We start from the raw sequence: 50,283 nt of genomic DNA, 5'->3' as shown, positions 1-50,283 counted from the left end.
AAGCCCTGAAGGGCTTACTACTAGATTGTTTATACAAAAATCGTAGTGAGGCGTTCACGCCTCAGAAATTAAGCCCTGAAGGGCTTACTACTAGATTGTTTATGCAAAAATCGTAGTGAGGCGTTCACGCCTCAGAAGCAGAAAGCCCTGAAGGGCTTACTACTAGATTGTTTATGCAAAAATCGTAGTGAGGCGTTCACGCCTCAGAAATTAAGCCCTGAAGGGCTTACTACTAGATTGTTTATGCAAAAATCGTAGTGAGGCGTTCACGCCTCAGAAATTAAGCCCTGAAGGGCTTACTACGGTTGGATAAAAAACAAGGGTAAGCAATGCTTGACCCTCGTTAATTTTAGGTTAATTTTGACAGAAATTGAGATTAAAGAACAGCCGCAAACCGTTCTTTTTCAGGAACTTCTGTGTACTCAGCTACAATTTGCCGGAATTCATCGCCATCAATGGTTTCTTTCTCAATTAAAAGATCCACTAAGCGATCAATCACTTCCCGATTATCCCGAATAATTTGACACGCTTGCTGATAACAATGTTCGGCAATAATCCGAATTTGTTCATCAATTCGAGAGGCAATTTCATTAGAATATTCAGTGCGAGTGGCAAAATCTCGACCTAAGAACACTTCCTGCTGAGATTCTAACGACAACGGCCCTAAATCGGACATTCCGTAACGAGTCACCATCTGACGGGCCATGCCTGCAACCTGTTGTAAGTCGCCTCCTGCACCCGTTGTCACTTCCGAATCTCCGAAAATAATATCTTCAGCCGCCCGTCCTCCCAAAGCTCCCGAAATCCGCGCTAGGATTTGAGAACGAGAAATTAACCCTTGATCTTCATCGGGGGTAAACCAGGTTAACCCTTGAGCTTGACCTCTGGGAATTAAGGTCACTTTTTGTACCGGATCATGGTCTTTAAGTAAGGTTCCGACGATGGCATGACCAATTTCATGATAAGCAATTAATCGTTTGCTCTTGCCATCAATTAAGGGGGTTCCTTCCATCCCGGCAATCACCCGATCTACTGCATCATCAATTTCTAACATGGTGATGCCTTCTTTGCGACGACGGGCCGTTAAAATCGCCGCTTCGTTGAGCAAGTTGGCTAAGTCAGCCCCGGTAAAGCCAGGAGTCCGACGGGCGATGGCTTCTAAAGAAACTTCCTCAGAAATTTTCTTATTGCGGGCGTGAACTTCCAACACCGCTAAACGACCTTTAATATCCGGGGCGTCAACGGTAATTTGACGGTCAAAACGACCCGGACGCAGTAAGGCAGAGTCCAGAACATCAGGACGGTTGGTCGCGGCAATAATAATAATCCCTGTATTGCCTTCAAACCCATCCATTTCCGTTAATAATTGGTTCAGGGTTTGTTCCCGTTCATCGTTACCCCCACCAATTCCAGCCCCCCGTTGACGACCAACGGCATCAATTTCATCAATAAAAACAATACAAGGGGCCGTTTCTTTGGCTTTCTTGAACAAATCACGAACCCGGGACGCGCCCACCCCGACAAACATTTCCACAAATTCTGAACCGGAGATACTAAAGAAGGGAACACCCGCTTCTCCCGCAATGGCTTTAGCTAATAAGGTTTTTCCGGTTCCTGGGGGGCCAACTAATAATACCCCTTTGGGAATTCTCGCCCCAACTGCGGTAAAGCGTTCGGGTTTTTTCAGGAAAGTGACCACTTCTTGTAATTCTTCTTTGGCTTCTTCCACCCCAGCCACATCATCAAATAAGACTCCGGTTTTGGCTTCCATTTGAAATTTAGCTTTAGACTTGCCAAAATTCATGGCTTGACCAGGGCCACCGGGAACATTATTAGACCGACGGAAGAGGAAGAATAAACCAGCAATTAATAAAATAGGGAAGATCAAATTTCCTAACAATCCCCATAACGCACCGTCATTGCGAGGAGGATGGCTATCAAAACTAATTTGGGAAGCCCTTAACCGAGCGATTAATTCTGGGGCATTATTGGGTAAGTCCACCCGCAACCGTTGAATGCGGTTATCCAGTTGAGGATCAATGGCATCGACAATGGCTGTGCGACCGCCATCATACAGTTCTACACTGGTGACACGACCAGCATCCAAGTAATCTAAGAAACGACCATAGCTCATGCGGGTGCTGGCGGTGTTTCTACCCAAGTCTGCGGGGGCAGTGGCAAAAGCTCCTTGCCAGACAAAAAACCCGATGACCAAGGCGGGTAAAGTCCAAAGAAGTATTGTTTTCCACGACGTCTTCATAAATTGCGTTGCTCTAGGTTATGGGGTATTGAATGTACAGATGCAGTGCGGGTGGACTGCGATCGCATTTTGTTATTCATAATCTTAACTAAATTTAACTTAATATTTGGGCATCAAGCAACTCACGAACTTCAATTTGTGCTAGGGACTCGATAGAGGACATCAAGAGTTAGCCATCCGTTACCCCTTTCGAGATACAATAACTCAGGCTAAACCCGCACGATTGACCCAAACCCCAGACCTTCTCTGAAGGGATAGGTGAATTCAAGACTAGAAATCAACCATCCGTGCAGTCATGCAGCTTTCAAGAAGACTCAAAAGTTAGGTTTAGGTTGCTGAGTCTTTTCTGATTCAGTCAAACGAACAGGTTGTCGTGTTGAGGAAGTCTTTCCCCTGATCAGGGGGCTGAGAGGGTTTCATCAGAAATGGCTCCTGCTCCTGAAAAGTTCTAAATTGTGCCTGATTTTAGGAGTGGAAATTCCACTTTATATTTATTTGTCAACAGGTCAGGGATGAAATTGGCAACAGATAAGGCATTATAAATCTTGAATCTCCGTGAGGTAACGTATTCCGATGCAAGGTGGTAATAAACAGCCCGGACAACCCGCAGCCGCAGCCGCAGCTGCTTCAATGCTGAATCGGCAAACAACGCCGACAAGCGGCAAAAAAACGATTTTAAGTCTTGATTTAGGGCGGACATCAACGAAAGCCTGTACCAGTCGTAATCCGAATGAAGTCGTTTTCATTCCCTCTAATATCAAAGCCCTAACGGTGGATACTGCTAGAGGCGGTGGCTTTGAGTCCAAAAATACCGATCCTCTGCTCGATATTTGGGTAGAATATCAAGGCATGGGTTATGCGGTCGGTCAATTGGCGGCTGACTTTGGAGCAGCATTATTTAAAGATGGTTCCGATTCTCCTTCCAAAGTTGATGATGCTTTAATTAAACTTTTTGCTTGTGTCGGCTACTTCAAGCTACAAGGTGACATCGATGTTGTGTTAGGGCTGCCCTTCTATTCTCAAGCCCAATTTGAGCAAGAGAAAGAACATATCACTCGGTTACTGAGTGGAAAGCACGGAATGTTTTATCGGGGTGAGCAGATCGAAATTACGGTTACTACTGTTCGCGTTATGCCCGAAGGCTATGGCAGCTTGATTTGGCTGGAAGCCCAAGGCGGCCAGAACGTCCCCAATTTTGCCGATCTGTCTGTTGCCATTGTGGATGTGGGTCATCAAACCACTGATTTCTTAACGGTTGATCGGTTCCGGTTTGCCAGAGGGGTTTCTCAAAGTGATACCTTTGCAATGGGTAAATTTTATGAAGAAGTGGCGAGTAAAATTGAAGGAGCCGATAGTCAGTCTCTCTATTTACTCGAAGCCGTTCACAAACCCGCCGGAGAACGGTTATATCGTCCTCGTGGAGCAGTCAAACCGTTTAATTTAGATGAGATTATCCCCGACTTACGGAAGAATTTTGCCCGTGATTTATGCGATCGCGTTGTCCGATGGCTGCCTGAACGGGTGACGGATGTTGTTGTCACCGGAGGGGGTGGGGAATTTTTCTGGGAAGACCTGCAACCCCTACTGAAAAACGCAGGTCTGAGAGCACATTTGGTGCAACCTTCCCGTAAATCTAATGCTTTAGGGCAGTTTGTTTATGGTGAAGCTCAGTTAACCCGACGTTAATTCCCCTGGTTAAACCCGTCCTTGATTCCATTCACATCGGTCAAAATATGGGAAAAGGATGGGTTTAATTTTTTCCAAACCTTCTCAAAATTCTGATACACTAACGAAGGTGGATCTGGTTAATTATTTTTTGATCTCAAATTTTCCAGGCTCCAAAATAAATCATGGGATAACAATAGGTCTGGATTTCTATTATGCTGTGGGCAAATCGTAAACAAACTCAGTCAGTCACCTTCACCGAAGATGCAGCAGATCAGACATTATTAGATGCGATTGAGACTGAATTATCGCAGGCAAAATATCAAACGTTTAGTAATCTTTGTAAACAAGCTCTTTGGCAATTTTTATTAATTTCTCGTTCCGAATCTCCAACTCCTCCTTCGGCAAATTCTACCCCAAATCCTCCTCAAGTTTTACCCAATTTGCAGCGCGTTGAAGAGCGGTTATTTGAAATTCAAAATAAATTAACAGATTTAGAAAAGAAGGTATTAACGGAAGAGGGAACTCCAACAGACCGTTTGGATGTTCAACTTCATCAGTTAACCCAACAAATGACTCAATTACAAATCTCTATTAATCAAAAATTAACTGACATTGCGACAGGTTTAGAAGCGGTTCAATCTCAACCTCAATCTATACCTGTAATTGTTACAGAATCAAATCCATTCCCACCAGAGCCCGAACCGGTTTCTAAAGAATCTATGGAAGAAGCCGATCCGTTACTTCAACGTTTAGGTTCTTTATTAGATGATTTTTAGGGGAATTACGAATAATGAATTACGAATTACGAATTACGAATTACGAATGGGTAATAGAAAAAAAATCTACTGTTTATTATTTATGATTCCCTACTTTTTAGGAGGATAAACTCTCCTAATATTTGACGTTGAGCTTTTAATAATTCTTGTATTCCTAATTCTGCAAAATTCAAAATTTTATCTAATTGTTCTCGACTAAAACTTCCTAATTCAGCCGTTCCTTGCAGTTCAATAATTTCTAATTCTTCCGTCATCACTAAATTAAAATCGATGTCAGCAGCCACATCTTCGGTATAATTCAAATCCAAATAAGGTTCCCCTTCCAATAACCCCACAGAAATCGCTGCAATTTGATGACAAATCGGTAATTGTTGAAGTTGCCCTTTTTGAATCAATGAATTTAAGGCATCTACTAACGCTACAAACCCCCCTGTAATAGCCGTAGTTCGCGTTCCAGCATCGGCTTGAATGACATCCGTATCAACAGTAATGGTATATTCTCCTAATGCTTTTAAATCGAGTGCGGCTCTTAAACTCCGTCCAATTAATCGTTGAATTTCTTGGGTTCGTCCTGATAATTTTAAAAATTCTCTCGGTTGACGTTGTGGAGTTGCTCCGGGTAACATTCGATATTCTGCTGTTAACCATCCTTGTCCTGTATTCTGTAAAAATTTAGGGACTCCCGGTTCAATACTAACACTACATAAAACTTTTGTATCTCCACTTTTCGCTAAAACAGAGCCCGGGGAAAAGCGAGTAAAATTTCGTTCAAAACTCACAGGACGGAGTTGATTCGGTTCTCTATGATCAGGACGTTTCCACATAATTAATTTAGGAGTTAAGAGCAAGTGGAACAGGCATCTTGCCTGTTATTAAGTAAGCCTGTTAAGTAAGCCTGTTAAGTGTGCTTTGGGGGAAGAAGAGACGGTCAACAGCCAACCGTCAACCGTCAACACTCAGACGTTGACAAATCTCTTGATAAATTTGTTCTGGAGGTTGCTCCCCATTCACATCTAAAAGATGACCTCTAGGTTCATAATATTCTAAAATCGGAATAGTCCGTTGATAAAATAATTCAATTCGGCGCTCAATAATTCCCAGTTGATCATCCGCACGCGATCGCTCTAAAGAACGGTTTTTTAACACTTTTTCTGGAACATTCAAATAAATGACCCAATTTAACCGTTGGTCTAAATCTTCTAATAAAAAATCTAATTCTTCTGCCTGAAATGCTGTGCGAGGATAACCATCTAAAAGCCAACCCTTTGCTACATCAGGATCTAACAATTGTTGACGGACAAATTGAATCATGATTTCGTCGGGAACTAATTCCCCTTGGTCAACAAAGGGTTTAGCTTGTCGGCCTAATTCTGTCTGAGCCCTGATCTTTTGTCTCAAAATCTGACCGATATCTAAGCAAGGAATACCCAAATAGCTGCATAGCAGTTTGGCTTGAGTTCCCTTTCCGGCTCCCGGCCCCCCTAGAATTACCAGTCTCACAATATTTAGCTCCTCCGATGTTGAAATCTGACCCTTATTAAAATCACTGAATTGAATTCCTAAAATCCCAAAAATCAATCTAACTTTATGATCTATTGTCCCCCTTTAACCATTGTCGAAACTGAAGTTGGATTTAATAAAAATGAGGCTCCCTTTTGAGTAATTTCTTCAGAAAGATAAATCTGTTTTAATGTCACTAAGCCATCATTAATATATAAATCTCGTACCATTGCCTTTTCCCCACTATTAAAAATAGTCTCATAAAAGACTTCTTTAATTCCTGTAGAAATAATTAATTTTAAACAGGAAATACAAGGTTCTAAGGTAACATAAATACTCGCTCCCCCACAAGAAATTCCATGTTTAGCAGCTTGAGCGATGGCATTGGCTTCAGCATGAACCGCACGAGAGGGTAAAACGGGACTGGCATCACAGGTACTTAACCCCGGATAACAATAGCCCTGAGTCGTGCAATGAATGGAACCGGAGGGCGAACCATTGTAACCCGTAGCAACGATTTGTCGATCTTTAACAATGACTGCACCCACCGGAAAAACTAAACAGGTGGAGCGCGTAGCGACCAGTTTAGCCATCATCATAAAATACTCATCCCAAGTCGGTCGCAGAGGCGGTTGATAGGTTTCAGGCGAATTTTCCATACCCATAAAATAGTAAAAATTAGTTGAGTTTTGCGGATGTTAATCCCGTAGACCCAAATCCATTATCGCGTCTTGTGGTATCACTTAACTGTTGAACTTCTTGAATCTCAACCTGCAAAACAGGTGCAATTACCATTTGAGCGATTTTCATTCCTTTAGTAATATTAAAGGATGTTTTACCATGATTGATCAAAATCACTCCAATTTCTCCCCGATATCCCGCATCAATGGTTCCAGGGGTATTCAAAACAGTGATTTGATGTTTCAAAGCCAACCCACTTCTGGGTCGAATTTGGGCTTCTGTTCCTAATGGTAATTCAATCGCAATTCCAGTAGGAATTAATTGACTTTCTCCGGGTTCAATTGTTGTATTAGCTAGGGAAAATAAATCTAATCCCGCATCCCCAATATGAGCATATTGAGGTAAAATTGCTTCTTCTTTCAGTTTTAAGATTTTCAATTGCATATTTTTTAAAGGGAACAGGGAACAGGCAATAGGGAATAGGAAATAAGCTGACAACTGACAACTGACAACTGATAACTGACAACTGATAACTGATAACTGATAACTGATAACTGATTACGGTGCAAGTCGAGCTTTTCCAAGGCGAGTGTGTTCATACCATTGAGCAATATCAGGAACCCATTCTTCAACATGGGGCCACATCAAATCACAAAGTTTTTGGATTTCTAATTGAGCATCCTTTTTAAATCGTAAATCCAGAAAATGTAATAACGCTCTTAAAGTGAAACTGACGACGAAATGTTGACGATAATCAAAGGGGACTTTTCCCCGTGCGTGTTCTTCGGACATTCCATTATCAATATCAATTTTATAGCGTTTTGCCGCTTCCAAACACCAGTTTAAATCCTGTTGACGTTGTTCAGGAGAATAGTAATATTTTTTCCCTTGGCGATCGCTATAATAACCCACAGGACGTAAATAAAAAGCGTCTTCAATATCCCCTTTTCCTTCAGCAACAGCTAATACTTTTCCCGAAGTATAACGGTAAGAGTTGTGAACAACCACCCCATTAGCAACAAAGTTATGATGAGGAGCAGCCATAACTAAATCATAAGTTGGCTCTATTCCAACATATTCAATTGAAACAATTTTAACGGGATGAGCACATAACGGATTTTTCCGATCCAGTTTATGATGTCTAGTATGACAAGGTGAACAAAGAACCTCTAAGTTAGTTTCATCAAAAGCGAGTTCTGGATGCTGGGAAACTTCTAAAATATGATGGATAGAAAGCCGTCTTGTTCCGCCACATCGAGCGCATTTTTCACCCTGATCTTCAAGAATTCGCTGACGGTTATATTTAAGCCAATGATAAACCCGCTTTTCCACAGGTAAATCAGGTTTCCAAGACGGATGATCTTCTCCCTTTAGAATTGTACCGTTTTCAACCCTTTGCGCTGTAATTGCTCTCCCATGATTTGCCCTCCGTTCTCGTTCTTCATCAGAAATATTAATCTTATATTTTAACCCTTGGTTCCATTGTTTTTTCTGCCAGGTTAACTCATGATAGTAAGCCCATTTTTTAACAGTTTCCACCGAACATCCAACCAGAGCCGCGACTTCTTTCGGAGTCAGTCCTTCAGAAAACTTTGACTGTAACCATTCTTTATTTTGATAAGTCTGATCTGCATTTTTTAAAGGTTGACCATTAACAAGCACCTCAGAACCCACCCCAAGTTGAGCTAAAATCCGCCAACCATAAGGAGTTAAGATTTTATGGTTTTGAGTACATTTCAACTGTTTACCATCGGCAAGAGTGACTTGATAAACAGGATTAAACCCATTAAAAACGATATCCTGAATATGATTATAAGTAAAGGTATTATTCTCTTCATTTAAGCTACGAACGCGCATTTTTCTAATCCGATTTTTACAATCCCGTCGATAGAAACCTGGGGGTTCATCATTTCTACCTTTAATCTTACGTTCACGAATTGCTTGTTCTCCATAATACCAGAGATCATAAAGTTCACCAATCGTCTTTTTCAATTTTTTAGAACTTTCACCATTAATATCAACAAAAGTAATAACAACCTCTGCAGAAAGACACTGAACATCAAAACTAATGCCCACCCTGTGAGTTCTCGCTTGCTGCATCACACTATGAGGAAAATAACCACAATTAAACACAATTTGACAGTGTTCTAACGGTCCATAATGTCCCCGTTCACCCGCCAATAAACGCTTAACAATGACTTCCCCAGCTTTGTCTTCAGACGGCCAAGATTGTCTTTCCTCAACAACAAACTGATCGCTATAATCTTGGTGCATTGCAGCATAAATCACCTGCTGAGGAAAAAGAGTTTTAGCAATTACTTCTACACGAAATCGATCCATTTTTGATCAAAACCAACCCAATTAAAAGCTTCAATAATTTCAGCCTTTAACATTAAAGCACCAAATGGATCAATTTGAGTTATTTTAAGATTAACAACAGAATTCTTAATTATGCTTTCCGAGAAATTTACCCAAGCCTTAGTTTATGCAACCCAACTCCACGCCACCCAAATTCGCAAAGGTTCAGGGGTTCCTTATATTGCTCATCTGCTAGGAGTTGCCAGTATTGCCTTAGAATATGGAGCTAACGAATCAGAAGCGATCGCAGCCCTGTTACATGATGCCATAGAAGACCAAGGAGGAGCTAAAATTCGAGACGAAATTCAACAGCATTTTGGGGAAACCGTCGCGGAAATTGTTGAAGGATGTACCGATACTGATATTAGCCCTAAACCGCCTTGGAGAGAAAGAAAACAAGCTTATATTGCCCATATTCCCCACACTTCCCCTTCTGTGCGGTTAGTTTCTGCGGCGGATAAACTGTATAATGCTCAATCGATTTTAAAAGATTATCGTCAACTGGGAGAGGATTTATGGCAAAGATTTACAGGCAAAAAAGAAGGAACTCTATGGTACTATAGATCCTTAGTTGATGCTTTTCGTCAAGTAGAATCAACACCTTTAGTTGAAGAATTAGATCGGGTTGTTTCCGAACTTGAACAGTTAGTGAAACAAGATCATTAACCCTCAAGAATTATCTTATTTTAATGGATTAATAATGGCAAATGTTCGTTTAGAAAATATTACCCGACGTTATCATACCACCCTTGCAATTGAAGAGATTAATTTTGAAGTTCCCGATGGAGAATTCTGGGTATTAGTAGGGCCATCGGGTTGTGGAAAATCAACAATTTTAAGAACCATTGCTGGCTTAGAAACAGCCACTTCTGGCAATGTTTATATTGATAATACCTTAGTGAATGAGATTCCAGCGCGTAAACGAGATGTAGCGATGGTCTTTCAAAATTATGCCCTTTATCCCCATCTCAGCGTTGCTGAAAATTTAGCATTTGGCTTAAAAATGCGGGGAGTTAATGCCACAAAAACCCAAGAAATAATTCAAAAAGTAGCTCAATCTCTTTCCATTGAACATTTATTAAATCGCAAACCCAAACAACTTTCAGGAGGACAACAACAACGGGTTGCTTTAGGACGAGCGATCGCCCGTGAACCGAAAGTTTTCCTATTAGATGAACCCTTATCAAACTTAGATGCTCAACTGCGAGATGATACCCGTGCAGAACTCAAACAACTGCACCAACGCTTAGGAATTACAACCATTTATGTTACCCATGATCAAGTAGAGGCGATGACGTTAGCCGATAAACTGGTAATTCTCCATCAAGGAAAAATCCAACAAATCGGTGATCCGCAAAGAGTTTATTCTCGACCTAAAAATCGGATGGTTGCCACTTTTTTAGGGAATCCTCCCATGAATATTTTACCAATTACATACAGAAATAGTTTATTTTGGATTGGAAATCAATCCTTAACTTGTCCGAGCGCAATTCGAGAAAAATTACAACCCCAGGAAGGTCAAAAATTTGATTTAGGGATTCGTCCTGAACATATTCAATTCATCACTTCCGAGAATGTTATTGATGATTTACAACAAGATGTTTGGGCCTTTGAAAAAGTCCCCCTGGATGTGGAAGTCAGTGTTGTCGAACCCTTGGGCCGAGAAACATTAGTTCGCGCTGATATCCCCCAAACCGATCAATATTTTATTCAATTTCAAGTCCCTATTCACCATCGCCTTCATCCCGGCGATCGCTTAACCATCAAACTAGATTTGAATCAGATTTTAATCTTTAATGCCACAACAGGCGATACTCTCTATCCTTAAAATCTTCATCGGGTGCGTCAGGTCAAGTTCCAGGCCCCACCCAACCATTAATTTTGTATCTAAAGTAACTGAAATTCTTGACAGACTATGATTTTTAGATTATCTTAAAAACATCCTCTTCAAAGCCAAAAAGAGAGGCAATTAAAGCCCCGAAATTAGTAAAGAAAGTTGAACTAATATGGATTTTTATTAAATCCGTAAAAAAAATTAAACTCTACATAAAAAATATTCTATTTTCCTAATTTTGAATCATACTTAAAAATAAATCCTGAGTCGATGAGGATAGTACGCTGTCCGGTGGGAAGAGTGAAATCGTCAACTATTGGGGTTGTTTCACCCCAATCCTCATCTATCCTCCATTCAGGACTATTCCCTACCCCCCTAAAACCAATATGATGCTTTTAAATCAACCTAATTTGAAACAGGATGAATCTGAAATTAGGAATCAGGATGATATTTTTCCGATTAGTTACTCTACCCTAGATGTTAGAGCATTAATCAGTGAAATTTTAAGTTGTTATCCCATTGATACCGTTGAAAAATGTAAATTTTGGCATCGAGGGTTAAGTGATGTTTATTTCATAAAAACTCAAACTTCTCGTTATTTTTTAAGAATATCCCATCAACATTGGCGATGTCAAGCAGAAATTGAATTTGAGCTTGAATTGCTAGATTTTTTGCATAATCATCAAATCCCAGTTGCTTATCCCTTAAGAACAACAGAGGGAAAATTATTCATTGAAATTAATGCCCCTGAAGGCAAACGATATGCAGTATTATTAGTTAATGCTCCCGGTCAAATTGCCATTGGAGATTTGAATATCAGCCAAAGTTTAAAATTAGGCGCGACCGTTGGTAAAATTCATCAAGTGGCTGTAAATTTTCAACCTTCAGTTCAACGCCAACCTTTAAATTCTGATTATTTATTAGAGAGTTCCTTCCTAACCATTGCTCCCTATTTAAAAAACAGACCACTGGATTTAAACTGTTTAGCAGACATTGTATTTCAACTCAAAGCTCAATTGCAAAATTTACCTCAAAACCCTCCTTTTTGGGGAATTTGTTGGGGTGATCCCCATAGTGGTAATGCTCATTTTACTTCCGATGATCAAATTACCCTATTTGACTTTGATCAATGTGGATATGGGTGGCGAGCGTTTGATATTGCTAAGTTTTTACAAGTTTCTTTACAGTCGGGACTGAGTAAAAAAGTTCGAGAAGCTTTTTTAGTTGGGTATGAAGGCATTAACCCATTAACTGAACTGGAAAAAAGCAATATTCAAGCTTTAACTCAAACGGCTCATATTTGGGCTTGGGCGATTAGTATTATTAACGCAGAACAGTTTAACTATAGCCGTTTAGATCCGAGTTATTTTACTCGATATTTACAACAATTAAAACGCTTACATTCCCCAGACTGGCAATAAAATCAATTCAAAATTAGTCCGGGAGAAATCCACAACTAATTTCAATAATGCGATTGTTCTGTAATTTAAAATAGAGATACGATCCCCCTGAAAAGGAATAGCTGACAACTTGAATATCCTCTTGACTGTGGGGTTCTTGTTGACCATAAACCTCGAATATACGATTTAAAGAATCTCCCACCCGCACCCCGTCCGGTGTAGCTAAACTCCCATCAGTGGTGGTTAAAACCACAATTCTTTCATCTCCAATATCAACAATTAAATTAGGATAAACCAGTCGAGCATAGGTGTTATAGTTCCCCGGAGGATGTTTTAGAATTTGAAGCGGTGTTCCTAAAACGTCTAATTTTGAGGGTAAATCTCCTAAGCGAAATTCCCCTAAACCCAGTTGTTTTTCTGGGGAAGGATCAGCTACACTTGCAGAAATTCCGAATGGAATCGGGAGAGTATTAAAAGCTATAACTCCACTTCCCAGAAGCAGAAGAGTAAGCAAAATATTGAAAGGATTTTTCATTTAATTTTTCCCCATCTAACGCTCTAACTTTTAAATTGGGTAAATTTCCAACAATCTCAGCTTTATCTGTAACGGGAAATTGTAAAATATCCCCCAAGGAATGGGCGAGATCTGTCGAAAGCAGTAAGATTTGTTCATCAGGAAATTCTTTGGCCCATTGTAGGGCAAACCCATAGGAAAGGGTGGTTATTCCCACACCCCCTTTTCCACTGAATAATACTAGACTAAGGGTGTTGAAATTAAACATTTTAATCAACGTTTGCTATATTTCTACTTTAGCGGTTTGTGGTGGCTTAAGAGATAAAACCCTAGGAATGTGTTCGATGTAGCCTTAGCCTCTTGTGTCAGTTGTTCAAGTGTTATAGCCCTGGCAAAAATTTTAGCGACTGATCTCCCATCGCAAGCGGTAGAACCGTTGATCAGCCAGACTAGAATACAGAGGGAATCGTAAAATCTGCCCCAACTTAGAATTGAACTGTCACAGGATAGAGAATAAAGGGGTTGTTAATTACAGATAATAGAAACCAAGAGTAAGGTTCAATTGACAAATGAGAACTCGGAAACAAGGAAAGAAATTGATCCCTCTTGAGAGATAATCAAGATCCTGTCCCGCCTTGGACAATCTCGAAGATCTAAACATCCCTAACCTTCATTTTTGCCCTCGGATGAAGGAATCAATCACTAACTTAGAACAGAATTAGGACGTGAATATTATGTTGAACAACCTGAGAAAAAAATACAGTGGGATTATGGCATTATCATTAGTTGGAGTCATGAATGCCACTCCTAGTTTAGCTTATCCGGTGGGGGTAACTTCTACCCCTGCAACGATTATACCCTCAACCTCTGAGTCCATACAGCCCCAGACTTCAACATTAGAATCCCTGTTAAAGGGGCCCCAAGTCAGCAGACGGATTTCTGAATGCTACGATAATGGGTTATGTTAGATGTTAACCCTTGGTGAAAGTTGATGGTACTGATCAACCCTCGATTCACTAAGTTTCAACGGACGGGCCGTATCCTGTTAGACTTCCTTTGCTGGAATCTATCCGCCATTCTTTGGGTAAAGAGGCAGCAGGGGCGGAATGTGCCTAATTTTTTATTAAAAATCCCATATTGATTCTTTTAATTATTTCTAATTGTTAAAACTTAATCAAGTTTTATCGGCTAACAAGAACTATGGGGTTTTTGTTAACGGCTTGGAGTGGTAATTAGAAATTTAAACTTAACTATCCCTTGCTAAAGTAACCGTTTAATGACAATCCCTCAAGGAGATTTTTAACGATGGCACTTTATCCCGTAAACGATATTATTAGCCATAATCATCAGCAAATTCATACCTTGGGTCGAGCATTGGCGAAAATGCAAGGAAGTTTTTCCTTATTGTTGGTACGGTGTAACTATGAAAGTTTACGGAAACAAATTGTTACTCAACTTAAACAAGAATCTTCCCTTCTCATTGATGAATTCCAACTTTCTCCAACAAGTCAAACCTTATATGGTTCGATTAAAGCTGAAGTAGAATCAAATTATCCTTCTGTATTAATGGTTTATGGATTAGAATCGGTTATTGCAATAGATGTAGTTTTACATTCAGCGAATTTAGGAAGAGAAGCTTTTCGTAATTTTCCCTTTCCAGTCGTGTTATGGATTAATGATAAATTGTGGAAAAAACTGAATCGTAATGCACCGGATTTTACCAGTTGGGCAACAACCTATGAATTTTTGCTGAGTTCCGATGAATTAATTAGCTTTTTAGAGGAAAGATCATCCTTAGTCTTTGCCAAAGTTCTCGCCGCAGGTGCAGAAGGATTTTTACCTACTGCTGCTATTTTAGGCTCAGAATCAGGAACGGAACTTCAGGCGGCTTATCAAGATTTAAAAAAGCGAGAAATTACGATTGATCAATCGTTAGAAGCGAAGTTAAAATGGATTTATGGTCGCTATTTTTATTCCCAACAACAAATTCCTCTGGCGCTGCAACAGTATCAACAAGCCTTAAGATTTTGGCAACAATACCCGGTTTCCCCTACTGCTGATCATTTCTTACTCTGGCAAGGATTAATTTGGTTTGAGATGGGGTTATGTTGGTGTTATTTAGCAGAACAACATCGTTATCGCAAGGGGGAACGAGAATGGAAACAAGCAAGGGATTGTTTTCAACAGTGTATTGAGCGATTTGAACAGGCTCAAAAACCTGATTTAGTCGCTATATTTTTAAATAAAATTGGAGAAACCTTAATTTATTTACAAGATTGGGAAAGTCTGCGGAATTTAGCTTTAAAAGGGCGAAAATTACATCAAAATTTGGGAGACCGTTTCCAGATTCAACTCGCTCAGGATTATGGATTTTTAGCTTTTGTTGCCCTAGCAGATCAAGATTGGAATAATACTCAAGAATTAGCCTCGGTTGCCTTAGAAATTCTAGTTTTAGAGGCTCGAAAAAATCCCGATAATCCTTGTATTCCAGTCATTAAAAGTTTTTGTTTATTTATATTAGCCAAAGCCTTAGAACAGCAAGGGTTAAAATCAAAGGCGATTGAAATATTAAGAACATCGGCTCAAACCATTAAAACGACTTTGTTAACGGTGAGTTTAATTCGTTTGTATCTGTATATTTTACAAACATTAAGTCGCCTTCATTTTGAATTGGGGGATTATCAAGAAGCATTTCAAATTAAAGAAGAATATCGCAATCAATCGAGTGCTTATGGTTATACTGCCTTTGTAGGAGCCGGACGATTACAACCTCGAAAACAAGCGGTTACTTCAACATTAGATCCCAGCCAATTTACCCACAATTTTACTGATGAAATCACGGCTTCAGGACGGGAAGAAGCGATTAACCATCTGTTAAAACGTATGGCGAGTAACTATCATAAATTAACCGTCATTTATGGTCAATCGGGTGTAGGAAAAAGTTCGATTTTGAGGGCTGGATTAGTTCCCGCAGTCCAACGAAAAATTATTGATGCTCGCATTAGTATCCCGATTATTATTAAAAGCTATAATTCTTTTTTAATTGAGTTAGAGCAAAAACTGATCAATCAGGATTTAGAGCATTCAACTGCTGCTGATCCCTTAAATTTAGATACTGATTTCAATGATGCAGAGACACAATTAGAACCTCTAAATTATACCAATATTTTAACACAAGTTATTGAAAAATTGCAAGAGAATGGCAGAAAAAATTTATTGACTATTTTAATTTTTGATCAATTTGAAGAATTATTTTTTATTCAGTCTCCCAACAATCAAAAGCTATTCTTTGAATTTTTAAAAAATGCTTTAAATTTACCCTTTGTAAAAGTTATTATTTCATTACGAGAAGATTATTTACATTATTTACTAGAAGGAAGCCGTCAAGTTAATTTAGAAGCCATTAATAACGATATTTTAAGCAAAGATATTTTATTTTATTTAGGAAATTTTAGCGAGACAGAAGCTTATAACGTAATCAAAAGTTTAACAGATCGTGCCCATTTTTATTTAGAAGATGCCTTAATTCAAGCCTTAGTTAAAGATTTAGCAGAAGATCGAGGAGAAATCCGTCCCATTGAATTGCAAGTTGTTGGAACTCAACTCCAAGCTGAAAATATTACCACCTTAGAAGCTTATCAACAACAAGGCCCCAAACAAAAATTAGTCGAACGATTTTTAGAAGAAGTAATTCAAGATTGTGGGCCAGAAAATGAAACAATGGCGCGTTTTGTTTTATATGCCTTAACGGATGAAAATGATACTCGTCCCTTGAAAACGAGAACAGAATTAATTGAAGAATTAAAACAAAAATTAAATCCAGAACAGGTCTTAAACTGCTTAGATATCATTCTTTATATTTTAGAAAAATCGGGCTTAGTTTATCGAGATATTAGCCCAACAGGAGAATTTTATCAACTGGTGCATGATTATTTAGCTGGATTTATTCGACGACAGAATAGGAGTGATCAAGAAGAAGAAATTGCTAAATTGCAACAAGAAAAAGCCCAACTCATCCAGGAAAAAGAAATGAGCAAAAAACTATCAGAAGAACAAGAAAAACGCCATCAAGCAGAAGAAAAGAATCGTCGTTTAGAACGATTTCTAGGATTAATTATTGGAACAGTTGTTATTGGTGTTGCAGTAATATTTTATGCCAATGCCCAAAATCAAGTAAAAGCTCGAATTCAAGCGTTAACTTCAGCCAAAAATGCCCTATTATTAGCCGATCAACAAGATCAATTAGGGGTATTAACAACCACCGTCCAAATTGGTCAAAACACCTTAGAAACAAAAGCATCAGAAGCAACAAAAACAGAAATCGCCGAAGGGTTAATGCAAATGATTTCGGGAATTCAAGAACGAAATCGTTTAGAGGGACATCAAGGAACAATTCTAGGCGTTAATTTTAGTCCCGATGGTCAACGAATTGCAACAGCCAGTAGTGATCGGACGCTGAAAATTTGGAGCCTTGATGGTAAATTATTAACTAAACCTGGGCAATTTCCGCACACCAGTCCCATTAAAAGTGTTCGCTATAGTCCCGATGGCAAAATCATCGCCACTACCACAGCTAGTGTTGATGACCCCAATCAAAATCAAGTTTTATTATGGACAGAAAACGGAACACCCATCCCTCACCGTCCGATGAAACATCAAGAAGTGATTAATAGTATTAGTTTTAGTTACGACGGCCAAAAATTAGTGACCGCTAGTAATGATAAAACCGTTAAATTATGGGCTTTAGATGGAACGTTACTTCAGGAATTTAAAGGGCATCAGGATCGAATTTTTGACGCTGAGTTTAGTCCTGACGGTCAAACTATTGCCAGTTGTAGTAAAGATGGAGAATTGAAAATTTGGTCAATCGATGGAACCTTAATTCGTAGTATTAAAGCCCATAATCAACCCGTTTATGATCTTGATTTTAGTCCCGATGGCAAACTGATTGTTTCTGCTAGTGGCGATCGCACTCTAAAACTTTGGAACGCAGAAACCGGAGTAGAAATTAAAGTTCCCTTAAAAGGTCATAATGATGATGTTTTAAGTGTCAATTTTAGTCCCGATAGTCAATTTTTAGTCAGTGGTGGTCGCGATCGCACTGTTAAACTTTGGAACCTAAAAGGAGTCTTACTCAAAACTTTTATTGGTCATCGAGATAATGTTTGGGGTGTGGAATTTAGTCCCGATGGTCAAACCTTGGTATCCGTCAGCGCCGATACCACCGCCCGACTTTGGGATCGAAGTCGAGATCCCTTGAATACCACCTTACAGGGTCATACCGGACGGGTCTGGGGTGTCAGTTTTAGTCCCGATAGTCAAATTTTAGCGACTGGAAGTGAAGATAAAACCGTAAAATTATGGGGATATCAAGAGCCTCTACAATATAGTTCAAAGCCTTTTTTGACCTTAGAGCATCCCAGTAAAGTGAACTGGGTAAGTTTTAGTCCCAATAGTCAAGAAATTGCCACAGCCAGCGAAGATAAAATTCTGCGACTTTGGGGGAAAGACGGTCAGTTGTTGCGAACCTTAAGCGGTCATACCCAAGCGGTTAAAGTTGTCACCTTTAGTCCCGACGGTCAAACCTTAGTCAGTGCCAGTGAAGACAAAACCGTAAAATTATGGGACAAACAAGGAAAATTGATCACCTCCTTACCCCATCAAGATGCTGTTTGGGATGTCCGCTTTAGTCCCGATGGCAAAATCTTAGCCACAGGGGCGAGTGTTTCCAAACCCACAAACCAACCGCCCGCTAACGGCGTTACCCTGTGGACAAAACAAGGGAAACAATGGCAACCTACCTCAAAATTACCTGCGGAAAATCCCGTAACAACGTTAAGTTTTTTAGGGAATTCTCAACAACTAGCTGTTGCTGTTAATGATCAGGTTACACTTTGGAAATTGAACGATAAAAAATCCCATTCTTCTTGTCCATTAGGACATCATGCAACGGTACAAAGTTTAAGTTATTATCCCCAGGGGCAAATTTTAGCAACGGCTAGTGATGATAAAAAAGTTAGATTGTGGCAGATTAATGATCGTCTTTGGGATTTATCAAACTGCAATGGCATTGAACCTTTAATGGTGTTAGAACAAGATGATTTTGTCAATAATATTAGTTTTAGTTCTGGGGATGCCCCTCTTCTGGCTATGGCCAAGGATAATGGAACAGTGATTCTGTGGAGTTTAGCGAATTTAGACTTACATCATCAGATGGAACAAAGTTGTACCTGGTTACACGATTATCTCACCACTAACTTAACCCAATTGCAGGAACAAAATCGCAATTTATGTAATTATCCGGTAAATACGAGTTTTTTAAGAACGAATGAGATCAACAAATAGCCCCAGAAAATATTACTTGAGTGCCTGCTTATTCCCTTATTGGGGAAGACAGTGTATGATTTTGGCAAACCCGATTACCCTCAATCCTAATCTTCAATGGTGATAGAAAAAGCCGAACAAATCCTCAATGGTGCCATGCCAGAGTTTTTGCAAAATGGCTATGCTTGTACAAGTATGGACAAGGTAGCAAAATCGGCTGGTGTGTCTAAACAAACCCTTTATAGCCATTTTTCCGATAAAGATGGATTATTTACGGCATTAGTTGAACGCATTGCTACCGAGAAATTTAATTTGGTTTGGTCACACCCTTTAGAAGGTCAACCCGAAGAAGTCTTGCGGGATTTAGCGAAACGCCTGGTTAAGGAAAATATTAATGATAATGAATATTTGTGTTTTGTCCGTTTAATTGTTGCTGAATCTGGAAAACGTCCAGATTTAGCACAATTATTTTTAATGAAACTTTGTCAACCTGCGGTGATTATTCTGACCCAATATCTTCAAGAACATCCCGAATTAAATATTATTGATTGTGAAGCCACAGCCCGGATTTTTGTCGGTTCATTAATCCATTTTATGATGGTTCAAGAAGTTCTATCCGGCAAAGAAATTATGCCCATTGACGAAGATCGGATGATTAATAGTTTAATCCATTTAATTATTAATCAAAAAGAATTGTTGACAGTAATCACTAATCCGTAGAGTGCCATGTGTAGAGACGCGCCATGTGTAGAGACGCGCCATGTGTAGAGACGCGCCATGTGTAGAGACGCGCCATGTGTAGAGACGCGCCATGTGTAGAGACGCGCCATGTGTAGAGACGCGCCATGGCGCGTCTCTACGGGTTCCAAAACCCGACTACGGTTGAACGTTTACAGGGTTAGCTGAGGGTTCGGTAGCAGGGGAAGGTTGGGGGTTTTCCAGAAGTTGGCGTTGTCTTTCCCGAAATTGAGTTGCTGCGTCCTGAATATTTTGGCGTTGTTTATTCCCGACGGCTTCATAATCAACATTAAATCGTCCTAATCGAGAATTATGAATAATATCTAACATAGTCTTCTGACTATTAGAATCACTTAGAGGGTCAGGATTATCAGACCGTTGAAATTCTTGTAAAGGGTTAACTGAAGTAGACTGAGCCAAACTCACTGAAGTAAATCCCAAAATCCCAATTCCAGCAGCCACAACCGTATAGGAGAAGAGTCTCAAACCCAATTTCAATCCCTTAAAGTGCATGATTACAACCTCACTACCTGAAAAATAACTATAAAAACTTAGATTTCCATATTGTAGCTATTTTTTGGAAAATTTAAAATAAAGATTCCCCCTAACGTTCTGGAAATTTAGACTGTTGGGGGAATTAATCTTTAAATAAATTTTATTCTGGTTTTAAGCAAACCGACGCTTTAATAAGGGCTGAATTGAGAGTAAAGCGACCGTTGCAAATCCGAATAAAACCAATAATGCACCTCCAAACGTGATGGTGGCAAAGGGAGCGTGCATCACTACACTATTGAGAGCCCAATTCTGATGTAAGTATAAATAACGAATGGGTTCAATGGCATAACTGAGGGGATTCAGGGAAGCTACAACTTGTAACCAAGTGGGCATAAAGGATAAAGGCGCGAGGGCGGTACTGGCAAATAAAAGCGGTAAATTCGTCACAAAGATCACCGCAATTAATTCAATATGACCGGGTAAAGCAAAAGCTAATCCTAAACTTAAACCCGTTACCCCTAGCACTAATAAAAGCACAATCAAAGTAATGATACTTAATCCCCCAATTCCAGGTAATCCTGCTCCTAAAAAGGCTCCGGCTGCCACAATCACCGACGTTTGAATTAAGCTCAAAGTGACGATATAAATTGCTGAAGCTAAAACAATAGAAAAGCGAGACACTAAAGGAGCCACTAATAACCGATTTAAAAACCCAAATTCTCGGTCAAACATCACAGGTAAACCTGCATTTAAAGCTCCTGCAAAGGCTGTAAAAACAATAACCCCAGCCCCTAAAAACTGAGCATAATTTAGGGTTTCTCCAAACAATCCTTTGGGGGCATTTTGAAATAAAGCACCAAACAAAATTAACCACATCAAAGGTTGAATAATCCCAGCAATTAAAGTAGAAGGACGACGTTGTAATTGAATAAACAACCGACGGGTTAAGGCTAGGGTTTCTTGCAGGAATTCTCCGACTAAATTCGGTTGTTGATTAGTCGTTTGATGGGAAGGTGATAATTTAACAGATGTTGTTGAACTGCTCATAGTGGTTAACGATTGAGGGTTGACTGTTCAGGGTCGGGAATTAAAAACCCAGTTTCTAGCGCATACTTTTCTTTTTCTCAGCTTTTAAATCTCGATTACTGGCTGCTGCAATTTCAGCATCAAGTAAAGTTCGACCGGTTGCTGCTAAATAAACATCATCTAAACTGGGCCGAGATTGGGCAATACCAAAGGTCGGTAAACCCGCATCTTTTAACGCCTGTTGAATCGTAAACAACGCATCACTTTGAGGTTGAACGACTAAATTTAAAGAATTGCCTTGAGCATTATTAATAATAATCTCTTGTACAAAAGCGAGAGATTGTAATAAGGCTTTGGCTTTTTCGGCTTCTTCCAACGGCGAAAATTCTCGAATTCTCAGGGTAATGCGATCGCCTCCAACTTGATCTTTTAACTCAGAGGGTGTACCCGTTGCAATCACCACACCTTGATCAATAATTGCCACTCGATCTGCTAAAGCATCCACCTCTTCTAAATAATGACTGGTGATTAAAACCGTTGTGCCATTTTCTCTTAATTGACGGAGGAAATTCCACACTGCGACCCGACTTTCAATATCTAAGCCAACGGTCGGTTCATCTAATACTAATAAATCCGGTTGATGCAGTAACCCGGACGCTAAATCCAAGCGTTTCCGAATTCCCCCAGAATAGGTTCCGGTTTTTTGATCAATCCAATCTTCTAATCCTAATAAATTCGTAACCTGATGAATTCGTTCTGCAATCAGAGCACGAGGGATATGATAAAGGGCGGCTTGTAATTGCAATAATTCCCGTCCAGTTAAGACTTTATCAAGGGCGACTTCCTGAGCGACATAACCTAAGCGTTGACGAGCTAATCTCGGTTGGTCTATCACAGAAATACCCGATATTTCTAAACGTCCAGCATCAGGAGTAATTAACGTACACAATGCACGCAGGGTTGTGGTTTTTCCGGCGCCATTGGGGCCAAGTAAACCAAAGATTTCCCCCGGTTGGACATCAAGAGACACATCTTTAACAGCCCGGATAGAGCCATAGGATTTTTGTAGATTTTGGATTACAACAGCAGCAATCATAATAGTACACGTTTAAATAAATTAAGGGTGTTGACGGGTACGGGCGGACTCTGGGAGAGCCTGGTTAATCAACAAAAATCTTGATAAACCTGCCCCAACGACGGTTGACGGTTGGCTGTTAACCGTTAACGGCTCAACTGCCTTCATACTTCTAAACAATTTCCTTTTTTGTATTGTATCTCTCTTTCCCTAGAGAATAGCTGGACTCAACAAACACCCCTCTAAATCAAGACTTGCCAATTTTTCATAAGCATGATTAATCAAGCGTTCTCCTCGTAATGCTCCTGTATTTGCACCCGGACAAATATACTGCAAGGTATCATAATTAAAGCGTTCCAATATGAATCGAATACTGTTTAGCTGTCGTGGCCAGTGAAAGGTTTTGGCGGTGCGGAGGGGTACAGGTTGACCTTGGAGATTGGGTAAGAGATGACGTCCGGTGAACAAAACCCCGGCCTGCCCCCTAAAATAAAGACAAGATGAACCAGGAGAATGTCCAGGTGTCCAAAAAACCGAACTTTGGGAACTCAGCCTTAACTCCGTCTCAAAGGTTGTTACCGTTGACTCCGGTAATAAATAAGCTTCTTGTTCTTGGATGACAATCTGACATCCCCATCTGTTTTGAATCTCTCGTGATGAACCTATTGCACCCCGATGGGTAATGAATAACCCTTGAACACCTCCCTGTTGCTCTAAAAATTGCTGATTTGTTTCATTCCAGGGCGGCGCATCGATCAAGATGTTCATCTGGTTCTCTACAATAAAATAGGCAGTTCCGCCCAAGGTGTCCCGGTTGGGTGGGAAAGCATAAATATTTTCCAGTACAAGCCGGGGAAGTTTGGGGACAGAACGCTCCTGGGACATATCGTTATTTTTTTTAGGTTCAATTTTTGATTTTAATCGAACTTGTTTATTGAATTAAAACGACAGATGATCATGTTATTTTGGTTACTGATTTTAGGGTTGATGACCTATTGGCTTCTACAACGGGGAGTTGCTCAAATTACTCGAACTCCCATTTGGTTGCTATGGTTGGTGATGATGACTCCGGCGTTCATTTGGGGAACCTGGATGTTTGCTTATGATCAAAAACCAATTCCCGCAGAATTAGTCATTATTCCTTTTATTGCTTGTCCCTGTTTATATTGGTTTTTAGTCCAATGGGGTCGTCTTCCGCCGCCTACATCATCAGACTCCGCTACCCCAACCGAACCTAGTCTTCCTGTGGAAAATCCCCCCTTACCTCGTCCTTTAGATCAACAAGAAGAAGACATTCTTCGCACTTGTTTTCCTTGGACTGTTTTTCCCCTGCATCATATTGAATATCGACTACAAGCTGTGATTTGTCGGGGTCAATTACGGTCTAATCCTGATGTAGCTTATCGAACGATTCGAGATAATATTAAAGCTAAATTTAGCGATCGCTTTTTAATTGCCTTTCAACAGGATCTCAAAGATAAACCCTTTTTTGCGTTGGTTCCTAACCCTTATCCAGAAAATACCGAAAATTTACTCAATCCTGATGTTTTAAACCGTCCAATTTTATGTTTAGCACTGATATTAATTACTTTGTTTACAACAACATTGGCAGGTGTGGAAATGGAGAATATTTCCCTAGATGCTTGGCAAGCAAATCCCCGTTTATTAGTATCTGGATTACCTTATAGTTTGTCCTTAATGGCAATTTTAGGAATTCATGAGTTAGCTCATTATTTAACCGCGATTCGGTATAAAATGAAAGCGACATTACCTTATTTTCTACCCATTCCATTTTGGTTAGGAACCTTGGGGGCGTTTATCCAAATGCGATCGCCGTTTCCCCACCGGAAAGCGTTATTTGATGTCAGTATTGCTGGGCCTTGGGCAGGATTTATCATCAGTTTACCGTTATTAATTTTAGGGTTAAATCAGTCAACGGTTGTTCCCTTTGATCCGAAAATTTCTGGATTTTTAAATTTTGAATCCTTGAATCCAAGTTTTTCGTTTTTATTAACAATATTGAGTAAATTAATATTAGGGGATGCCTTCACGTCTGAACAAGCGATTCATTTACATCCGATGGCGATCGCGGGATATTTAGGATTCATTGTCACAGCAATTAATTTAATACCAGTGGGACAATTAGATGGGGGTCATCTGGTTCATGCTATGTTTGGTCAAAAAACCAGTTTCGTGATGGGTCAATTCACTCGATTTTTTATCTTAATTTTAGCATTAATCCACAGTGAATTTATAGCCTTAGCTTTGTTATTATTCTTTTTTCCGTTACAAGATGAACCTGCCTTAAATGATGTCAGTGAATTGAATAATATTCGAGATATTATTGGGTTTGTCACCTTGGGGTTATTATTGTTGATTTTATTACCCATGCCTTCTGTTGTTGGTCAATGGTTGAATTATTAATCTTAAAATCCGGTTAAACCGCTTTTTTATTAAAGCGTCCAACCTGTCTTAAGGCATCTAAAAAGGTATAAACCGCCGGAGAATGGAGGGCATTTTTTAAGACCATTACACCGATGACTCGAATTAAGGGATCGGGTAATTGACAAACTTGAACGAGGGGGGGAACCGGACGTGCTGCTAAACCCGGAATAATTGAGACTCCTAAACCTTGAGCCACCATGCCTAAAATTGTTGAATCTTCTCGCACATGATAGGCAATATTTAAAGGAAAATTCGTTTTTTTTAAATATTTTAAAATCAACGAAGAACAACAACTGGTTGATGAGAGAATTAAGGGATAGGATACTAATTGTTCCCAGGTTAAACGGGAACTATTAATGTTATAATGGGGAGGAAGAATGGCGATATAATCATCTTTTAAAATTTCCCAAACTTCAAATTCGGGACTGGTGGGTAAATAAGTAAATCCAATATCCGCTTGTCCCGTGCGAACTGCGTGTTCCATTTCTGGGGTATCATCAAATTCTGTTAAACTCACCGTCACGTCTGGGAAATGGTTGCGAAATTGAGCAATCACAGAGGGTAAAATATGAGTCGAAACACTGCGAAACGAAACAATCCGAATATTGCCACCTTGTAATCCTTTTTCGCGGTTGGCTTCCTGAACCATTTGCGCTAAAATCTCTTGAATTTGACGCGCTTGACTGACCATCCTTTCTCCCAAAGGCGTTAAAACCGCTCCATATCGTCCCCGTTTGATCAAGATAACGCCTAATTCAGCTTCCAAGGTGGCGATCGCATGACTCACCGTAGACTGGGATAAATTCAGGTTCAATGCAGCTTCGCTGAAGTTTCCCGCCTCAGCAACGGCGACTAACGCTCGGAGTTGGGAGAGTTTCAAATTTTGGGGATTCATAGCCACAATACCCTATTTCCGTGACTGCTCTATCTATCGATTTTATCGATATTACCTATCGATGTTATCCGTTGATTTTTTATTGTAAGGGAAATAGAGTAAGTTTAACCGCTAAAAACTCTCAAATTCTTCTGTAATGAGGAGAGAAATTGTTATGAATAATCTCACCGTTTATTTAATTTTGGATTCCCTTAACTCCCTTCACCCGTCCACCTCAAAACCCGTTTTCTCATCCCGCCATTTTCTGACAAAAATTCAATCCACTTGGAATAAAATGATCGCGATGGTCACGGCGGGAAAAGAACCCAAAATTTGGTTATCCTCTGATGCTGAAGGCAAACGCTACTGGAATGCCTTTGATCCGCAAACCCATTGCTTTGTTGAACATTTATCAGAAGAGGAAATGCGAATTTGGATTGAAGAGCGATATCGTTTTTAAAGGGAATTTAGGTGTTTAGATACAGCACTTCTCAACCCTGTATAACGGATTTTACAACCCAAGAATGCGTTCTGCTAAACTGATCCTGGTTTTTCCTGCTGACCTTCAATAATTTTGGGGGACAATCGGGATCAGACGTCAAGACATCATCTCAAGTTAGAATCAAAAATGTTATTCTGATGACAATTACCTGACCCAAAGCGGGTAAACCTAGACATAGCTGAGTTATTGACCTCCATAAAGCGGATAAAAGGAAGAAAATTACAAAGTTGGGGATTCAACATCTTTACCGAAGACCCATAATCTGTAACTATATTCAGATTAAGCCTTGTGGGGATGATCCCCTTCTGGTAAAATCAGAAACAAAAGTTAGTATTAAATACTTAGCTTGCCTGAGTGCAAGGCCTTCTGTCAGTCGGGAGTCTGTTCACTACCATAAGTTGAGGTTTACTTTACCTTCAGATGAGGTCAGGACTCGACAATGCTGGCGTTGGTGATAGTTTTAATACTCAAAATTCAATGATTAAATTGTCAACAGTTTCTTTTAGGTTAGAGGAAGATGGGAAATAAGCCGGATCGCGTGGTTTTAATTGGCGTTGCTGGAGATTCCGGGTGCGGAAAATCAACATTTTTACGTCGAATAACAGACATCTTTGGAAAAGATTTTGTGACGGTTATCTGTTTAGATGACTATCATTGTTTAGATCGAAAGCAACGTAAAGAAACCGGAATTACGGCTCTAGATCCTAGAGCTAATAATTTTGATTTAATGTATGAGCAAATCAATGCTCTTAAAAATGGTGTCTCTATTGATAAACCCATTTATAACCACGAAACTGGCGAGATCGATCCCCCCGAACGGATTGATCCGAATCATATTATCGTGATTGAAGGGTTACATCCGTTATATGACGAACGGGTGCGAGCGCTGCTAGATTTTAGTGTTTATCTCGATATCAGCGACGAAGTTAAAATTTCGTGGAAAATTCAGCGTGACATGGCAGAACGCGGCCATCGTTATGAAGATGTTCTCGCCGCTATTAACGCCCGTCGTCCTGATTTTGAAGCTTATATTGACCCCCAAAAGAAATATGCTGATGTGGTGGTTCAAATTCTGCCCACAAATCTGATTGCTGAAGATAAAGAACACAAAATCCTGCGGGTGCGTCTGGTACAGAAAGAAGGGGTGGAAGGACTCGAACCCGCCTACTTATTTGATCAAGGATCGACAATTCATTGGACACCTTGCGGACGCAAACTCACCTGTTCTTATCCGGGTCTAAAAATGTATTATGGCCCTGATAACTACTACGGAAATGAAGTGTCTCTCCTCGAAGTCGATGGTCAATTCGATAACCTTGATGAAATGATCTACGTCGAAGGACACTTAAGCAACCTGTCTACAAAATACTATGGGGAAATGACCCATCTGCTCCGCGAACACCAAGAGTATCCCGGTTCCAATAATGGTAGCGGATTATTCCAGGTGTTAGTTGGCTTGAAAATGCGCGCAACTTACGAGCGCTTAGTTGGAGTTACTGAAAAAGTAGCAGCAACCGTCTAAGTTTTTGACGGTTAGCGATTCACTCAAACCAACATAACGCGGGATAAACTGATCTCGCGTTATTTTTTATCTTAATTTTAGATGAGAAAGCCCAGCGCTATAACATATTTATTAATCTCAAACAGAAAGTTTGTTTCTCAGATTTAGCTGTCTCCCCAGAAACCGGGTTTCTAAAGTTATCTTGATTGATAATAACTAATCTCAAACAGAAAGTTTGTTTCTAACATTTAGCTGTCTCCCCAGAAACCGGGTTTCTGAAGTGTTCTTGATTGATAATAACTAATCTCAAAGAGAAACCCGGTTTCTCAGATTTAGCTGTCTCCCCAGAAACCGGGTTTCTAAAGTTATCTTGATTAATAATAACTAATCTCAAAGAGAAACCCGGTTTCTCAGATTTAGCTGTCTCCCCAGAAACCGGGTTTCTAAAGTTATCTTGATTAATAATAACTAATCTCAAAGAGAAACCCGGTTTCTCAGATTTACCTGTCTCCCCAGAAACCGGGTTTCTAAAGTTATCTTGATTAATAATAACTAATCTCAAAGAGAAACCCGGTTTCTAACATTTAGCTGTCTCCCCAGAAACCGGGTTTCTAAAGTTATCTTGATTAATAATAACTAATCTTAAAGAGAAAGTGGGTTTCTAACATTTAGCTGTCTCCCCAGAAACCGGGTTTCTAAAGTTATCTTGATTAATAATAACTAATCTCAAAGAGAAACCCGGTTTCTCAGATTTACCTGTCTATTAATCCTAATTTTTGTAAAGCTACGTTAGCAGCTTGCTTTTCTGCTTCTTTTTTGTTTTTAGCTTTTCCATAACCATAAACACGACCATTGACTAGAACTTCCACACAAAACACTCTATTATGATCACTTCCAGATTCTTCAATAAGAATATATTCAGGATTTTGTCTGTGTTGAATGATTGCCCACTCTTGAAAACGATTTTTTGCATCCGGTAAAATTTTAGAAGAGTTAGGCTCAATTTTGATTGTTTCTAATTGTTCTAACATCGGTTTTAACCATTCCCAAACCGCCTCAATACCAGAATCTTTATAATAAGCTCCAATAACCGCTTCTAAGGTATTACTTAATAATGATGGGTTAGTTCGACCTCCAGTTAATTCTTCTCCTTTCCCTAATTTCATCCATTTTCCTAAATTCAAATCCTGGGCTACTATTGCTAACGCTTCATTACTAACAATTTTTTCTCGTTTCTGGGTCAATATTCCTTCTGCTTCACCTAAATATTTTTCATATACAAAATCTCCGGCTAAGAATTGTAAGACAGAATCTCCTAAAAATTCCAGTTGTTCGTTATCTCCTTCTGTTCTAGTTGGATTTTCAAACATATAACTCCGATGAGTTAATGCGCGGAATAATAATTTAGGATCTTGAAATGGAATGATATCTAAAAGTTCTTTCAATTCCTCTCTAATTTTCTGATCCCCTTGAGAAATATTAGATTGAGTTGAATGAGATTTTTCTTGAATCAGAAGTTTTAAGACAATTTGTTTGTGTACATCAACCTGCTTTTCCTGTTCAGCATCAATTTTAACCAGTAACCGATGGATACTATCTAACGCACGAAAAGTGTCATCTGCTGAAAAGCAAGTCGAGGAATTATTATGCGCCCATTTATTTCGGACTTCAATCAGTTCATTGACTAAACCTCTTTCGGGAGATAAGTATATTTTGAAAACTTTATCCCATCGTTGATTAATAACACTTAATAATACAGAAATATCTTGAAGAATTTCTTCATCGCTGCGATTAGAATTACTTTTATTCGAGATGCAAAGTTTCACCTGAGAAAACCAAGCATTGCCATAAATTGATCTCATTTTTTCTTCAATGTAAGGAGACAAGACTTGACTTAATAAAGTTAAGCATTGACCAATTCTTTCATTGTTGCTAAGTTTCATATTGACTTCATCCTTTTTCTCTAAACTGGATAACAACAAAAAAACCACACCTATCAGTGCTGGAAAACAGCTTGATACTATAGGGTGAGTTAGCTTAGACTTTAACTACAACTCGATAATATTCGATTTCTGAAAAACTGATATTTTTTGGCTATCCCCAAATTTGATAAACTGGGAAATGAGCGATCGCTATAATGATCATGATGGAAAGTCAACCGAGGGAGATTGAACGTTATGTTACTTCAGAGGGTGTATTTCAATTTAAAATTAATTATGGCCCTGGCTATAGGATTTATTTTGGACAAGTTGGGTTAACCCTAATTTTATTACTCTGTGGTGGAGATAAAAGCACTCAGCAAAAAGACATTAAAAAAGCAAAAGAATATTGGAGAGACTACAATGCAAGACGTTAAAATTCCCGTTAGTGATAGTTACCATAATTATTTAATTGAATCTCTGAAAGATCCAGAAGAAGCCGCAGCTTATCTTGAAGTTGCTTTAGAAGAAGGTAGCGATCAACCTCAATTATTAAAAAAAGTCATCAGCAATATTTTAGAGGCTCACAGTCAATTAAATTATAGTTATGATTCTAATCAAATTAATCGAGAAAAACTTGATCAAGCTGTGGCATTAATCAATTGTATTGCAATTTATAATTTTATGGAATTAGTCGATCTTTTAGGTTTTAAAATCTCAATTCAGGTGAAAGAACCAGAAACAGCAGGGAATGAAGAATAACCAAATAATGTATTAGTCTCAGAAACCCAGTTTCTGAATAAGTCTTGATAGGATGCAATTAATTTCAGTTAGAAACCCGGTTTATTCCGCATTTAAGTTAATCATTTGTTGACTTAAGATTTCATAGGGATATTGATTAAATGTGATGGGCATAGCCCATCCTACTTGGGGAGATGTTGTTTTAAGGCTTGTTTTAAATATATTCCCGTGTAAGATTTAATATTTTTAGCAATATCTTCCGGTGTTCCTTCAGCAATTAATTCTCCGCCTTTATCTCCTCCTTCTGGCCCTAAATCAATTACCCAATCTGCACACCGAATGACATCTAAATTATGTTCAATGACTAAAATAGAATTCCCTTTATCTACTAATCGTTGTAACACATTTAACAATTGATGCACATCATAAAACGATAAACCCGTTGTCGGTTCATCAATTAAATATAACGTTTTCCCCGTTGCGCGTTTAGATAATTCTGACGCTAATTTCACCCGTTGTGCTTCTCCTCCTGATAACGTGGGTGCAGGTTGTCCTAAGCAAATATATCCTAAACCGACATCGACTAACGTTTGTAAACGACTCGCCGCCCTGGGGATATTTTCAAACACTTCTAAAGCCGTTTCTACAGGCATATTTAACACATCTGCAATGGAATATCCTTTATATTTCACCTGTAATGTTTCTCGGTTATATCGCGCTCCTTTACACACTTCACACTGAACATAAACATCGGGTAAAAAGTTCATTTCAATAATATTAACTCCCTGTCCACTACAAGCTTCACAGCGTCCCCCTTTAACATTAAAGGAAAATTGTCCGGCTTTATAACCTCTAGCTTTGGCTTCAATAGTTGCTGTAAACACCTCTCGAATAATATCGAAAACTCCGGTATAAGTTGCAGGGTTAGATCTCGGAGTTCGACCAATAGGAGATTGATCAATGACAATCACTTTATCCAATGCGTCTAACCCTTCTATTGCTTTTAAATCTTTAGGAAAGGGAACTTTTCGAGTAAAATGATGTTGTAAAGCCGGATACAGTAATTCATTCATTAACGTTGATTTTCCTGAACCCGAAACCCCGGTAATACTCACCAATTTTCCTAATGGAATTTCAACGGTAATGTTTCTTAAATTATTGCGACTAGCGTTAACTAATTTAAGCCTTTTTCCATTCCCTATTCGGCGTTCTGCGGGAGTTTCAATTTTTTTCCGTCCTGAGAGATAAGCACCTGTTAAAGAGGGTTCTGATTTTAACAAGATCTCTAAATTTCCTTGCGCTACAATTTCACCGCCATGCACTCCCGCCCCTGGCCCAATATCTACTAAATAATCCGCCGCCCGAATGGTTTCTTCATCATGTTCAACTACAATTAAGGTATTACCTAAATCTCGTAATTTAATTAAGGTATTTAATAGTTTAGTATTATCCCGTTGATGTAACCCAATACTCGGTTCATCTAAGACATACAAAACCCCCGTTAAACCCGCTCCAATTTGAGTGGCTAATCGAATTCGTTGAGCTTCTCCTCCTGATAACGTTGATGCGGTTCGAGCTAAGGTTAAATAATCTAATCCCACATCGAGTAAAAATTGTAATCGCGCTTTGATTTCCCGCAAGACTAATTCCGCAATTTTCGCCTGTCTTTCTGTTAGGTTTAACTGATTAATTCGGTCTAAACAGTCTCGAATAGAAACTGCTGTTAATTGATGAATGTGATATTGTCCAACACGCACCGCTAACGCTTCCGGTTTTAATCGTTTTCCTAGACAAACTTCGCAAGGTTGATCAATTAAATATTGTTCTAATTTCTGCTTTTGTAATTCCGAAGCAGTTTCCTGATATTGACGTTGTAATAATGGAATTACCCCGATATAAGGACGATAATATCCTTTGTTTTCCGGGTAGCGAGAATCGGTTTCTATTAAAATCGGTTCTTCTGAACCATAGAGGAGAATGTGTTGCTGTTCTTGAGTTAATTGATGCCAAGGAGTGGTAATCTCAAAATTAAACGCCTGACCGACACTATGCAGAATTGATAAATAATAGGAATTATCTTTTTCTGACCAAGGAGTAATAGCGGTATAAACGGGTTGAGTTAAATCAGGAACAACTAACTCAGGCGCAAAGGTTCTCAAATGTCCTAAACCATGACAACTCGGACAAGCACCAAAGGGAGAATTAAAAGAAAATAACCGAGGGGAAAGTTCTTCCATCACCGCCCCATGTTCAGGACAAGCAAAATTCTCCGAAAAAACCAGTTGTGATGAAATAGATGAAGCTTCTAAATTTTCGGTTTCTACTTCGTAAGAATTATCGCTATTTTCAGCAACTTTTTTATCTCCAGATCTTGCAATTTTTGACTCAGTTGATATATACTTATTGTTAGCCCGCGACGCGGATACCTTGCCCGATGTATCATCTAATACCTCTATCACCGCAATTCCACTGGATTGCTTTAAACAGGTACTCAAAGAATCCGCTAGACGTTCCTCCAGTCCTGGCTTTTTAATTAAGCGGTCAATAACAATTTCAATGGTATGGGTATAATTTTTATCTAACTCGATGTTTTCGGACAGGTCAAAAATCTCAGAATTGACCCTGACGCGAACAAATCCTTGACTGGCTAAACTGGACAATAACTTGCGGTGTGTTCCCTTTTTCCCTCGGACTACGGGAGCAAGAATCATGAATTTAGTGCGGTCGGGAAGTTCCATAATGCGATCGCACATTTCATCAAGGGTTTGGGGTGCAATATTGCGATCACAAATCGGACAATGAGGTTCACCCGCACGACCAAACAGTAACCGCAAATAATCATAAATCTCCGTAACCGTCCCGACGGTAGACCGGGGGTTATGGGACGTTGATTTCTGGTCGATGGAAATAGCCGGACTCAACCCTTCAATGGCATCGACATCGGGTTTATCCAGTTGTCCCAAAAATTGCCGCGCATAAGCACTCAGTGATTCTACATAGCGACGTTGACCTTCGGCGAAAATCGTATCAAAGGCTAAGGAAGATTTACCCGAACCGGAAACCCCTGTAAATACAATTAAGCGATCGCGGGGTAATTCTAAATCAATATTTTTCAAATTATGTTGTTTCGCACCCCGAATGCGAATTCTGTTGGGGGTGTTGTTGGGATAGGGTAGGGGGTCAGAAAGTGATGTTGAGTTCACTGCATTTCAAGTCGTACAGTCCTTAATTATCTTAGCGTTATCCTCGATTTGTTGAAGATGAGAATGTTGGGTTGTGTTCAAGAATTGAAGTTTAGGTCAGGTTCATGTTATTATAAAATATGACAAATTTAGAATATATAAGGAATAATGCTAAGGCGTGACAGAAGAATGGAACATCGAGTTTTATATCGAGTCTGATGGTAGTGTACCCGTTCAATATTTTCTCCAAGATCCGTCTTTAACACCAGGGGAACTGAAGCAATTACAACTGCGACTAAAATTGTTGAGGAGTTATGGATTAAGATTATTAAGAGAAAGATCTGATATTTTAGATAAAATTGTCACCGAAACAAATTTGTATGAATTACGATTAGATAATACACCGAATAATCCGCGGATTTTTCTTTGTGCTTTTGTTGGAAGGCGTTTTGTCCTATTACATGGGTTTAAAAAGAAAAGTCGCAAAACACCTAAAGCAGAAATTAATATTGCGGTTAGACGACGCGATCGCATCATTCAACAACAGGAGGAAAATTAATGACAGAAACGAATACTCAAGATGTTCTCGCTTTCCTTGATAAAATTATTCCTGATACCCCAGAAATGCAACTCATCGAAAGACAGGAATTATTTAGATTAACCTTAACTCAAGTCATGGGAAATTTACGAAAAAACTTAGGGTTAACTCAAGCAGAATTAGCAGAAAAAATGGGAGTGACTCAAAGTTGGATTTCTAAGTTAGAAAGTGCCAATAATGATCATGCTTTTGAGTCGGTGTTAGCTTATTTAGATGCGTTAGGTGCAGATTTCGAGGTCACGATTTTACTCAAGGGTAAAAAAGTAGCGGTTATTCCTGCATTGTTGAGAATGACACCAGAAGAATTTGAAGCATCCCTATCAACAGTATTAGATATTTCTGAAGAGTTAGAAAATAATTATCAAGATATTACGGCGTTTAAACAGGATAAATTATCTGTAGGTTAAGTTAAATTAAGTTCAAATGAGTTGGCAATTTTAGCGACGGGTGCAACTCCCCAAGATATCGGAGATGTGATTTCTAGCATAGGTTAATTAACAATAACATATCGGGAGATTTTGATTATTATGTTCGTGAAAGCAATTAAAAGAGGCAAAATTATTGAGTTGTTAGAGGAAGTCGATTTTCCCGATAATCAAGAAATGTTAATAGAAATTAGAGAGGTTAATGATTTTTGGTCAGCATTACAAAATTTTAGACAAAGGGTAGACTTAGAGAGTATTGACGATGATACTTTGTGATTTTAGCACAACTCCCTTTATTCAATTATGATTTAAAAGCAGCACAATATCATGCACAAGAAAGATCAAGGTTATCTAAGGTGGGTAAAAGTCCCGCTTTTACTGATAATCAAATTGCTTCTATTGCGTTTACGAATAATTTAATTTTAGTCACTAATAATGTCTCTGATTTTAAAGACTTTGATGGATTGAAAATAGAAAATCGGTTTCATTCTCTTTAAAGGGAGGGTTTGACTATTGGAGTTCAATGGTGTGATCGCCTCTAGCGGCGCGTAGCCAATCACATGATTCAACAACAGGAGGGAAATTAATGAGAGATTAGACAATTCATAAAGTGTCATGTTATACTAGATTCAGCTATAGCAGTATGGTAAGTTAACAACAGTTAATTAAATGCAGAACAATCAAAAATAGGAGATCATTGTGATGTTCAGAAAAGTGTCAATGCTATTATTAGCTGGTTTAATTGCATTTTTAGGTATCGTGGTGAATGTCAAGCCTGTCTATGCCTCTCCATTAGATAATTTTACTAATGCAGGATCATCAGTGATCAATATAGTCGGTGAAGCCACTCAGCAAACCATTAACTCAGCTACAAGATGCTACCAAAATAGTCCAAATAATGCTATCGAAGAAATTAGTTGTAATGTGGCTAAAACCTTTGCAACAGGAGGTATGGTTGTCGGGAGTTGCTATCTCGTTGATGGAGCAGTCTCTATTGCTTTTCCCCCTGCTATCGCATTTGAAGCCGTGTGTGGCTACTTGGGTATGGGTCAAGGTATAAAAACCTTGAATAAAGGTTTACAAGTTATTCTCCCTTAAGTTTTATATCAACACTCATTAATCATTAAATTGATCGGCAATTTTGCCTTGTTCCCAGGTTCCTACCTGGGAATATTATATCAGAGGCTCCGCCTCTTATTTCAGGTGGCAGAGCCACCCTAATATCATTTCTAGGTAGAACCTAAAAACGAGGGAACGAGGGGAGTTTTAGGAGGCGATCGCTTTAATTTATTAAGATAATAGTTAATAAGGTATCCAGTCTAATTTGTCTAACCACTCCTCAGCTTCAGTGATTTCCCAAATTAATACTAAGGATTCTGCCCAAGTTCTAATTGTACCATTGGGACGTAACCAAACTAAGCCCCAAATATGACCTCCTTTTCCCCAATGATCCTGTAAATGTCCTCCCATACTATTGCGGTTATCTGTTACTAATAATCGTTGCGAGATTTCCAAATAATTCAGCAGTTCTGGATCAAGGGTTCCTAATGGGGGTGCTTCCGGTTCTCCAACTCGGATAATATCAATATCTGGATTAAAACGTTGTACCGCTAACCTCAATTTTGGCGGCAAATTTTCATCAAGGAGAAACCGAACTTTCATATTTTAATTTCTCCTGTTCTCTCTGTTGCTTAGTCGCTTGTAAACGTTGTCTTAAGGGTGAAGGATGAGTGATAAACTCTTGATAATGTTGTTCTCGCTGTTTCCCTAACCGCAATAGATAAGCATCCAACAGGGAACGATTTTGTAAATAATAGGTAATCACAGCATAAATTTTTTCAAGGTTGAGAGTGGGTAACTCTTGTAAAATTTGTTCTGGGGTGTATCCATCCAGATAGTATTTGATCACATCCTCAATACCAATGCGATGACCTTTGAGACGAATTTCATCAGGATGAATAAATTCTAAGTAATCTTCTAACTGCATAATTAAAACGATCTGTTATATTGTTCTTGAACAAATTGATCAAAATCTCGAAACCGTCCTTGTTCAAAATCCTCTAACCCTCGTTTAATTCCCTCAATCGCTTCTTCTGTATCATCCGCTTCCCATGTTAAGATTTGGTTGAGAAGTTCAGTCACAACAATATTAATATCCTGTCCTTGCTTGGTGGCTTTTTCTCGTAGTTTTGCTTCCAGTTCAGGAGTAAGTGTTACAACAATTGACATAAATGTTTTTTGAGCGTTGTTAACCTGTCAGGATATTATAGCAAGAAATTATAATCATTACTAAATTTACCCTGTTACCTCGTTCCCAGGCTCAATCCTGGGAATATATTATAGAGGCAATGATCCTGTAAATGTCCTCCCATACTATTACGGTTGTCTGTTACTAATAATCGTTGCGAGATTTCCAAATAATTCAGCAGTTCTGGATCAAGGGTTCCTAATGGGGGTGCTTCCGGTTCACCGACTCGGATGATATCAATATCTGAATTAAAACGTTGTACCGCCAACCTCAATTTTGGCGGCAAATTTTCATCAAGGAGAAACCGAACTTTCATGTTTTAATTTCTCCTGTTCTCTCTAATGCGGTTTATTCGGAGGGTAAAAACTGATCATCTAAAACCTGTTCAAGGGTAAAAGGTGGAAGTTCGGGAAACATTTCTAAGGGTAATCCAGTTTCATCAGCAGCATTCGCTCTGGCTAAAGTGTAACATTCTAAAAAAGTCTCTTGGGGATAGGATTTTAAGCTGGGACTTTCCTGAATTCGTTTGTGAATTCCCCACCGACTATTGCGAATTGAACTTCTCCAACTCCCACTTCGATGTCCGGGCTGATATTTCCATTTTAATAGATGCAATAATAGGACATTCAGATAGGATTCTATCGCTCGTTTTTGGCTTTTCCCCATTGATTCGATTTCTTCGACTAAGTTCGGAATATCCAATTCAGAAAAACGGCCTTCTGTTAGGAGGTAAGTCGTTTCGTTTAACCATTGGTAATAGTCTTTTTCGTAAAGATTAGGATTCATTGTTTAACTCACCAGTCTTTCAAAGGATATTTGAACATCAGGAAACGCTAAGGGGTTAATTATCCCTTGGCTAAAAATTTGTTGACTCAAATAATTGTTTTGTTCAGGGTTTCTAAATACAATTAATTGCTTCTGAGATAAATCTAAAACCCAATATTCAGGGATGAGAGCTTGAGCATAAATTGATAATTTTAATTCTAAATCTTTTTTTAAACTACTTTTAGCCACTTCAATTAACCAATAGATATCCTCAGCATAAGGATGATGATCTTTATAGGTTGACTTCGGCAGTCGAACAATGGCAATATCCGGTTCAGGTTCAGAGTTTGACAGGGTAATGGGGCCATTAAAACGAACATGAGCTTTACTCGCTAACAAGGTTTGTAAGTATTGTGTACCTTCCTCAGCCGTATAATAATGAATGGGGGTTTCGGGACTCATTTCAACGATTTCACCTGCTAATAGTTCGACATTGCGATCGCCCAAAATCCCAGCATCAATCATCTGGTGATAATCCTCTATAGACCATTTTGCTAACATCTTCATAACAGAATTACTTATTTTTGTTATAGAGTTGAGTTGTTTGTACATTAACATTTTTAAGATGATATTAATTTTAACCGCTAAAATCAAGAAATAAGTCTATAAAACCTTAACCTAACCCATGACCCTAACATCCTCAGTAGAATTTTTAGATGAATTTGACATTGTTGTGGTCGGTGCTGGACATTCAGGCTGTGAGGCGGCGCTGGCTTCCGCACGGTTGGGATGTCGTACCCTACTTTTAACCCTCAACCTGGATAAAATCGCTTGGCAACCCTGTAACCCGGCTGTTGGAGGCCCTGCTAAGTCCCAACTTGTCCATGAAATTGATGCTTTGGGCGGGGAAATTGGCAAAATGGCCGACCGTACCTATTTGCAAAAACGAGTGCTGAATATTTCTCGTGGCCCTGCGGTGTGGGCGTTACGCGCTCAAACCGATAAACGAGAATACGCCGCCGTGATGAAAAATATTGTAGAAAATCAGGATAATTTGACCGTCCGAGAAGGGATGGTAACGGATTTAATTTTAGGTAAAAATCAAGAAATTATTGGGGTTGAAACTTATTTTGGAGTTGCTTTTAAATGCCAAGCGGTAATTTTAACAACGGGTACATTTTTAGGGGGAATAATTTGGGTTGGGAATAAATCAATGGCGGCGGGACGGGCGGGAGAATTTGCGGCTATTGGGTTAACAGAAACTCTCAACCGTTTAGGCTTTGAAACCGGACGATTAAAAACCGGAACTCCGGCGCGAGTTGATAAACGGTCTGTAGATTATTCTAAGTTAGAACCGCAACCGGGAGATACAGAAGTGCGGTGGTTTAGTTTCGACCCAGACGTTCAAATTGAACGGGAACAAATGTGTTGTCATTTGACTCGAACGACTGCCGAAACCCATCGAATTATTCGAGAAAACTTGCATTTATCTCCGGTTTATGGCGGTTGGGTAGATTCAAAAGGCCCCCGTTATTGTCCAAGTATTGAAGATAAAATTGTTCGGTTTGCGGATAAAGAAAGTCATCAAATTTTTATTGAGCCGGAAGGTCGAGATATTCCTGAATTGTATATTCAAGGATTTTCGACGGGTTTACCAGAAACGTTGCAATTGCAAATGTTAAGAAGTCTTCCAGGGTTAGAAAATTGTGCAATGTTGCGTCCGGCTTATGCGGTGGAATACGATTATTTACCTGCAACTCAATGTTATCCAACGATGATGACGAAGAAAATTGAGGGGCTATTTTGTGCGGGACAAATTAATGGCACAACGGGCTATGAAGAAGCGGCAGCGCAAGGTTTTGTAGCCGGAATTAATGCGGTGAGATTTGTTAAACATCAACAGATGGTTGTATTTTCCCGTGAACAAAGTTATATCGGAACGTTAATTGATGATTTGTGTACAAAAGATTTACGAGAACCCTATCGAATGTTAACAAGTCGGTCTGAATATCGGTTATTATTACGGTCTGATAATGCCGATGAACGGTTAACGCCCTTGGGTCGAGAAATTGGGTTAATTGATGACCGTCGTTGGGAGTTATTTCAACGGAAGCAAGAGAATATTATTGCTGAAAAAGAGCGGTTATACTCAACTCGAATTAAGGAAAATGATCCGGTAGGAATTGCCATCGCCAATGACACCCAACAAAAAATTAAAGGGTCAATTACCTTAGCGGATTTATTGCGTCGTCCGGGATTCCATTACGTTGATTTAGAAAAGTATAATTTAGGCAATGTTAATTTGAATCAACTGGAGAAAGAAGGAACAGAAATCGAGATTAAATATTCAGGGTATCTGCAACGCCAACAAAACCAAATTGACCAAGTGAGTCGCCAGTCAAATCGTTCATTACCTGAAGATTTGGACTACATGAAAATTGAAACTTTATCTATGGAGGCACGAGAAAAGTTAATGAAAGTTAAACCGTTAACGGTGGGTCAAGCGTCGAGAATTGGGGGGGTTAATCCTGCTGATATTAATGCGTTATTGATATATTTAGAAGTGCGAAATCGTCAACATCAGGTGAGTCTTAATTCTTAAAGTTCACTGATTTTTGATAGTAAGTTTAAATCAGTTGTACATCAGTCTGAAAATCCAATTCAGGGGCGAGGCGCGCCTCGCCCCTACCCAAAACTTGGGTATTGTTTAGAATTAATAATTGGGCTGATTATGAGTATACAATTCATTTAGACTTGCTATACTCTAAGAAACTTCGAGAATAAAGACATTGATTTTTTTGACATCTTCTTGAGAAATGTTTTGACTATTTAATAATTTGGGCAATAACTCCAGTCGTTCTTCAAACGTTGCTTGAATTTGCGGATAACCCTGAAGTTGTTGGTCAACTGGTAAACTACGACTGGGTAACTGTTCTACTTGCTGATAAATCTCATCACTTAAGGCTTTTCCTTTGATTTTCCATAGGGTACAGAGATATAAACATCCGAGTAAATTTGTAGCAACTTGAGGTTTATTTTCAGATTTAACAAGTTGATTTAAAGCGAATTGAGCAGCTTTTTCAACGTCTTCAAATTGAGGTTTCCATTCTTCAGGTTGACCCGGACTCATTAATCGTCCTAACGCCCAAGCTGCTTTTTCACGCTGTCCAATATGGGGACTGGTTTTGATAACATGATGCAAAATATCCAGACTATTTTCTGTGGGTTTACCACATTTAGCTAAGGAATTGAGAAAGGATAAAGCTTGGGGTTGTTGTTGATAGCGTCGAAAAGCTATAATTAGATGTTGGTCAAATCCTCTCCACAGTAATTTTCCTGGGGTTTCTGCAATATCAGTAAATAAAGTATTAGAAAGTTGATGTAACCCGGTTTCAAATTTTTGTTTAATCCATCGTTGATATCGCGTTTCTAAACCCGATGCTAAACTGTCATCGGTGCTGATGGTTTCAAAAATTTCAGTTAATCCGCGAACCGCCATTAAGGTTTTAATCCCAGATGTGGATGTTTCTAAGATTTGACCCGATTCTAACCATCCTAATAAATGATGAATAATTTCTTGGCGATTTTCGCAGGTTTTTGTTCTGATTCTTAACTCCCTAAATCGGTCTTGAAAGTGACCATTATTCCAGTTATTATTCAGGCTTTTTGCTAACGCCTCCCACTCAGGAAATTTAACTCGAATCCCTGGAATAATAGCTTGTCCGGCTCGTTTTCGGTCAATAGTGGGGATTGTAATTTCTGCTTCAGAAAAACTAGAGGTCGAAGGACAAGTCTCCTTAGTTTTTTCTTTGTTAGGGATTGAAACAATTTCCGAATCAACAGCTAATTTAAAACGCCCCCCTGATTCTGAAATTAAAGTTAATAATAATCGTTCATCAAAGGTATACTCAATTTCCATATCCAGTAAACAGCCCGGAGATAGATTAGCTTGTTTAATCTCTTCAAAATTAACTTGACGTTGGCGTTGTAATTTCGTATTAACATTGGGTTTATTTCCCATTCCAACCCAAATATTAAACCCTAGATAACCGCTTTCTTGATTGGGAAGTTTAAACCCTTTAAATATTGTTTTATAGGGATATTTTTGCCCTTGCTTAATTAATAAACGCAAGTTATGTTCGCCTTTATCGGAGACTTCTAAATGAATATTGGTAGGATTAATGCGATCAACGGATTTTAAAGCTCCTGCGGCATAAAGGGCGGCTCCCCGTGCGACGGCTACATCCGGTTGATTTTCTTCTAAAAGGGGAACTTTACCAAAGAGTTTCCCTAAGCGTTCTCGAATGGGTGGAAAATAAGTCATCCCTCCATTTAATAAAATAAAATCAATGGGGGGAATCTCACCTAAATTTTGTTTTGCTTTGAGCAAAACTTCTAATATCGGAACCACAAACGTATTGAATCGATCCGTAAACGGAGATTCATTAAACGCTGTTTCAGGATTGAGGGTTTCCAGAAGATCCAAACTCAGATCTTCACAGAGTAAAGGAGATAAAATCTCCTGCATTTTCTTACTACTAATATAGTAAAGAATGGGGCAGTCCCCATTTAAAAATCCCCCTTGGAAAGAATACTGAAAATTTTGCTTTTGACTGGAATAAGTGTACTCACTTCCCCAGGTTTTCTTAAATTTTTCTGCATAAACTTCCAGTTCATACCGGAGTTTTTTTCGTTCGCCTTCGGGCAAGTTTTTAACATTAGGAGCATTTTGCAGAATATAATCTGCAATTAATTGATCAACAATATCACCTCCGACACGGGTACGGGAACCAATAGCAAGATCCTGAATAATAAATTCAGCCTTGCTTTGATTCCATTGAATATTATGTAAGGTAATATCGAGGGTGCCTCCTCCCAAATCATAAACCAAGATATTGCAAGGTTGATTCAAATCAAAAACTTGATGAATTTCTCCTTTTTGAATGCGATAAAGAAAGTCATATAATGCCGCTTGAGGTTCAGCTAAAAGTACAATTTCTCCTTCTTCCCATCCCGCTAACATAGCAGCTTTTCGAGTAGCTTCAATCGCATCAGATTCATAGGAAGCCGGATGAGTAATGACAACTCCCTGTATTTCGTTATATCGCCTGGTTAATTCATTTCGACAGTGTAATAGGATTTTAGAAGCCGCTTCTTCTGGTAAAATATTTCCTGAACTGAGTTGATAAGTAAAGGATTTATTATCGATAGAAACACCCATATTATGTTTCCAAGATAAAATCGTTTTATCTGAAAAGGCATAATATTGTGTTTTAATATGTTGCCCTACTTCAGCTTCTGTTTTAGAATTAAATCGGATATGGGAAGGAATCATGGATTGATTGAATAGTGATCCTTGTTCATTTTTAATCGGGATTGAAAGTTCTGTAGCTGTCCATTGTTGAGTCACTAAATTCAAATTTGCTCTGGCAATGACGGTATTAGTTGTTCCTAGATCAATTCCCATATAAATAGGTTGTATAATTCCCTGTAACAATCTGACATGATCGGCAGTTTCTCGCAATTGATTCCCGATTTGATTACCAATAACAAGGGTTTTTATGCCTTTTAATTTTAAGTCTCTAAATAATCGTGCATAACCATTATCATTACTGACAATTGCAATCAGTTTAATATTAGATTTCGGATTTTCAATCAGTTCACGGGTGGTCTGAATAATTAAATGATCGACTTCTTGGGGAACAGTCGCCAGTCCAGGGGTTAATTCAAATCGATACTTAAATTCACGAAAAGCATTGCCATAGGCGGTTAAAACCGCAGGAGTATTACAAAAGGCACGGCGTTCAATTAAGGTTCCATACTCAGCACATAACGTTTCAATTTCCGATAATTGAGGTTTGATATTATCTAAATCTAATAAAACAGCAATATTGTTCATAATTCACCTTAATAATGGGGTAAAACAGTGGATAATTTCAGTTAATTTTTCTCAAGTCTGATGCCTTGAAAACTACAGGAATTATTCATTTATTCCTGGGGTTGAGAACTTTCTTTCACTTGTGCTGGGGTAATAATTTCTGAACCGACTTGCCAACCATAACGAACACAGGAAACGGTTTTTTCATCTTCTGGAGTGGCAAAGGTGGAACCTTCAATATAAGAATATTGGTTCAAATCTTCTCCTCGTAACCGAAAGATTTGATGGAGATCTTCAGGAAAAGAGGTAATATTTAGAGATCGCAAGGCTTCTAAGATAGACCCTAAGATGATTAAAATTCTCAAATCATCATTGCTTAAAGTTTCTCCTTGTTCAGCGCGTTTATTCAAGCGTTGATACAGGTCAACAATTTGGTCTAAAATAGGCTGAGGTCGATGTTGTAAGGTTCGAGTCAGTTGACAGACGGCATCTTGAAAAGCTTGTGCTTCAATGGCTTGAATTTCTGCTTTTAAGTCTGCATTTTCTTGTTTTAAATAGTCAATTTCACGACAAAGATTGACTTTTGTTTCTTCCAGTTCCCGAACTAAGTCTTGAGCCGCTTGGTCTTTAATCGCGGTATAGGTAATTTTGAATTTTTTTTGAAGTTGGAAACAAAAATCCTTTAAAAATTCCGAAGATCCCCACTCTAAAAGGGTTTTATATCCTTCTGAATAATTCAGTAATAAAGATTGAAATAAAGGGTCTAATTGCTGTGGCAGTTGTTCAAGGAAATAAAACGTTCTTTCGGGAGAATTATTCAGATCTTTGAGGTTATCAGAAAATTCACTAATTTTCAATAAATCTCGATTATCTGATGTTAGTAAAGCATATTCAGCTAACTCAATAAAGGTTTGAATGTTCTGTTTTAATTTTTGTTGGCATTCCAGGGGAGAATCACTATATCGTTTAGATAATCTAAAAAAGAAGCGATCTGCTATTTTCTTTTCTCGGTGTTCAAAAGAACGAAAATTTTGTTTAATGAGTTCATCCCAATGATTGAATGTGGTGCTACTGAGAATTTCTACACATTTTTTCTGAGTGGGTGCAAGATTTTTTTGTTCTTGTTGATACTCTTCGTTGCGAGGAATAAAATTTTTGTAAGATTCATTGCAAAATTCAGCCAGTTGATACCAAGGAGAGGTGGTTAACACCGGGTCAGATAAATCTAACTGAACGAGGGAGGGAGAAGGACGTTGAGCACGGGCTAAAGCGGGTTTAATGGGTTTACTGGGTTCAAAGTCGCGGGTCATGGGTTGAAACTGTTAAGAACTATAGAGTTATAGGCAGTTCCCCCAAGGGTTACGCAAACTTTACATTTCTTTACAATAGTCAACCTGTTGATTAACTCTTTTCCATCGTTAATTGTTTCAGACAATATTTATAGGTAGAATAAGCTAAAGTCACCACTCCCGTAATAATCGCGGATTCATCAATTTCAAATTTCGGATGATGTAAGGGATAATTTTGTTTATTTTTGTGTCCAACCCCTAAACGAAACATCATGCCCGGTGCATAATCTAAATAGACGGAAAAATCTTCTGCACCTAAAGAGGGTTCGGGTAAATTCACAATAGCTTGAGTGCCAAAGGCTTCTCGTACCGTTTCTTCTACAATTTGAGTTAATATCGGATCATTTTGTACTGAAGGCACGCCCCGACGATAATTTAACTCATAATTTGCCCCATACATTTGACAGACATTGGCAACAATTTGTTCAATCCAATTAGGTAAAGCTTCGTAGGTTTCAGGATGAAGCGATCGCACCGTTCCTAATAATTTAACTTGATCGGCAATAATATTAGGAGCCCGTCCCCCCATAATTTGACCAATGGATAAAACCACAGGTCTTAACGGATTTTGGGTGCGACTAATGGCTTGTTGTAACATTGTAATTACCTGTGCGGCTATCCAGATGGCATCCTTTGCTTCATGAGGTCGTGCACCATGACCCGACTCTCCGATAATGGTTAATTCTAAATCATCCGCAGCCGCCGTTAACGCACCTTGGCGCAGTCCCACACATCCGGCGGGAATACTGGGGAAGACATGAACCCCCAAAATCCCAGCAACATCCTCCATGACGTTATCCTGTACCATCCAGGTCGCGCCTTTGGCAATTTCCTCGGCAGGTTGGAAAAGAAACCTCACTTTTCCGGGAAATTCCCGACCTAACTGAGATAACACCATCGCTGTTCCTAACCCCAAGGTGGTGTGCAGGTCATGTCCGCAGGCGTGCATGACTCCCATCTGTCGGGAAGCATACTCTAACCCCGTTAATTCCGTCATCGGTAAAGCATCCATATCCGTGCGAATGGCAAACCAACGGGAAGCGGTGGTGTTTCCCTTGAGTTCTCCGATAACTCCCGTTTTTCCCACCCCTTCTTGAACTTTAATTCCGCAGGAGGACAAAACCCCAGCCACATAAGCAGAGGTTTGATATTCTTGACCACTGAGTTCTGGATGTGCATGAATGTGGCGACGAATTTCAATTAACCGAGGTGCTAAAGTAGTCGCAATGTCCTTAATTTTGTCAAGCATAGATGGGGGAGTCTGGGTCATGGGATGCAATAAAATTACCAAATATTGAATTAAAGTCAATTTTTTATTATAGGATAATTGTCTAATCTCAGGGCATGGTATTTCCATACCCTGGCATGAATTTCTCTCCTCGAAGATCCTAAAAATTCGCTACAATTATCCCTTGACGCGGGGGAAGGTATACCTCTAATTCTGTGTGTTCATCTTCGGGTTTCCAACTAATTTTTCCTTCTCCATAAATTAACCGATTCGGACAGGTTTTTAAATCGGTAACTGTACAATTAATATGGGCGGGTTCAGTTCCTGAATTTACCCAAACCATCACTTCCTCGTTTTCTAAGCATCGGGCAAACCCATAAACAATTCCCTCAGCATATAATATGTTGTAGGAACCGATTCGTAATGCCTTATACTGATGACGAATCGCAATCAGTTTTTTATGATAGTCTAAAACATCCTGATGCCAAGACTCTTTCATCGGGAAACTGCGACGAGAATCAGGATCAAGTTGTCCTTCTAACCCGACTTCATCCCCATAATAAATACTAGGGGCACCGGGAAACGTAAATAACAATAAGGTTGATAATTGAACAGTCGCTTTATCCCCTCCAGCCACACTAATTAATCGAGCGGTGTCATGGCTATCCAGTAAATTCAATTGGGTGAGTTGAATTTCCCAAGGATATAACTCTAATAACGCTTGAATTTTTTCTCCATATTCTTTTGCAAATAAGCGAGGATAGGGAGAATAAGAAGGGCTTTCGACTAATTCCATTTTAACGCGATCGCCGGCGGTAAACGCAATGGTTGGGCCTGTAAATAAATAATTCATCACCCCGTCAAATTGGGTTCCATCTAACCATTCTCTAGCATCAACCCAGACTTCTCCCACAATATAAGCTTCTGGATTAACTGCTTTCACTCGCTCTCGAAATTCCTTCCAAAACCCCGGAGTTTTGACTTCAAAGGGCACATCTAAACGCCAACCATCTATGCCTAAATTTACCCAATATTCGGCAACTTCCATGATATATTCCCTAACTTCAGGATTATCATGATTAAATTGAGGTAACGCTCGATTTCCCACCCAACCCACATAATTTGCAGGTTTACTGCCATCATAAGCAGATAACGGCCAGTCTTCAATTTTAAACCAATCTAACCAAGGAGAATGGGGGCCATTTTCTAAAATATCATGAAACTGAAAAAAGCCCCGACTAGCATGATTAAATACCCCATCCAACACAACTTTAATATTGCGTTGATGAGCCGCTTTTAGCATTTCCTCAAACGCCGGATTTCCGCCTAAGATGGGGTCAATTTGATAATAATCATGGGTATGGTAACGATGATTGGAAGCGGATTGAAAAATCGGGGTAAAATAAATGGCATTAATCCCTAAATCTTGTAAATAATCTAATTGTTCTATCACCCCCCATAAATTTCCTCCTTTATATCCTTGTAAACTCGGTGGTAAATCCCATTGTTCCCAGCGATCAGAGCTTAACAATTTTTTGCGCGGAATGGCGGCTTGAGCAAAGCGATCGGGAAAAATTTGATAGAATACCGCGTGTTTGACCCAATCAGGAGTTTTTATTGGCATAAGAGTCGTTTCTGACTTGTTCAAATTCAAAAATTATAATCTAATTTTGACTCAAAAAAATCTATCTCTAGCAAGACTCAATACCAGGAGAAGAACCGCTATATTTTCCAGAATAGTTAGTAAAATCAAGCTACTAATATATGTTTAAATTCATCAAAATCCATATCATATTTTAACTGAATATTTTTATGCAAAGCTTCAATAATATTTAATAAACTAGGATAAATATAAATTTGGTATACAGTTTTATGAACAAAATCAAATTGTTTTATTTGCTCAAGTAATTCATCTTTGTCTGACAAATCTCTTTCCAAAGTTTTTACATTTGATCCTATTGAATAAGGAAATGTTTGATATAGACTAAAATCTTTAAAATTATTTGAATAAAAAGTCAAAACTTTTTTTATGATATTTGGCTTAACATTAACAATAACATTTTTATCTTTACTAATAAGAACATAAGCTTGTAATTGTAATATTTGTGGAAGAGAGTATGATTTATTGTTCTTAAAATCTCTGTCAGGAACTACTATTTTATTTTTTTCTAAAAAGGACATTTCTTTAAAGCTAATCTGTGTTATTTCACTAGCTTCTTTTTTGGAAAATATTTTATTAATTTGTAATTTCGTTTGTCTTCCTTTTGAATCAGTTATACAAACACCTTCTTGATCACTTTGTTTATATGGATGATATTGTCCCCACTTTAAATAATCATAACGCTTTTTTTGGGCTAACTCCCATGTATCAGCTTCAAATTTTTTAACTAACTTAGCATCATCGCCTAACAACGCACGTGCACTGGCATTAGTTGATGGAAAGAAATCATAACTACCATCTTCATCAACCCATAATTCATAAGTTTTTTGTTCTAGAGAGTTTACCATACAAATTTACTGTTCTTGAACTTGTACATCATCTGGATCTGGGACAAAAGCTTTACCCGTAATTACTTCTATATCAACTCGAATCTTAGAATCGGTTTTTGGAAAGTTTAGAAAGCTTTTGGAAACTGGAGCATCTACTCCACCAGCATTTGCAGCACGGGTAATGTATTTATCCACTTTCTTAAAAGATTCTTCTCGCTCTCTTAGTTGAGAAGGAGTAAGCTGATTCTTTAACTTTTGTACTAATTCTCGTCCTTTTTTTGCTGTAAGCGGAGTTGCTTGATCCCAATTGCATGACTTTTCAACTTTACCTCCTTGAGCTTGTATCCTACCCCTATGGCTTCCATCATTACCCATTATCTTACATAGTCTGGTGAACAGTAATAAATATATCTGAAGTAATTATAAGTTGACAATTGTTACCTGATCCTCCTAACTTAACCCTAACCCAAACTTAAGACAGGTTTTGCTGCTCCCCCCTTGTCAAGAGTACCGTACAGTCGGACACTGGACTTGGGAAGACTATTGGCAGTTGAGAGGTAATTTTTTGTGAAACGAGTTTTAGCAATCATTCTCGGTGGCGGTGCGGGTAGCCGCCTGTATCCTTTAACCAAAGTGCGGGCCAAACCTGCGGTGCCCATCGCGGGGAAATATCGGTTAATCGATATCCCCATTAGTAACTGTATTAACTCCGAAATCCTCAAAATCTACGTTTTAACCCAGTTTAACTCAGCATCCTTAAACCGTCATATTGCTCGTGCCTATAACTTCTCTGGCTTTGATGATAGCTTTACAGAAGTGTTAGCCGCCCAACAAACCGCCCAAAACCCGAATTGGTTTCAGGGTACAGCAGATGCGGTGCGTCAGTATTTATGGCTGTTTCAAGAATGGGACGTTGACCAATATCTGATTTTATCCGGTGATCATCTTTACCGCATGGACTATCGAGAATTTGTCCAACGTCATTTAGATACAAATGCGGATATTACCCTTTCCGTATTACCCATTGATGAAAAACGAGCTTCTGATTTTGGCTTAATGAAACTGGATGACTCAGGGCGAGTGGTCAGTTTCAGCGAAAAACCAAAAGGGGACGCCCTCAAACAAATGCAGGTCGATACCTCCATGTTGGGTTTATCTCCTGAACAAGCCAAAGAAAATCCTTATATTGCTTCGATGGGGATTTATGTCTTTAACAAAGATGTCTTGATTAAGCTGTTAACAGACAATCCTGAACAGACAGATTTTGGTAAAGAAATTATTCCCGACGCCTCCGATGATCATAATGTTCAAGCGTTTTTATTTAAAGACTATTGGGAAGATATTGGAACCATTGAAGCATTTTATAATGCCAATATTGGTTTAACCCAACAACCTGAACCTTCCTTTAGTTTTTACGACGAAAAATCCCCGATTTATACCCGTTCTCGTTATTTACCCCCCACGAAAATCTTAGATTGTCACATTACTG

The 50,283-nt window shown here is 38.9% G+C and carries 47 protein-coding genes (1 of these 47 cut by a window edge); 20 read left to right on the top strand and 27 right to left on the bottom strand.

Annotation, left to right across the window (positions count from 1 at the left end; translation table 11 throughout):
- Positions 1-376: 376 nt before the first annotated feature.
- Positions 377-2,260: an ATP-dependent zinc metalloprotease FtsH2 gene (gene ftsH2, locus IQ236_RS03520; protein ID WP_193867979.1), complete on the bottom strand. Its 1,884-nt coding sequence runs from the start codon at positions 2,258-2,260 to the stop codon at positions 377-379.
- A 573-nt stretch (positions 2,261-2,833) separates the two neighbouring features.
- On the opposite strand from ftsH2, the gene IQ236_RS03515 reads away from it, so the two are divergent.
- Positions 2,834-3,946, top strand: a complete 1,113-nt coding sequence (locus IQ236_RS03515; RefSeq protein ID WP_190517383.1) for a ParM/StbA family protein — start codon at positions 2,834-2,836, stop codon at positions 3,944-3,946.
- Positions 3,947-4,140: 194 nt separating this feature from the next.
- Positions 4,141-4,704, top strand: coding sequence for a hypothetical protein (locus IQ236_RS03510; RefSeq protein WP_193867978.1), 564 nt, complete (start codon positions 4,141-4,143; stop codon positions 4,702-4,704).
- Positions 4,705-4,784: 80 nt separating this feature from the next.
- Here the strand turns inward: IQ236_RS03510 and rph are convergent, their stop codons facing one another.
- The 5 genes from rph to IQ236_RS03485 form a co-directional block, all read right to left on the bottom strand.
- On the bottom strand, positions 4,785-5,531 hold the full coding sequence (gene rph, locus IQ236_RS03505) for a ribonuclease PH (protein ID WP_322744075.1): 747 nt from the start codon (positions 5,529-5,531) through the stop codon (positions 4,785-4,787).
- A 115-nt stretch (positions 5,532-5,646) separates the two neighbouring features.
- Positions 5,647-6,204, bottom strand: coding sequence for an adenylate kinase (locus IQ236_RS03500; protein WP_193867976.1), 558 nt, complete (start codon positions 6,202-6,204; stop codon positions 5,647-5,649).
- 92 nt (positions 6,205-6,296) lie between these two features.
- The gene (locus tag IQ236_RS03495; RefSeq protein ID WP_193867975.1) at positions 6,297-6,863 is read right to left on the bottom strand and encodes a deoxycytidylate deaminase; all 567 of its coding nucleotides are present in this window, start codon (positions 6,861-6,863) and stop codon (positions 6,297-6,299) included.
- Positions 6,864-6,882: 19 nt separating this feature from the next.
- Positions 6,883-7,329 carry a dUTP diphosphatase gene (gene dut, locus IQ236_RS03490; RefSeq protein WP_193867974.1) on the bottom strand — a complete coding sequence of 149 codons (447 nt, stop codon included), beginning with the start codon at positions 7,327-7,329 and terminating at the stop codon, positions 6,883-6,885.
- A 114-nt stretch (positions 7,330-7,443) separates the two neighbouring features.
- Positions 7,444-9,225: an FAD-dependent thymidylate synthase gene (locus tag IQ236_RS03485; RefSeq protein WP_193867973.1), complete on the bottom strand. Its 1,782-nt coding sequence runs from the start codon at positions 9,223-9,225 to the stop codon at positions 7,444-7,446.
- A 111-nt stretch (positions 9,226-9,336) separates the two neighbouring features.
- Between IQ236_RS03485 and IQ236_RS03480 the strand changes: the two genes are divergently transcribed.
- The 3 genes from IQ236_RS03480 (at position 9,337) to IQ236_RS03470 (ending at position 12,498) form a co-directional block, all read left to right on the top strand.
- Positions 9,337-9,909 carry an HD domain-containing protein gene (locus IQ236_RS03480; protein WP_193867972.1) on the top strand — a complete coding sequence of 191 codons (573 nt, stop codon included), beginning with the start codon at positions 9,337-9,339 and terminating at the stop codon, positions 9,907-9,909.
- Between the two features lie 34 nt (positions 9,910-9,943).
- Positions 9,944-11,071 carry an ABC transporter ATP-binding protein gene (locus IQ236_RS03475; protein ID WP_193867971.1) on the top strand — a complete coding sequence of 376 codons (1,128 nt, stop codon included), beginning with the start codon at positions 9,944-9,946 and terminating at the stop codon, positions 11,069-11,071.
- Between the two features lie 392 nt (positions 11,072-11,463).
- Positions 11,464-12,498 (top strand): phosphotransferase, encoded by a 1,035-nt coding sequence (locus tag IQ236_RS03470; RefSeq protein ID WP_193867970.1) that lies wholly within the window; start codon positions 11,464-11,466, stop codon positions 12,496-12,498.
- A gap of 13 nt (positions 12,499-12,511) precedes the next feature.
- Here the strand turns inward: IQ236_RS03470 and IQ236_RS03465 are convergent, their stop codons facing one another.
- Positions 12,512-13,012, bottom strand: coding sequence for a hypothetical protein (locus IQ236_RS03465; RefSeq protein ID WP_193867969.1), 501 nt, complete (start codon positions 13,010-13,012; stop codon positions 12,512-12,514).
- A complete protein-coding gene (locus tag IQ236_RS03460) occupies positions 12,948-13,259 on the bottom strand; it encodes an ArsA-related P-loop ATPase (protein WP_193867968.1) in 312 nt (103 codons plus the stop codon). The genes IQ236_RS03465 and IQ236_RS03460 overlap by 65 nt, the downstream gene beginning before the upstream one ends.
- Positions 13,260-13,725: 466 nt before the next feature.
- Between IQ236_RS03460 and IQ236_RS03455 the strand changes: the two genes are divergently transcribed.
- The 3 genes from IQ236_RS03455 to IQ236_RS03445 all read left to right on the top strand — a co-directional run bounded on the left by IQ236_RS03455 (position 13,726) and on the right by IQ236_RS03445 (position 20,035).
- Positions 13,726-13,959 carry a hypothetical protein gene (locus tag IQ236_RS03455; RefSeq protein ID WP_190517402.1) on the top strand — a complete coding sequence of 78 codons (234 nt, stop codon included), beginning with the start codon at positions 13,726-13,728 and terminating at the stop codon, positions 13,957-13,959.
- Positions 13,960-14,296: 337 nt separating this feature from the next.
- The gene (locus IQ236_RS03450; RefSeq protein ID WP_193867967.1) at positions 14,297-19,336 is read left to right on the top strand and encodes an nSTAND1 domain-containing NTPase; all 5,040 of its coding nucleotides are present in this window, start codon (positions 14,297-14,299) and stop codon (positions 19,334-19,336) included.
- Between the two features lie 96 nt (positions 19,337-19,432).
- A complete protein-coding gene (locus tag IQ236_RS03445; RefSeq protein ID WP_193867966.1) occupies positions 19,433-20,035 on the top strand; it encodes a TetR/AcrR family transcriptional regulator in 603 nt (200 codons plus the stop codon).
- Positions 20,036-20,191: 156 nt separating this feature from the next.
- Here the strand turns inward: IQ236_RS03445 and IQ236_RS03440 are convergent, their stop codons facing one another.
- The 4 genes from IQ236_RS03440 to IQ236_RS03425 all read right to left on the bottom strand — a co-directional run bounded on the left by IQ236_RS03440 (position 20,192) and on the right by IQ236_RS03425 (position 23,534).
- A complete protein-coding gene (locus IQ236_RS03440) occupies positions 20,192-20,566 on the bottom strand; it encodes a hypothetical protein (protein WP_193867965.1) in 375 nt (124 codons plus the stop codon).
- 153 nt (positions 20,567-20,719) lie between these two features.
- A complete protein-coding gene (locus IQ236_RS03435; RefSeq protein ID WP_193867964.1) occupies positions 20,720-21,595 on the bottom strand; it encodes an ABC transporter permease in 876 nt (291 codons plus the stop codon).
- A gap of 55 nt (positions 21,596-21,650) precedes the next feature.
- The gene (locus IQ236_RS03430) at positions 21,651-22,670 is read right to left on the bottom strand and encodes an ABC transporter ATP-binding protein (protein ID WP_193867963.1); all 1,020 of its coding nucleotides are present in this window, start codon (positions 22,668-22,670) and stop codon (positions 21,651-21,653) included.
- Positions 22,671-22,859: 189 nt separating this feature from the next.
- Complete coding sequence (locus tag IQ236_RS03425; protein WP_193867962.1) at positions 22,860-23,534, bottom strand: MBL fold metallo-hydrolase; 675 nt, start codon at positions 23,532-23,534, stop codon at positions 22,860-22,862.
- 66 nt (positions 23,535-23,600) lie between these two features.
- Between IQ236_RS03425 and IQ236_RS03420 the strand changes: the two genes are divergently transcribed.
- Positions 23,601-25,073: a site-2 protease family protein gene (locus tag IQ236_RS03420; RefSeq protein ID WP_193867961.1), complete on the top strand. Its 1,473-nt coding sequence runs from the start codon at positions 23,601-23,603 to the stop codon at positions 25,071-25,073.
- A 13-nt stretch (positions 25,074-25,086) separates the two neighbouring features.
- Here IQ236_RS03420 and IQ236_RS03415 read toward each other — a convergent pair whose 3' ends face one another.
- The gene (locus IQ236_RS03415) at positions 25,087-25,989 is read right to left on the bottom strand and encodes a LysR family transcriptional regulator (RefSeq protein WP_193867960.1); all 903 of its coding nucleotides are present in this window, start codon (positions 25,987-25,989) and stop codon (positions 25,087-25,089) included.
- Between the two features lie 154 nt (positions 25,990-26,143).
- Here IQ236_RS03415 and IQ236_RS03410 point away from each other — a divergent pair, with 154 nt between their 5' ends.
- Both IQ236_RS03410 and IQ236_RS03405 read left to right on the top strand, forming a co-directional pair.
- The gene (locus IQ236_RS03410; RefSeq protein WP_193867959.1) at positions 26,144-26,428 is read left to right on the top strand and encodes a hypothetical protein; all 285 of its coding nucleotides are present in this window, start codon (positions 26,144-26,146) and stop codon (positions 26,426-26,428) included.
- A gap of 559 nt (positions 26,429-26,987) precedes the next feature.
- On the top strand, positions 26,988-27,992 hold the full coding sequence (locus IQ236_RS03405; protein WP_193867958.1) for a phosphoribulokinase: 1,005 nt from the start codon (positions 26,988-26,990) through the stop codon (positions 27,990-27,992).
- A gap of 731 nt (positions 27,993-28,723) precedes the next feature.
- Here the strand turns inward: IQ236_RS03405 and rnc are convergent.
- Positions 28,724-29,914, bottom strand: coding sequence for a ribonuclease III (gene rnc / locus IQ236_RS03400; RefSeq protein WP_193867957.1), 1,191 nt, complete (start codon positions 29,912-29,914; stop codon positions 28,724-28,726).
- Between the two features lie 194 nt (positions 29,915-30,108).
- Here rnc and IQ236_RS03395 point away from each other — a divergent pair, with 194 nt between their 5' ends.
- Positions 30,109-30,327 carry a type II toxin-antitoxin system RelE/ParE family toxin gene (locus tag IQ236_RS03395; RefSeq protein ID WP_407676135.1) on the top strand — a complete coding sequence of 73 codons (219 nt, stop codon included), beginning with the start codon at positions 30,109-30,111 and terminating at the stop codon, positions 30,325-30,327.
- Positions 30,314-30,652, top strand: a complete 339-nt coding sequence (locus IQ236_RS03390) for a helix-turn-helix domain-containing transcriptional regulator (protein WP_193867956.1) — start codon at positions 30,314-30,316, stop codon at positions 30,650-30,652. Before IQ236_RS03395 ends, IQ236_RS03390 begins: the two co-directional genes overlap by 14 nt.
- A 161-nt stretch (positions 30,653-30,813) precedes the next feature.
- Here the strand turns inward: IQ236_RS03390 and uvrA are convergent, their stop codons facing one another.
- Positions 30,814-33,834 carry an excinuclease ABC subunit UvrA gene (uvrA, locus tag IQ236_RS03385; RefSeq protein WP_193867955.1) on the bottom strand — a complete coding sequence of 1,007 codons (3,021 nt, stop codon included), beginning with the start codon at positions 33,832-33,834 and terminating at the stop codon, positions 30,814-30,816.
- Between the two features lie 157 nt (positions 33,835-33,991).
- Here uvrA and IQ236_RS03380 point away from each other — a divergent pair, with 157 nt between their 5' ends.
- The 5 genes from IQ236_RS03380 to IQ236_RS03360 all read left to right on the top strand — a co-directional run bounded on the left by IQ236_RS03380 (position 33,992) and on the right by IQ236_RS03360 (position 35,934).
- Positions 33,992-34,372, top strand: a complete 381-nt coding sequence (locus tag IQ236_RS03380; RefSeq protein ID WP_193867954.1) for a type II toxin-antitoxin system RelE/ParE family toxin — start codon at positions 33,992-33,994, stop codon at positions 34,370-34,372.
- Positions 34,372-34,818, top strand: coding sequence for a helix-turn-helix domain-containing protein (locus IQ236_RS03375; protein WP_193867953.1), 447 nt, complete (start codon positions 34,372-34,374; stop codon positions 34,816-34,818). Before IQ236_RS03380 ends, IQ236_RS03375 begins: the two co-directional genes overlap by 1 nt.
- A gap of 120 nt (positions 34,819-34,938) precedes the next feature.
- Positions 34,939-35,112: a hypothetical protein gene (locus IQ236_RS03370; RefSeq protein ID WP_193867952.1), complete on the top strand. Its 174-nt coding sequence runs from the start codon at positions 34,939-34,941 to the stop codon at positions 35,110-35,112.
- Entirely contained in the window at positions 35,109-35,333 is a 225-nt protein-coding gene (locus IQ236_RS28145) for a PIN domain-containing protein (protein ID WP_322744074.1), read from the top strand. Before IQ236_RS03370 ends, IQ236_RS28145 begins: the two co-directional genes overlap by 4 nt.
- A gap of 205 nt (positions 35,334-35,538) precedes the next feature.
- Positions 35,539-35,934 carry a hypothetical protein gene (locus tag IQ236_RS03360; protein WP_193867951.1) on the top strand — a complete coding sequence of 132 codons (396 nt, stop codon included), beginning with the start codon at positions 35,539-35,541 and terminating at the stop codon, positions 35,932-35,934.
- Between the two features lie 204 nt (positions 35,935-36,138).
- Here the strand turns inward: IQ236_RS03360 and IQ236_RS03355 are convergent, their stop codons facing one another.
- From IQ236_RS03355 to IQ236_RS03330, 6 genes are all read right to left on the bottom strand, one after another.
- The gene (locus tag IQ236_RS03355) at positions 36,139-36,498 is read right to left on the bottom strand and encodes a DUF5615 family PIN-like protein (RefSeq protein WP_193867950.1); all 360 of its coding nucleotides are present in this window, start codon (positions 36,496-36,498) and stop codon (positions 36,139-36,141) included.
- Positions 36,476-36,823 (bottom strand): DUF433 domain-containing protein, encoded by a 348-nt coding sequence (locus tag IQ236_RS03350; protein ID WP_193867949.1) that lies wholly within the window; start codon positions 36,821-36,823, stop codon positions 36,476-36,478. The genes IQ236_RS03355 and IQ236_RS03350 overlap by 23 nt, the downstream gene beginning before the upstream one ends.
- 2 nt (positions 36,824-36,825) lie before the next feature.
- The gene (locus IQ236_RS03345) at positions 36,826-37,065 is read right to left on the bottom strand and encodes a hypothetical protein (protein WP_193867948.1); all 240 of its coding nucleotides are present in this window, start codon (positions 37,063-37,065) and stop codon (positions 36,826-36,828) included.
- Positions 37,066-37,139: 74 nt separating this feature from the next.
- On the bottom strand, positions 37,140-37,400 hold the full coding sequence (locus tag IQ236_RS03340) for a DUF5615 family PIN-like protein (protein ID WP_193867947.1): 261 nt from the start codon (positions 37,398-37,400) through the stop codon (positions 37,140-37,142).
- A gap of 32 nt (positions 37,401-37,432) precedes the next feature.
- A complete protein-coding gene (locus IQ236_RS03335; protein ID WP_193867946.1) occupies positions 37,433-37,870 on the bottom strand; it encodes a DUF29 domain-containing protein in 438 nt (145 codons plus the stop codon).
- A 3-nt stretch (positions 37,871-37,873) separates the two neighbouring features.
- Entirely contained in the window at positions 37,874-38,416 is a 543-nt protein-coding gene (locus IQ236_RS03330) for a Uma2 family endonuclease (protein WP_193867945.1), read from the bottom strand.
- A 118-nt stretch (positions 38,417-38,534) separates the two neighbouring features.
- Between IQ236_RS03330 and mnmG the strand changes: the two genes are divergently transcribed.
- Positions 38,535-40,451 carry a tRNA uridine-5-carboxymethylaminomethyl(34) synthesis enzyme MnmG gene (gene mnmG, locus IQ236_RS03325; RefSeq protein ID WP_193867944.1) on the top strand — a complete coding sequence of 639 codons (1,917 nt, stop codon included), beginning with the start codon at positions 38,535-38,537 and terminating at the stop codon, positions 40,449-40,451.
- A 162-nt stretch (positions 40,452-40,613) separates the two neighbouring features.
- On the opposite strand, the gene IQ236_RS03320 is transcribed toward mnmG, so the two are convergent.
- The 6 genes from IQ236_RS03320 to IQ236_RS03295 all read right to left on the bottom strand — a co-directional run bounded on the left by IQ236_RS03320 (position 40,614) and on the right by IQ236_RS03295 (position 49,169).
- Positions 40,614-43,748, bottom strand: coding sequence for an Hsp70 family protein (locus tag IQ236_RS03320; protein ID WP_193867943.1), 3,135 nt, complete (start codon positions 43,746-43,748; stop codon positions 40,614-40,616).
- 89 nt (positions 43,749-43,837) lie between these two features.
- Positions 43,838-45,037, bottom strand: a complete 1,200-nt coding sequence (locus IQ236_RS03315) for a hypothetical protein (RefSeq protein ID WP_193867942.1) — start codon at positions 45,035-45,037, stop codon at positions 43,838-43,840.
- Between the two features lie 91 nt (positions 45,038-45,128).
- Complete coding sequence (locus IQ236_RS03310; protein WP_193867988.1) at positions 45,129-46,325, bottom strand: M20 family metallopeptidase; 1,197 nt, start codon at positions 46,323-46,325, stop codon at positions 45,129-45,131.
- Between the two features lie 139 nt (positions 46,326-46,464).
- Positions 46,465-47,928, bottom strand: a complete 1,464-nt coding sequence (locus IQ236_RS03305) for a glycoside hydrolase family 13 protein (RefSeq protein ID WP_193867941.1) — start codon at positions 47,926-47,928, stop codon at positions 46,465-46,467.
- 125 nt (positions 47,929-48,053) lie between these two features.
- Positions 48,054-48,812 (bottom strand): hypothetical protein, encoded by a 759-nt coding sequence (locus tag IQ236_RS03300; protein ID WP_193867940.1) that lies wholly within the window; start codon positions 48,810-48,812, stop codon positions 48,054-48,056.
- Positions 48,813-48,818: 6 nt separating this feature from the next.
- Positions 48,819-49,169 carry a hypothetical protein gene (locus IQ236_RS03295; RefSeq protein WP_193867939.1) on the bottom strand — a complete coding sequence of 117 codons (351 nt, stop codon included), beginning with the start codon at positions 49,167-49,169 and terminating at the stop codon, positions 48,819-48,821.
- A gap of 192 nt (positions 49,170-49,361) precedes the next feature.
- On the opposite strand from IQ236_RS03295, the gene IQ236_RS03290 reads away from it, so the two are divergent.
- A protein-coding gene (locus IQ236_RS03290; RefSeq protein WP_190517458.1) for a glucose-1-phosphate adenylyltransferase crosses the window boundary here: on the top strand, positions 49,362-50,283 show its 5' portion. 368 nt of this gene lie beyond the right edge of the window; only the first 922 of its 1,290 coding nucleotides appear in the window; its start codon is at positions 49,362-49,364; its stop codon lies beyond the right edge, outside the window.

The sequence above is a fragment of the Planktothrix mougeotii LEGE 06226 genome, assembly GCF_015207485.1.
Classification (GTDB): Bacteria; Cyanobacteriota; Cyanobacteriia; order Cyanobacteriales; family Microcoleaceae; genus Planktothrix.
Note: the sequence above shows the minus strand (reverse complement) of the source record. Positions and strands in the feature narration are given on the sequence as shown.

Coding starts and splice junctions, on each gene's coding strand:
- IQ236_RS03485 (WP_193867973.1), bottom strand. CDS start 9,225: ATGGATCGATTTCGTGTAGAAGTAATTGCTAAAACTCTTTTTCCTCAG.
- IQ236_RS03350 (WP_193867949.1), bottom strand. CDS start 36,823: ATGCAGTTAGAAGATTACTTAGAATTTATTCATCCTGATGAAATTCGT.
- IQ236_RS03430 (WP_193867963.1), bottom strand. CDS start 22,670: ATGATTGCTGCTGTTGTAATCCAAAATCTACAAAAATCCTATGGCTCT.
- IQ236_RS03465 (WP_193867969.1), bottom strand. CDS start 13,012: ATGAAAAATCCTTTCAATATTTTGCTTACTCTTCTGCTTCTGGGAAGT.
- IQ236_RS03395 (WP_407676135.1), top strand. CDS start 30,109: ATGATCATGATGGAAAGTCAACCGAGGGAGATTGAACGTTATGTTACT.
- mnmG (WP_193867944.1), top strand. CDS start 38,535: ATGACCCTAACATCCTCAGTAGAATTTTTAGATGAATTTGACATTGTT.
- IQ236_RS03340 (WP_193867947.1), bottom strand. CDS start 37,400: ATGAAAGTTCGGTTTCTCCTTGATGAAAATTTGCCGCCAAAATTGAGG.
- IQ236_RS03375 (WP_193867953.1), top strand. CDS start 34,372: ATGACAGAAACGAATACTCAAGATGTTCTCGCTTTCCTTGATAAAATT.
- IQ236_RS03440 (WP_193867965.1), bottom strand. CDS start 20,566: ATGCACTTTAAGGGATTGAAATTGGGTTTGAGACTCTTCTCCTATACG.
- IQ236_RS03360 (WP_193867951.1), top strand. CDS start 35,539: ATGTTCAGAAAAGTGTCAATGCTATTATTAGCTGGTTTAATTGCATTT.
- IQ236_RS03355 (WP_193867950.1), bottom strand. CDS start 36,498: ATGAAAGTTCGGTTTCTCCTTGATGAAAATTTGCCGCCAAAATTGAGG.
- IQ236_RS03335 (WP_193867946.1), bottom strand. CDS start 37,870: ATGAATCCTAATCTTTACGAAAAAGACTATTACCAATGGTTAAACGAA.
- IQ236_RS03415 (WP_193867960.1), bottom strand. CDS start 25,989: ATGAATCCCCAAAATTTGAAACTCTCCCAACTCCGAGCGTTAGTCGCC.
- IQ236_RS03495 (WP_193867975.1), bottom strand. CDS start 6,863: ATGGAAAATTCGCCTGAAACCTATCAACCGCCTCTGCGACCGACTTGG.
- ftsH2 (WP_193867979.1), bottom strand. CDS start 2,260: ATGAAGACGTCGTGGAAAACAATACTTCTTTGGACTTTACCCGCCTTG.
- IQ236_RS03450 (WP_193867967.1), top strand. CDS start 14,297: ATGGCACTTTATCCCGTAAACGATATTATTAGCCATAATCATCAGCAA.
- IQ236_RS03420 (WP_193867961.1), top strand. CDS start 23,601: ATGATCATGTTATTTTGGTTACTGATTTTAGGGTTGATGACCTATTGG.
- IQ236_RS03330 (WP_193867945.1), bottom strand. CDS start 38,416: ATGAAGATGTTAGCAAAATGGTCTATAGAGGATTATCACCAGATGATT.
- IQ236_RS03295 (WP_193867939.1), bottom strand. CDS start 49,169: ATGGGTAATGATGGAAGCCATAGGGGTAGGATACAAGCTCAAGGAGGT.
- IQ236_RS03300 (WP_193867940.1), bottom strand. CDS start 48,812: ATGGTAAACTCTCTAGAACAAAAAACTTATGAATTATGGGTTGATGAA.
- IQ236_RS03515 (WP_190517383.1), top strand. CDS start 2,834: ATGCAAGGTGGTAATAAACAGCCCGGACAACCCGCAGCCGCAGCCGCA.
- IQ236_RS03510 (WP_193867978.1), top strand. CDS start 4,141: ATGCTGTGGGCAAATCGTAAACAAACTCAGTCAGTCACCTTCACCGAA.
- IQ236_RS03475 (WP_193867971.1), top strand. CDS start 9,944: ATGGCAAATGTTCGTTTAGAAAATATTACCCGACGTTATCATACCACC.
- dut (WP_193867974.1), bottom strand. CDS start 7,329: ATGCAATTGAAAATCTTAAAACTGAAAGAAGAAGCAATTTTACCTCAA.
- IQ236_RS03410 (WP_193867959.1), top strand. CDS start 26,144: ATGAATAATCTCACCGTTTATTTAATTTTGGATTCCCTTAACTCCCTT.
- IQ236_RS03315 (WP_193867942.1), bottom strand. CDS start 45,037: ATGACCCGCGACTTTGAACCCAGTAAACCCATTAAACCCGCTTTAGCC.
- IQ236_RS03435 (WP_193867964.1), bottom strand. CDS start 21,595: ATGAGCAGTTCAACAACATCTGTTAAATTATCACCTTCCCATCAAACG.
- IQ236_RS03310 (WP_193867988.1), bottom strand. CDS start 46,325: ATGCTTGACAAAATTAAGGACATTGCGACTACTTTAGCACCTCGGTTA.
- IQ236_RS03480 (WP_193867972.1), top strand. CDS start 9,337: ATGCTTTCCGAGAAATTTACCCAAGCCTTAGTTTATGCAACCCAACTC.
- IQ236_RS03305 (WP_193867941.1), bottom strand. CDS start 47,928: ATGCCAATAAAAACTCCTGATTGGGTCAAACACGCGGTATTCTATCAA.
- IQ236_RS03405 (WP_193867958.1), top strand. CDS start 26,988: ATGGGAAATAAGCCGGATCGCGTGGTTTTAATTGGCGTTGCTGGAGAT.
- IQ236_RS03345 (WP_193867948.1), bottom strand. CDS start 37,065: ATGTCAATTGTTGTAACACTTACTCCTGAACTGGAAGCAAAACTACGA.
- IQ236_RS03455 (WP_190517402.1), top strand. CDS start 13,726: ATGTTGAACAACCTGAGAAAAAAATACAGTGGGATTATGGCATTATCA.
- IQ236_RS03460 (WP_193867968.1), bottom strand. CDS start 13,259: ATGTTTAATTTCAACACCCTTAGTCTAGTATTATTCAGTGGAAAAGGG.
- IQ236_RS03370 (WP_193867952.1), top strand. CDS start 34,939: ATGTTCGTGAAAGCAATTAAAAGAGGCAAAATTATTGAGTTGTTAGAG.
- IQ236_RS03320 (WP_193867943.1), bottom strand. CDS start 43,748: ATGAACAATATTGCTGTTTTATTAGATTTAGATAATATCAAACCTCAA.
- IQ236_RS03470 (WP_193867970.1), top strand. CDS start 11,464: ATGATGCTTTTAAATCAACCTAATTTGAAACAGGATGAATCTGAAATT.
- rnc (WP_193867957.1), bottom strand. CDS start 29,914: ATGAAACTTAGCAACAATGAAAGAATTGGTCAATGCTTAACTTTATTA.
- IQ236_RS03425 (WP_193867962.1), bottom strand. CDS start 23,534: ATGTCCCAGGAGCGTTCTGTCCCCAAACTTCCCCGGCTTGTACTGGAA.
- IQ236_RS03390 (WP_193867956.1), top strand. CDS start 30,314: ATGCAAGACGTTAAAATTCCCGTTAGTGATAGTTACCATAATTATTTA.
- IQ236_RS03445 (WP_193867966.1), top strand. CDS start 19,433: ATGGTGATAGAAAAAGCCGAACAAATCCTCAATGGTGCCATGCCAGAG.